The 55603-nt window shown below is 68.9% G+C and carries 59 protein-coding genes (2 of these 59 running past the window's edge); 38 read left to right on the forward strand and 21 right to left on the reverse strand.

Translation table 11 applies throughout. The annotated features are described in order from the left end of the window. On the forward strand, nt 1-72 hold the 3' end of the coding sequence (locus ACGFH6_RS39635; RefSeq protein ID WP_360446389.1) for an MSMEG_0572/Sll0783 family nitrogen starvation response protein. The gene continues 417 nt to the left of window position 1, outside the view; only the last 72 of its 489 coding nucleotides appear in the window; its start codon lies off the left edge, out of view; it ends in the stop codon at nt 70-72. Nucleotides 73-125: 53 nt separating this feature from the next. Here the strand turns inward: ACGFH6_RS39635 and ACGFH6_RS39640 are convergent, their stop codons facing one another. Genes ACGFH6_RS39640 through rpe form a run of 3 tightly spaced genes read right to left on the reverse strand, consistent with a single transcriptional unit; the run spans nt 126 to nt 3432 of the window. Next, nucleotides 126-806: an HAD-IA family hydrolase gene (locus ACGFH6_RS39640; RefSeq protein ID WP_393395275.1), complete on the reverse strand. Its 681-nt coding sequence runs from the start codon at nt 804-806 to the stop codon at nt 126-128. Continuing rightward, complete coding sequence (gene tkt, locus ACGFH6_RS39645; RefSeq protein ID WP_393395278.1) at nt 803-2722, reverse strand: transketolase; 1920 nt, start codon at nt 2720-2722, stop codon at nt 803-805. Before tkt ends, ACGFH6_RS39640 begins: the two co-directional genes overlap by 4 nt. Further along, on the reverse strand, nt 2722-3432 hold the full coding sequence (gene rpe, locus ACGFH6_RS39650; RefSeq protein WP_393395281.1) for a ribulose-phosphate 3-epimerase: 711 nt from the start codon (nt 3430-3432) through the stop codon (nt 2722-2724). Before rpe ends, tkt begins: the two co-directional genes overlap by 1 nt. Nucleotides 3433-3570: 138 nt before the next feature. Here rpe and ACGFH6_RS39655 point away from each other — a divergent pair, with 138 nt between their 5' ends. Next, entirely contained in the window at nt 3571-4227 is a 657-nt protein-coding gene (locus ACGFH6_RS39655; protein WP_393395284.1) for a response regulator, read from the forward strand. Further along, nucleotides 4224-5390 carry a GAF domain-containing sensor histidine kinase gene (locus tag ACGFH6_RS39660; protein ID WP_393395287.1) on the forward strand — a complete coding sequence of 389 codons (1167 nt, stop codon included), beginning with the start codon at nt 4224-4226 and terminating at the stop codon, nt 5388-5390. The genes ACGFH6_RS39655 and ACGFH6_RS39660 overlap by 4 nt, the downstream gene beginning before the upstream one ends. A 9-nt stretch (nt 5391-5399) precedes the next feature. On the opposite strand, the gene ACGFH6_RS39665 is transcribed toward ACGFH6_RS39660, so the two are convergent. Both ACGFH6_RS39665 and ACGFH6_RS39670 read right to left on the reverse strand, forming a co-directional pair. Further along, complete coding sequence (locus tag ACGFH6_RS39665) at nt 5400-6395, reverse strand: class I fructose-bisphosphate aldolase (RefSeq protein WP_393395290.1); 996 nt, start codon at nt 6393-6395, stop codon at nt 5400-5402. A 35-nt stretch (nt 6396-6430) separates the two neighbouring features. Continuing rightward, complete coding sequence (locus ACGFH6_RS39670; RefSeq protein ID WP_393395293.1) at nt 6431-7330, reverse strand: LysR family transcriptional regulator; 900 nt, start codon at nt 7328-7330, stop codon at nt 6431-6433. A 98-nt stretch (nt 7331-7428) separates the two neighbouring features. Between ACGFH6_RS39670 and ACGFH6_RS39675 the strand changes: the two genes are divergently transcribed. From ACGFH6_RS39675 to ACGFH6_RS39685, 3 genes are read left to right on the forward strand one after another with little or no spacing between them, the layout of a single operon-like run. Then, a complete protein-coding gene (locus tag ACGFH6_RS39675; RefSeq protein WP_393395296.1) occupies nt 7429-8865 on the forward strand; it encodes a form I ribulose bisphosphate carboxylase large subunit in 1437 nt (478 codons plus the stop codon). A gap of 13 nt (nt 8866-8878) precedes the next feature. After that, nucleotides 8879-9304 carry a ribulose bisphosphate carboxylase small subunit gene (locus ACGFH6_RS39680; protein ID WP_393395299.1) on the forward strand — a complete coding sequence of 142 codons (426 nt, stop codon included), beginning with the start codon at nt 8879-8881 and terminating at the stop codon, nt 9302-9304. Between the two features lie 3 nt (nt 9305-9307). Then, nucleotides 9308-10276 (forward strand): AAA family ATPase, encoded by a 969-nt coding sequence (locus ACGFH6_RS39685; protein WP_393395302.1) that lies wholly within the window; start codon nt 9308-9310, stop codon nt 10274-10276. On the opposite strand, the gene ACGFH6_RS39690 is transcribed toward ACGFH6_RS39685, so the two are convergent. Beyond that, complete coding sequence (locus ACGFH6_RS39690) at nt 10270-10923, reverse strand: hypothetical protein (protein WP_393395305.1); 654 nt, start codon at nt 10921-10923, stop codon at nt 10270-10272. The genes ACGFH6_RS39685 and ACGFH6_RS39690 overlap by 7 nt on opposite strands. Nucleotides 10924-11069: 146 nt before the next feature. Between ACGFH6_RS39690 and ACGFH6_RS39695 the strand changes: the two genes are divergently transcribed. Continuing rightward, nucleotides 11070-11411, forward strand: a complete 342-nt coding sequence (locus tag ACGFH6_RS39695) for a BlaI/MecI/CopY family transcriptional regulator (RefSeq protein WP_393395308.1) — start codon at nt 11070-11072, stop codon at nt 11409-11411. Nucleotides 11412-11415: 4 nt separating this feature from the next. Further along, nucleotides 11416-11835 carry a cupin domain-containing protein gene (locus tag ACGFH6_RS39700; protein ID WP_393395311.1) on the forward strand — a complete coding sequence of 140 codons (420 nt, stop codon included), beginning with the start codon at nt 11416-11418 and terminating at the stop codon, nt 11833-11835. Between the two features lie 4 nt (nt 11836-11839). Here the strand turns inward: ACGFH6_RS39700 and ACGFH6_RS39705 are convergent, their stop codons facing one another. The 3 genes from ACGFH6_RS39705 to ACGFH6_RS39715 form a co-directional block, all read right to left on the reverse strand. Beyond that, nucleotides 11840-12535 (reverse strand): DUF4386 family protein, encoded by a 696-nt coding sequence (locus tag ACGFH6_RS39705; protein ID WP_393395314.1) that lies wholly within the window; start codon nt 12533-12535, stop codon nt 11840-11842. 126 nt (nt 12536-12661) lie between these two features. After that, nucleotides 12662-13492, reverse strand: coding sequence for an LLM class F420-dependent oxidoreductase (locus tag ACGFH6_RS39710; protein ID WP_393395316.1), 831 nt, complete (start codon nt 13490-13492; stop codon nt 12662-12664). A gap of 107 nt (nt 13493-13599) precedes the next feature. Continuing rightward, nucleotides 13600-14346 carry a phosphotransferase gene (locus ACGFH6_RS39715; RefSeq protein WP_393395319.1) on the reverse strand — a complete coding sequence of 249 codons (747 nt, stop codon included), beginning with the start codon at nt 14344-14346 and terminating at the stop codon, nt 13600-13602. Between the two features lie 358 nt (nt 14347-14704). Here ACGFH6_RS39715 and ald point away from each other — a divergent pair, with 358 nt between their 5' ends. The 7 genes from ald to ACGFH6_RS39750 all read left to right on the forward strand — a co-directional run bounded on the left by ald (nt 14705) and on the right by ACGFH6_RS39750 (nt 22666). Next, on the forward strand, nt 14705-15820 hold the full coding sequence (gene ald / locus ACGFH6_RS39720; protein WP_393395322.1) for an alanine dehydrogenase: 1116 nt from the start codon (nt 14705-14707) through the stop codon (nt 15818-15820). Continuing rightward, nucleotides 15817-16749 carry a site-specific tyrosine recombinase XerD gene (xerD, locus tag ACGFH6_RS39725; protein ID WP_393395977.1) on the forward strand — a complete coding sequence of 311 codons (933 nt, stop codon included), beginning with the start codon at nt 15817-15819 and terminating at the stop codon, nt 16747-16749. Before ald ends, xerD begins: the two co-directional genes overlap by 4 nt. A gap of 210 nt (nt 16750-16959) precedes the next feature. Continuing rightward, nucleotides 16960-17970 (forward strand): ParA family protein, encoded by a 1011-nt coding sequence (locus ACGFH6_RS39730; RefSeq protein ID WP_393395325.1) that lies wholly within the window; start codon nt 16960-16962, stop codon nt 17968-17970. Beyond that, nucleotides 17955-18320, forward strand: coding sequence for a hypothetical protein (locus ACGFH6_RS39735; RefSeq protein ID WP_131356301.1), 366 nt, complete (start codon nt 17955-17957; stop codon nt 18318-18320). The genes ACGFH6_RS39730 and ACGFH6_RS39735 overlap by 16 nt, the downstream gene beginning before the upstream one ends. 2 nt (nt 18321-18322) lie before the next feature. Continuing rightward, nucleotides 18323-19279, forward strand: coding sequence for a segregation and condensation protein A (locus ACGFH6_RS39740; protein WP_393395329.1), 957 nt, complete (start codon nt 18323-18325; stop codon nt 19277-19279). 953 nt (nt 19280-20232) lie between these two features. Further along, complete coding sequence (gene scpB, locus ACGFH6_RS39745) at nt 20233-21942, forward strand: SMC-Scp complex subunit ScpB (protein WP_393395332.1); 1710 nt, start codon at nt 20233-20235, stop codon at nt 21940-21942. Beyond that, nucleotides 21935-22666, forward strand: coding sequence for a pseudouridine synthase (locus ACGFH6_RS39750; RefSeq protein ID WP_393395335.1), 732 nt, complete (start codon nt 21935-21937; stop codon nt 22664-22666). The genes scpB and ACGFH6_RS39750 overlap by 8 nt, the downstream gene beginning before the upstream one ends. Nucleotides 22667-22740: 74 nt before the next feature. On the opposite strand, the gene ACGFH6_RS39755 is transcribed toward ACGFH6_RS39750, so the two are convergent. After that, nucleotides 22741-23388, reverse strand: coding sequence for a DinB family protein (locus tag ACGFH6_RS39755; RefSeq protein WP_393395338.1), 648 nt, complete (start codon nt 23386-23388; stop codon nt 22741-22743). 277 nt (nt 23389-23665) lie between these two features. Between ACGFH6_RS39755 and pafA the strand changes: the two genes are divergently transcribed. Together pafA and ACGFH6_RS39765 are read left to right on the forward strand one after the other, a co-directional pair. Then, entirely contained in the window at nt 23666-25027 is a 1362-nt protein-coding gene (gene pafA, locus ACGFH6_RS39760) for a Pup--protein ligase (RefSeq protein ID WP_360446427.1), read from the forward strand. 167 nt (nt 25028-25194) lie between these two features. Further along, a complete protein-coding gene (locus tag ACGFH6_RS39765) occupies nt 25195-26160 on the forward strand; it encodes an FKBP-type peptidyl-prolyl cis-trans isomerase (RefSeq protein WP_393395342.1) in 966 nt (321 codons plus the stop codon). Between the two features lie 53 nt (nt 26161-26213). On the opposite strand, the gene ACGFH6_RS39770 is transcribed toward ACGFH6_RS39765, so the two are convergent. Together ACGFH6_RS39770 and ACGFH6_RS39775 are read right to left on the reverse strand one after the other, a co-directional pair. Further along, a complete protein-coding gene (locus ACGFH6_RS39770; RefSeq protein WP_393395345.1) occupies nt 26214-26660 on the reverse strand; it encodes a hypothetical protein in 447 nt (148 codons plus the stop codon). 31 nt (nt 26661-26691) lie between these two features. Continuing rightward, nucleotides 26692-27792 (reverse strand): DUF3866 family protein, encoded by a 1101-nt coding sequence (locus tag ACGFH6_RS39775; protein WP_393395348.1) that lies wholly within the window; start codon nt 27790-27792, stop codon nt 26692-26694. 87 nt (nt 27793-27879) lie between these two features. Here ACGFH6_RS39775 and ACGFH6_RS39780 point away from each other — a divergent pair, with 87 nt between their 5' ends. Continuing rightward, complete coding sequence (locus tag ACGFH6_RS39780) at nt 27880-28833, forward strand: helix-turn-helix transcriptional regulator (protein WP_393395351.1); 954 nt, start codon at nt 27880-27882, stop codon at nt 28831-28833. 73 nt (nt 28834-28906) lie between these two features. Then, on the forward strand, nt 28907-29878 hold the full coding sequence (locus ACGFH6_RS39785; RefSeq protein ID WP_393395354.1) for a helix-turn-helix transcriptional regulator: 972 nt from the start codon (nt 28907-28909) through the stop codon (nt 29876-29878). Here ACGFH6_RS39785 and ACGFH6_RS39790 read toward each other — a convergent pair. Then, the gene (locus ACGFH6_RS39790; protein ID WP_393395357.1) at nt 29875-31080 is read right to left on the reverse strand and encodes a winged helix DNA-binding domain-containing protein; all 1206 of its coding nucleotides are present in this window, start codon (nt 31078-31080) and stop codon (nt 29875-29877) included. The genes ACGFH6_RS39785 and ACGFH6_RS39790 overlap by 4 nt on opposite strands. Nucleotides 31081-31242: 162 nt before the next feature. Here ACGFH6_RS39790 and ACGFH6_RS39795 point away from each other — a divergent pair, with 162 nt between their 5' ends. The 5 genes from ACGFH6_RS39795 to ACGFH6_RS39815 all read left to right on the forward strand — a co-directional run bounded on the left by ACGFH6_RS39795 (nt 31243) and on the right by ACGFH6_RS39815 (nt 34439). After that, entirely contained in the window at nt 31243-31434 is a 192-nt protein-coding gene (locus ACGFH6_RS39795; RefSeq protein ID WP_393395360.1) for a hypothetical protein, read from the forward strand. A 59-nt stretch (nt 31435-31493) separates the two neighbouring features. Beyond that, nucleotides 31494-31799 carry a twin-arginine translocase TatA/TatE family subunit gene (locus ACGFH6_RS39800; protein ID WP_393395362.1) on the forward strand — a complete coding sequence of 102 codons (306 nt, stop codon included), beginning with the start codon at nt 31494-31496 and terminating at the stop codon, nt 31797-31799. A gap of 22 nt (nt 31800-31821) precedes the next feature. Next, complete coding sequence (tatC, locus tag ACGFH6_RS39805; protein WP_393395366.1) at nt 31822-32646, forward strand: twin-arginine translocase subunit TatC; 825 nt, start codon at nt 31822-31824, stop codon at nt 32644-32646. After that, entirely contained in the window at nt 32646-33518 is an 873-nt protein-coding gene (locus tag ACGFH6_RS39810) for a diacylglycerol/lipid kinase family protein (protein WP_393395369.1), read from the forward strand. The genes tatC and ACGFH6_RS39810 overlap by 1 nt, the downstream gene beginning before the upstream one ends. Before the next feature lie 96 nt (nt 33519-33614). Continuing rightward, on the forward strand, nt 33615-34439 hold the full coding sequence (locus tag ACGFH6_RS39815; protein WP_131356264.1) for a chitosanase: 825 nt from the start codon (nt 33615-33617) through the stop codon (nt 34437-34439). Between the two features lie 23 nt (nt 34440-34462). On the opposite strand, the gene ACGFH6_RS39820 is transcribed toward ACGFH6_RS39815, so the two are convergent. Continuing rightward, nucleotides 34463-35062 carry a TetR/AcrR family transcriptional regulator gene (locus tag ACGFH6_RS39820; RefSeq protein ID WP_393395373.1) on the reverse strand — a complete coding sequence of 200 codons (600 nt, stop codon included), beginning with the start codon at nt 35060-35062 and terminating at the stop codon, nt 34463-34465. Between the two features lie 74 nt (nt 35063-35136). Here ACGFH6_RS39820 and ACGFH6_RS39825 point away from each other — a divergent pair, with 74 nt between their 5' ends. Further along, nucleotides 35137-36489, forward strand: a complete 1353-nt coding sequence (locus ACGFH6_RS39825) for a DHA2 family efflux MFS transporter permease subunit (RefSeq protein ID WP_393395376.1) — start codon at nt 35137-35139, stop codon at nt 36487-36489. On the opposite strand, the gene ACGFH6_RS39830 is transcribed toward ACGFH6_RS39825, so the two are convergent. Further along, nucleotides 36486-36971: a MarR family winged helix-turn-helix transcriptional regulator gene (locus ACGFH6_RS39830; RefSeq protein ID WP_393395379.1), complete on the reverse strand. Its 486-nt coding sequence runs from the start codon at nt 36969-36971 to the stop codon at nt 36486-36488. The two genes, ACGFH6_RS39825 and ACGFH6_RS39830, sit on opposite strands and share 4 nt — an antisense overlap. A gap of 80 nt (nt 36972-37051) precedes the next feature. Here ACGFH6_RS39830 and ACGFH6_RS39835 point away from each other — a divergent pair, with 80 nt between their 5' ends. From ACGFH6_RS39835 to ACGFH6_RS39850, 4 genes are all read left to right on the forward strand, one after another. Further along, nucleotides 37052-37933, forward strand: coding sequence for an alpha/beta hydrolase (locus ACGFH6_RS39835; RefSeq protein WP_393395382.1), 882 nt, complete (start codon nt 37052-37054; stop codon nt 37931-37933). A 37-nt stretch (nt 37934-37970) separates the two neighbouring features. Then, entirely contained in the window at nt 37971-40790 is a 2820-nt protein-coding gene (locus ACGFH6_RS39840) for a DEAD/DEAH box helicase (RefSeq protein WP_393395384.1), read from the forward strand. Nucleotides 40791-40862: 72 nt separating this feature from the next. Continuing rightward, nucleotides 40863-42134, forward strand: coding sequence for a serine hydrolase domain-containing protein (locus tag ACGFH6_RS39845; RefSeq protein ID WP_393395386.1), 1272 nt, complete (start codon nt 40863-40865; stop codon nt 42132-42134). A gap of 118 nt (nt 42135-42252) precedes the next feature. Next, nucleotides 42253-42765, forward strand: coding sequence for a hypothetical protein (locus tag ACGFH6_RS39850; protein WP_393395389.1), 513 nt, complete (start codon nt 42253-42255; stop codon nt 42763-42765). 1 nt (nt 42766) lies between these two features. Here ACGFH6_RS39850 and ACGFH6_RS39855 read toward each other — a convergent pair whose 3' ends face one another. Beyond that, the gene (locus ACGFH6_RS39855; RefSeq protein ID WP_360446461.1) at nt 42767-43231 is read right to left on the reverse strand and encodes a MarR family transcriptional regulator; all 465 of its coding nucleotides are present in this window, start codon (nt 43229-43231) and stop codon (nt 42767-42769) included. Between the two features lie 64 nt (nt 43232-43295). Between ACGFH6_RS39855 and ACGFH6_RS39860 the strand changes: the two genes are divergently transcribed. Continuing rightward, the gene (locus ACGFH6_RS39860) at nt 43296-43667 is read left to right on the forward strand and encodes a cupin domain-containing protein (RefSeq protein ID WP_393395393.1); all 372 of its coding nucleotides are present in this window, start codon (nt 43296-43298) and stop codon (nt 43665-43667) included. Nucleotide 43668: 1 nt separating this feature from the next. On the opposite strand, the gene ACGFH6_RS39865 is transcribed toward ACGFH6_RS39860, so the two are convergent. Further along, complete coding sequence (locus ACGFH6_RS39865) at nt 43669-44967, reverse strand: glycoside hydrolase domain-containing protein (RefSeq protein ID WP_393395395.1); 1299 nt, start codon at nt 44965-44967, stop codon at nt 43669-43671. A gap of 128 nt (nt 44968-45095) precedes the next feature. On the opposite strand from ACGFH6_RS39865, the gene ACGFH6_RS39870 reads away from it, so the two are divergent. Then, nucleotides 45096-45569 (forward strand): GyrI-like domain-containing protein, encoded by a 474-nt coding sequence (locus tag ACGFH6_RS39870; RefSeq protein ID WP_360446470.1) that lies wholly within the window; start codon nt 45096-45098, stop codon nt 45567-45569. Nucleotides 45570-45595: 26 nt separating this feature from the next. Beyond that, on the forward strand, nt 45596-46651 hold the full coding sequence (locus ACGFH6_RS39875) for a DUF5937 family protein (RefSeq protein ID WP_393395399.1): 1056 nt from the start codon (nt 45596-45598) through the stop codon (nt 46649-46651). On the opposite strand, the gene ACGFH6_RS39880 is transcribed toward ACGFH6_RS39875, so the two are convergent. After that, complete coding sequence (locus ACGFH6_RS39880) at nt 46616-47176, reverse strand: 2'-5' RNA ligase family protein (RefSeq protein WP_393395402.1); 561 nt, start codon at nt 47174-47176, stop codon at nt 46616-46618. The genes ACGFH6_RS39875 and ACGFH6_RS39880 overlap by 36 nt on opposite strands. Before the next feature lie 130 nt (nt 47177-47306). On the opposite strand from ACGFH6_RS39880, the gene ACGFH6_RS39885 reads away from it, so the two are divergent. Then, nucleotides 47307-48557: an MFS transporter gene (locus ACGFH6_RS39885; protein ID WP_393395404.1), complete on the forward strand. Its 1251-nt coding sequence runs from the start codon at nt 47307-47309 to the stop codon at nt 48555-48557. Nucleotides 48558-48633: 76 nt separating this feature from the next. Further along, entirely contained in the window at nt 48634-50085 is a 1452-nt protein-coding gene (rox, locus tag ACGFH6_RS39890; RefSeq protein WP_393395406.1) for a rifampin monooxygenase, read from the forward strand. Nucleotides 50086-50109: 24 nt separating this feature from the next. Here the strand turns inward: rox and ACGFH6_RS39895 are convergent, their stop codons facing one another. After that, entirely contained in the window at nt 50110-51222 is a 1113-nt protein-coding gene (locus tag ACGFH6_RS39895; RefSeq protein ID WP_393395409.1) for an FAD-dependent oxidoreductase, read from the reverse strand. Between ACGFH6_RS39895 and ACGFH6_RS39900 the strand changes: the two genes are divergently transcribed. Beyond that, nucleotides 51221-51937 carry a LysR family transcriptional regulator gene (locus ACGFH6_RS39900; RefSeq protein ID WP_393395412.1) on the forward strand — a complete coding sequence of 239 codons (717 nt, stop codon included), beginning with the start codon at nt 51221-51223 and terminating at the stop codon, nt 51935-51937. The genes ACGFH6_RS39895 and ACGFH6_RS39900 overlap by 2 nt on opposite strands. Further along, complete coding sequence (locus ACGFH6_RS39905; RefSeq protein WP_393395980.1) at nt 51835-52113, forward strand: LysR family transcriptional regulator substrate-binding protein; 279 nt, start codon at nt 51835-51837, stop codon at nt 52111-52113. The genes ACGFH6_RS39900 and ACGFH6_RS39905 overlap by 103 nt, the downstream gene beginning before the upstream one ends. A gap of 161 nt (nt 52114-52274) precedes the next feature. On the opposite strand, the gene ACGFH6_RS39910 is transcribed toward ACGFH6_RS39905, so the two are convergent. Then, nucleotides 52275-53018 (reverse strand): SDR family NAD(P)-dependent oxidoreductase, encoded by a 744-nt coding sequence (locus ACGFH6_RS39910; RefSeq protein ID WP_393395413.1) that lies wholly within the window; start codon nt 53016-53018, stop codon nt 52275-52277. Further along, nucleotides 53015-53794 (reverse strand): VOC family protein, encoded by a 780-nt coding sequence (locus ACGFH6_RS39915; protein WP_393395416.1) that lies wholly within the window; start codon nt 53792-53794, stop codon nt 53015-53017. The genes ACGFH6_RS39910 and ACGFH6_RS39915 overlap by 4 nt, the downstream gene beginning before the upstream one ends. Before the next feature lie 137 nt (nt 53795-53931). Here ACGFH6_RS39915 and ACGFH6_RS39920 point away from each other — a divergent pair, with 137 nt between their 5' ends. Further along, entirely contained in the window at nt 53932-55287 is a 1356-nt protein-coding gene (locus ACGFH6_RS39920; protein ID WP_393395418.1) for an ABC transporter substrate-binding protein, read from the forward strand. Nucleotides 55288-55289: 2 nt separating this feature from the next. Next, nucleotides 55290-55603: the 5' end (the start) of a carbohydrate ABC transporter permease gene (locus ACGFH6_RS39925; protein ID WP_393395421.1), read on the forward strand. 616 nt of this gene lie beyond the right edge of the window; only the first 314 of its 930 coding nucleotides appear in the window; the start codon lies at nt 55290-55292; the stop codon falls past the right edge of the window.

Genomic DNA, 55603 nt, shown 5'->3' on the forward strand with positions numbered 1-55603 from the left:
CTCGACGTACTGGACGCGAACATCCAGGCCTGGCGTGACCGCGCCCTGGTTCTGGCGACCTGGACGGTCTGACCCAACGGTGCCCCGCAGCCTCGCTGCGGGGCACCGTCATGTTTCCGCCATGTCTACTGCCGGAACCAGGCCACCAGCTCTGGATCCTCGAACCCGTCCGTCACCAGAGCCGCTTCGGACAGATCGTCGTCCCGGGTGTACTCGTTGTGGGCGGCAACAACGCGAAGGCCGGCCGCGACAGCCGCCCGTACGCCGTTCTGCGAGTCCTCGACGGCCACAGTCCGGTCGACCGGACAGCCGGCCAGCCGCAGCACCTCGTCGTACGCCGCCGGGCTCGGCTTGAGGTCGGGTACTTCGGTGCCGGTGACAACGATCTGGAAGCGGGGACCGAAGACCCGATCGAGCAGTGGTTCGACCCACGCCCGAGTCCCGGTCGTTGCCACATGCACCGGTACGCCGCCCGCCGCGAGCTCGTCGAGCAAGCGGTGAACTCCTGGCCGCGCCTGCACCTTTCCGTCCTCGATCAAGTCCCGCATGATCGCGGTCTTGCGAGCATGTAAGCCCTCCGCCAGGCGCCATGCATCCTCGGACGACCGACCCGTCTGCTCGAACCAGACTGCCAAGCGTCTGGCTCCGCCGGTGATCCGGAGGAGCCTTCCGTACGTCGCGATGTCCCAGTGGTCAGGCAGTCCGGCCTCCTCGAAGGCGGCGTTGAAGGCGACCCGGTGGCCGTCGCGTTCGCTGTCGACCAGCGTTCCGTCGACGTCGAACACGACAGCGGCCAGCCGGTTCACCTCAGGTACCGCAGGTGTTCGCGGATCCGGTCGACCACCACCGGCACGGTGAAGCCGTGATGCGCCAGTACCTCGTCGCCGGGACCACACGTGCCGAACTCGTCGATCCCGATGGCCAGGTCGACCAGGCCTTTCCAGCCCATGGTGCTGCCGGCCTCCAGGCTGACCGTGGTCGCGTGCGGATCAGCGACGTACGTCGACCGGTCCATTGCCGAGACCAGGCGAACGTCGTACCCCTCGGCGGTCAGCGCCTTCGCGACCTCCACGCCCAGGCCGACCTCGGATCCGGTCGCCACGAGCTCGACCGCGACGCGCGGGCCGTGGTCGTCCAGTGGCGTGGTCTGGGGGAGGGACTGACGAGACAGGATCAGGGCGGTCGGTCCGTCGGTCCGCTCCAGCGCGAGGCGCCAGGCCCGTGCGGTTTCGGCGTCGTCGGCAGGACGCAGTACCTGCAGTCCGGGGATCAGGCGCAGCGACTCGATCTGCTCGACGGGCTGGTGAGTGGGACCGTCCTCGCCGACCGCGATCGAGTCGTGGGTCAGCACGTGGATGACCGGTTGCCGCATCAGGGCCGCGAGCCGGAGCGCGGGGCGCAGGTAGTCAGCGAACGCGAGGAACGTGCTGCCGTACACCCGGAATCCGCCGTGCAGGCTGAGTCCGTTCATGACCGCGGCCATGCCGAACTCCCTGATTCCAAAGGCGATCGTGGAGCCGGAGTAGTCATCCCGCGTCACCACGGCACCTCCGGTCGCTGTCCCGGTGGAACCTGCGAGGTCCGCTGAGCCGCCGACCAGTTCCGGCATCAGCGCGGTCACCGCCTTGAGGCAGGCTTGGGACGACTGCCGCGTCGCGCGCGGCGCGTCGCCGCGGACCGCGAGCAGCGCATCCCCGAGGCCATCGGGCAGTCGCCGAGCCTGACTGCGGTGGAACTCCGCTGCACGCTCCGGCGTGTACGCCGCAACCGCCGCGTCCCACGCGTCATGTTCGCGTGCACCCGCCTCGGCCAGCTCACTGCAGACAGCCCGCACCTGCTCCGGAACAGCGAATGGCGCATGCTCCCAGCCGGCCAGTCGTTTCGCCTCCGCGGCCAGCTCCTCGCCGAGCGGCGAGCCGTGCGCCTTCGACGTACCCGCCACACCAGGCGCGCCGTGACCGATCATGGTCCGGACGGCGATGAAGCTCGGACGTGCGTCGGCCTTGGCGCGGGCGATCGCCGCGTCGATAGCGTCGACGTCAGTGCCGTCGGCAACTGTCTGCGTGTGCCAGCCGTACGCCGCGAAGCGGGCTGCCTGGTCATCGCTGCAGGACCGATCGACCGCTCCGTCGATGGTGATCGAGTTGTCGTCCCAGAGCACGACCAGCCGACCCAGACCGAGGTGCCCGGCGAGCGAGGTGGCCTCGTGGCTGATCCCCTCCATCAGGCAGCCGTCACCGACGATCGCGTAGGTGTGATGATCGGTGATCTCAGGGTAGCGGGCGTGTTCCATCCGCTCCGCCAGCGCCATCCCGACCGCCATGCCAAGTCCCTGTCCGAGCGGACCGGTGGTGCACTCGACCCCGGCCGTATGACCGAACTCGGGATGCCCGGGGGTGCGCGACCCGAGCTGCCGGAAGCTGCGCAACTCGGCCTCGGGAAGGTCGTACCCGAAGATGTGCAACAGGCCGTACAGGAGCGCGGATCCGTGCCCGGCCGAGAGAACGAACCGATCGCGATCGGCCCAGTCCGGTGCGGCCGGGTCATGGCGCAGGTGCCGGCTCCAGAGCGCCCACGCCATCGGCGCGGCGCCCATCGGCATACCGGGATGCCCCGAGTTCGCGGCCTGCACCATGTCGACGGCGAGGAACCGCAGGGTGTCGACAGCGAGCCGGTCGGTCTCGACCGACGGCGGTGTGGACCGCTGCAGGAGTTCGGTCATCAGGCAGCCTCCTCGTTCCGTGCGGCACTCGCCGCGGCGGCGCGCAGCTGCCGTACGGCCGCTGCTTTCCCGTCCTGGTGGGCGTACATCCAGGAACCGGAGATGAAGACGTCGGCGCCGGCGGCAGCCGCACCGGTGATGGTCTCGGCGGTGATCCCGCCGTCGACCTCGAGTTCGATGGGCAGGCCGGAGTCGTCGATCATCCGCCGCAGCCGCGCCACCTTCTTCTCGATCGAAGGGATGTACGCCTGACCGCCGAAGCCGGGGTTGACCGTCATCGCCAGCACCAGGTCGGTCTCGGTCAGGACGTTCTCCACCAGGTCGGCGGGCGTGTGCGGGTTCAGGGCGACACCGCTGCGGGCACCGAGGTCGCGGATCCGGCCCAGGGTGCGATGCAGGTGCGTGCAGGCCTCCGCGTGCACGATGACCAGCTCACATCCCGCCTCGACGTACCGCGGCAGCAGTTCGTCCGGCTCGACGACCATGAGATGCGCCTCGAAGGCGACCCGGCTGTGCTGCTGGGCCGCCGCGATCACGTCCGGGCCGAAGGTGAGGTTCGGGACGAACACCCCGTCCATCACGTCCCACTGGATCCGGTCGACGCCCGCGTCGCACAACTCGCGGATCTCGTCGCCGAGACGGGCGAAGTCCGCGGGCAGGACCGACGGGACGATCAGCGGCGGGGGAACGCGAGGGGTGGGTTCGGTCATGGGTGCGGCCTTCCTGGTCGGAGAACTTCTAGCGGACCGCGCCAGGCCCCTTCCGGCACTCACCCGGCCGGGTGGAGATGCGGGTGAATCCCCTTGAGAACGGAAGGATTCCGGGCCCGCTCCGCTTAGTCTTGGTCTATGACGGCCCCGCTGCGACTCGTCCTGGTGGACGACCACGAGATGGTGCTGCACGGCCTGGTCGCGATGCTCGGTCATTTCGCCACCGAGGTGGTCATCACAGGACAGGCGACCACTGCCGCGGGGGCTCTGACGCTGGTCGCCGACGAGCGGCCGGACGTTGTCCTGTGCGACGTCCGGATCGGGAAGGAGAGCGGGCTCGATCTGTGCCGTCAGATCACCGCGCAGTACCCGGAGACGAAGGTCGTGCTGCTGACGGTGTACGACGACGAGCACTACCTGTACCAGGCCCTGCGGGTCGGTGCCTCCGGCTACATCCTCAAGCGGATCGACGGCCAGGAGCTGGTGGCGCATCTGCGCCGGGTGCGCGACGGCGAGACCGTCATCGACCATGCGCTGGCCGGCCGCGTGGCACTGTCCGCAGCGCGGCTCAGCGCGGGGGAGTTCTGGCCCGGCGCACACCTCGGCCTCACCCAGCGCGAGTCGGAGGTGCTGGAGCTCCTCGTCTCCGGTCACTCCAACAAGGGCGTCGCGAGCAAGCTCGTCGTCAGTGAGGACACCGTGAAGACCCACATCCGTGGCCTGTACCGCAAGCTCGGAGTCTCCGACCGCAGCGGCGCCATCGCGGTCGCGCTCCGCGAGGGTCTGTTCCGTTGACGACCGCCACAGGCGCCGTGCCCACGGCTGCCGAGCTCGCGAGCCTGTTGCGGGCCGACGGCGTACTGCTGCTGGCCAGCGACGGCCAGGAGCTCACGGTCGCGGACCTATGGCCACCACACCCGTCGGCAGCGGCGCTGAGTATGCCGGTCGGCTTCGGAGTGACCGGACAGGTGGCCCGCAACGGCACACCGGTCGTCCTTGCGTCCGACTCGCCGCGCAATGCGCTGCACCGGCAGCTGTTGCGGCTGGAGCCCCGGCAAACCGTCGCAAGGATGGTCCTGCCGCTGCGCGGTCTGGAGGACCGCATCGTCGGCGTACTGGCGGCACATCGCAGTCCGCGCTTGCCGTTCGGTCCCGACGACCTCGCCCTCGCCGAGCCGTACGCCGCTGTGCTCGGGCTGCGGTTGCATGCCGAGCAGCTGTGGCTGGCGGTGAACCGCCACCGGACGGAACGGGACCGCCTGATCAAGCAGGCGATCTCGGCCCAGGAAGCTGAGCGCCGGCGGATCGCCTTCGATCTCCACGACGGTGTCACGACAGCCCTGGCGTCGATGGCGTTCCACCTCTCGGCGGCCGACCTGACGGTCTCCGAGCTCAGCGACCCCAAGGCCGGGACACCGGCGAAGCAGGAGCTCGAGCGGGCCCGGGCGGAGCTCGTCAGCGCCCGGGAGCTGGCCGATCTTGCCTATCACCAGACGCGCGCCGCGATCTCCGGTCTGCACAGTCTGGTGCTGGACGACCTGGGCCTGGTCGCGGCGATGGAGTCCTTGGTGCAGACGGCGGCGAGTGGCGAGGAGTCACCCTCGATCGACCTGCTGGTCGATCCCTCGGCGGCTCTGGACGTGATCCCCGACCACGTCGCAGCGGCCCTCTACCGGATCGCCCAGGAGGCACTCGCGAACGCGGTCAAGCACGCCGAGGCCGATCGCGTCGTCCTGTCACTGCGGCGGGTCGGCGACTCGATCGTGTTCGGCTGCGCCGACGACGGCAAGGGCTTCGACCCCGCGGAACGGCGTACCGCCCGCGCACGGGACGCGGACGGTGCGCAGCACTTCGGGCTCAGCTCGATCGCGGAACGCTGTGCCCTGATCGAAGCGTCACTCCGGATCGAGTCGGTGCCCGACCGGGGGACGACGGTGCTGGTCGAGCTGCCGTTCTAGTGCAGGGCACTAGCGGATCGCCTGGCCGGCCTGACGGCAGTTGTCCACCAGGATCTGCTGGGCTGTCGCCACGTTCCGTCCGTCGCCACCCCAAGCGCTCAGGGCGTCACTGACCAGCGCGCGCCCGAACGAGAAGGTGACCGGCCACGGGCGGTCGCCGAGGCGGTGCAGTTCCCGGAGCGCCTCGCAGACGTGACTCGTCGGCTGACCCCCGGACAGGAACGCGATTCCGGCCACCGCGGGCGGAACTGTGTCGGACAGTACGCCGAAGGTCGCGGCGGCAACTGTGCGTGCGGTGGCAGCGGGGGCGTCGAGACCCGGAGTGACGAAGTTCGGCTTGAGCACGATGCCGGACAAGTCGACGTCAGCCTGCGCGAGTTCGTCGAAGAGCACGCTCAGGGCCAGGCTCGACGCCTGCGCGGACGCACCCAGGTTGTGGTCGCCGGTGCACAAGACCTCCGGCTCGACGATGGGGACGATGCCGTGCTGCTGGCACAGGGCGGCGTACCGCGCGAGCGCGTGACCGTTGGCCCGCGCCGAGTACAGCGTGATCGTGGCGACGTCGAAGACCGCGCGCCACTTCGCGAACGCGGCTCCGCGCTCGGCGTACGACGCGAGCCGGTCACCCAGACCGTCGAGCCCCTCGGTGATCAGCGCTCCGCCACCACCCGGCAGCTTGCTCGTGCCGGTGTCGACCTTGATACCGGGCAGGATGCCCAGCTCGTGGGCGGCCTGCGGGAACGGGCGGCCGTCGCTGAGATCCTGCCCGAACGTCTCGTCGCACCAGATCACCCCACTGACCGAGTCGGACAGCCCTTCGGCGGTGATCAGCAGCTCGCGGTAGTCGCGTCGCGCCCTCTCACTCGACGGGATGCCTTCCTGTTCGAGCCGGGACGACATGGTCTTGATGGACTCGTCGGCGGCCAGGATGCCGCGACCGGCGTGGGCCATCCGACGGGCGGTGTCGGCGAGGGTGGGGAGGTCGGTGCGCAGCGTCGTGGTCATGCAGAGCAGCATGCGGTCGTACGACAGCGCCGTACTCACCCCTTCGGGCGAGACCGGGTGTGAAACGCGGCCGTCCCCACCCGCTCGGGATCGCAGACATGCCGCAGGAACAGACGGCTCGCGGCGGTCGGGTCGGCGGTGGTGCACAGATGCCACGGCCGATCGACGGGAGTCCCGGGTACGGTGTACGGCGCGAGCTCGCCGGCGTCGAGTTGCCCGAGCACGGCCTCTTCATGGACCAAGGTCAGGCCCAGCCCCTGGCGAGCCGCCGCGACCGCCGCCCCTGACGTCCCGAGGGTCAGCAGCGGTGGCGCCGCCTGGAGCCGGCTCAGCAACGAGAGCGTGGTGTCTCGCGTGCCCGAACCCTGGCCGGTGAGCAACCAGGTGGAGGTGAGCGGGTCGTCGTCGCGTCCGGGCCGGCCGACCAGCACCAGGCGGTTCGCCCGTCGGGCGCGCGTGACCAGGCCGGACCCACGCGGCGGTCGTCCGGCCAGGACGACATCGACGGCGTGGTCCCGGGCGAGGGCGAAGAGCTCATCGCGGGGGAGGACCGACAGCGACAGCTCGACCTGCGGATGTTCGTCGGCGAACGACGCCATCAACCGCGGCAGGACATACTCGCTCGCGGTCGCCACAGCGCCGATCCGGAGCCGGCCACGATCGGCGTCGTGCACGGCACTGGCCGCCTCGGCGAGAAGCCCGAGCAGCTTGCGCGCGTACGACGCGAACGTCTCACCGGCGTCCGTGGCGACGATGCCACGGCCGGACTTGGTGAACAGCGCCGTACCCAAGGCCGTCTCCAGCGCCGCGATCGCGGCCGACACCGCGGGCGGCGTGACGTGCAGAGCCTCGGCCGCCGCACGGATGCTGCCGCCCTCGTAGACCGCGAGGAAGGTCTGGAGGCGTCCCCAGGTCGCGGCGGCCGGCAAGTTCATTGTGCACCTATCGCTTAATGGTCAGCGGAGAAGTCTCAATTGTAGTTGATGTATCGCAGGGCGCACGCTGGTGACTCGACAGCTGGAAGGAGCGACCGATGACCAAGGAACGCTGGGACCCGGGGGTGCAGAGTTACGCCGGGATGGGGTACTGGAACCCGGACTACGAGCCGAAGGAGACCGACGTACTCGCCGTCTTCCGGGTGACACCGCAGGACGGCGTCGAGCCGATCGAGGCCGCGGCCGCCGTCGCCGGCGAGTCCTCGACGGCGACCTGGACGGTGGTCTGGACCGACCGGCTGACCGCGAACACCCACTACCAGGCCAAGGCGTACCGGGTGGACGCCGTCCCCGGACGGCCGGGCGAGTACTTCGCCTACATCGCCTACGACATCGACCTGTTCGAGGAGGGGTCGATCGCCAACCTCACCTCGTCGATCATCGGCAACGTGTTCGGCTTCAAGCCGCTCAAGGCGTTGCGGCTGGAGGACCTGCGGATCCCGGTCGCCTACGTCAAGACGTTCCAGGGCCCCGCCCACGGGATCGTGATGGAACGCGAGATGCTCAACAAGTACGGGCGCCCGTTGCTCGGGGCAACCATCAAGCCGAAGCTCGGACTGTCGGCCCGCAACTACGGCCGGGTCGTCTACGAGGCCTGCCGCGGCGGCCTGGACTTCACCAAGGACGACGAGAACATCAACTCGCAGCCGTTCATGCGCTGGCGGGACCGCTTCCTCTACGCGATGGAGGGCGTGAACAAGGCGGTGGCCGAGACCGGCGAGATCAAGGGCCACTACCTGAACGTCACCGCCGGGACGATGGAGGAGATGTACAACCGGGCCGAGCTGGCCAAGGAGCTGGGCAGTGTCGTCGTGATGATCGACCTGACCATCGGCTACACCGCGATCCAGTCGATGGCGCACTGGGCAAGGCAGAACGGCGTACTCCTGCATCTGCACCGGGCCGGGCACTCGACGTACACCCGGCAGAAGACGCACGGCGTGAGCTTCCGGGTGATCTCGAAGTGGTGCCGGCTGATGGGAGTCGACCACGTCCACGCCGGGACCGTCGTGGGCAAGCTCGAGGGCGACCCGGCCACGACCCGCGGCTTCTACGACACGCTGCGGGACGACCACGTGCCGGCCAACCTGCAGAACGGGATCTTCTTCGACCAGGACTGGGCCTCGATGCCCGGAGTCATGCCGGTCGCGTCCGGTGGCATCCACGCCGGCCAGATGCACCAGTTGCTCGACCTGTTCAGCGACGACGTCATCCTGCAGTTCGGCGGCGGCACCATCGGCCACCCGTTCGGCATCGCGGCCGGCGCCGAGGCCAACCGGGTCGCGCTCGAGGCCATCGTCAAGGCCCGCAACGAAGGTCGCGACCTGCTCCGCGAAGGACCCGACGTACTGCGGATCGCCGCCAAGTCCTGTGCACCGCTGGAGGCCGCGCTGTCCACCTGGGGCGACGTCACCTTCGACTACACCAGCACGGACGCACCGGACATCGTCCCGACCGCCACGGCAAGTCACTGAAGGGAGCACGATCATGCAACTGCGTCACGGGACCTTCTCCTACCTGCCCGCCCTGACCGACGACGAGATCGCCGACCAGATCCGCTACGCCCTGCGCAACGGCTGGCCGGTCTCGGTGGAGTACACCGACGACCCGCACCCGCGCAACGTCTACTGGGAGATGTGGGGGCTGCCGCTGTTCGACCTGGACGAGCCCGACGGTGTCCTTGCCCAGATCAACGAGTGCCGGGCGACGTACCCGAACCACTACGTCCGGGTGCTCGCGTACGACGCGAGCCTCGGCCGGCAGACCACTGCCATGCACTTCATCGTCCAGACGCCCGCCGAGGAGCCAGGATTCCTGCTCTCCCGGGTCGAGGGGCCGGACCGGACCCAGCGCTACGCCCTCTCGTCGTACGCCACGACGCGACCGGCCGGAGCGCGCTACGGGGACGGGTGACGGATGGACACGCCGAAGGGCTTCGGTGTCCCTCGCCCGGTTCCGGAGGCGGCCGCCGAGGTCGTGGAACCGGAGGTGCTGACGGACGACGTCGAGCTCGACCTTTCGGTCGACGAGGCCGCGGCCAGGGTCGAGGAGACCCTGGCCGCCCTCGACGCGGAGCTGGTCGGGCTCGCCCCGGTCAAGCGCCGGGTCCGCGAGATCGCCTCGCTCCTGCTGGTGGACCGCGCACGTCGTCAGTTCGGGCTGACGTCGTCGCGGCCCACGCTGCACATGAGCTTCACCGGTGGACCCGGGACCGGGAAGACGACGGTGGCGCTGCGGATGGCCGCGATCCTGCACGCGCTCGGGTACATCCGTGCGCCGCGGGTGCACACCGTCACCCGCGACGATCTGGTCGGTCAGTTCATCGGCCACACCGCGCCGAAGACGAAGGAGGCGATCGCCCGGGCGGCCGGTGGGGTGCTGTTCATCGACGAGGCCTACTACCTGTTCCGGCCCGACAACGAACGCGACTACGGGCAGGAGGTGATCGAGATCCTGCTGACCGAGATGGAGAACGAGCGGGGTGACCTGGTCGTCATCTTCGCCGGCTACCCGGACCGGATGGCGACGTTCTTCTCGGCCAACCCCGGCCTGAGTTCGCGGGTCCCGCACCACATCGGCTTCGACGACTACAACCACACCGAACTCGTGCAGATCGCCGACCTGATGCTGACGTCGGAGAACTTCCGTTTCGACGACGCCGCGCAGTCCGCGTTCTCGGAGTACCTGACCAAGCGGATGCGACGGCCTCGGTTCTCCAACGCCCGCAGCGTTCGCAACGCGATCGAGCGGTCCCGCCTCCGGCAGGCCCGGCGCCTGGTCGAGCTCCGGCGCCCGTTGCGTAAGGAGGATCTGATCACGCTGACGGCGGAGGATATCTACGGCAGCAGCGTGTTCCTGGCGGAGACGGCCGGCGAGGCTCAGTAGGGCGTGCCGGTCTGCCACCGGCGGGGAAGTGTGTCCAATGCCCGGCGGCCGGCCGGCTTCGCCCGTCGGCTCGGCGCGGCGGACGTCACCCGGCCTTCGACCTCGTCCCAGAGCGCGTCGAGTTTCGCCCAGACCACGCGCGTGCAGTAGCCCGGAAGGCCGGTATGTGGCAGGTGTGGGTGCGGCCGGCTCGGCGAGGTGGCGATCGCCCGCGTGAACCGTTCGCACAGGCGGGTGTCATCGCCGGACTCGAGATGCTCGGCGAGCATCGCCGCGAGACGGCGCTCGGCGGCGATGGTGCGGGCGAGGTGAGTGCGGACCCCGGCCCACACCGAAGCCCACGGCATGTTGACTGTCTGGGCTTGGCCGTACTCCTTCGCCTTGGCCTTCACCAGCATCAGTTCCAGGCGCCGGATCGCCCGCAGGTGGTCGCGGACCTCGGCCCGGCCGGCCGGGAGATGCTTCGCGATCGACGGAAGCAGAACGCGGGTGGCCGCGGCCGTGTGGCGGCTGGCTTCGGCGAGGAACCTGTCGGTGTTCATCCGGGCCTCGCCGGGCTGGGCGGGGGACCCGCGATGTGCGGCGGTCTGCAGCAGCTTCAGCAGAGCGGCGTGGCGTTCTTCGACTTCACTCAAGAGTGTTCGCATCGGTGCACCTCGCGAGCTGGGGGCTGGGAGCACCGAGTCTCCGGGGCCGTTCACAAGCGCACAAGGCTGATCTTCGGCTCACCCCCGCACTCACCCGTCCGGCGGAAGGGAGGCGGGGAGAACGCTTGTAGATGTAGGTGGTGGACATGAGGATCAGACGCGGCGCGGGCGAACTCGAGGGTGCGGTACTCGCCACGTTGTGGGCCGCCGAGCGACCGTTGTCGCCGGTCGAAGTACATGCCGCGATGGCCGGCGACCTCGCCTACACCACGGTTCACACCATCCTGACCCGGCTTGGCCGCAAGCGCCTGGTCGCCCGCGTGCAGGCCCGCTATCACCCGACCAAGGACGCCGCGGAACTCGTGGCGGAGCAGATGCGCGCGGCGCTGGAACTCGGAGCGGATCAGGCCGAGGTCCTCCGGCGCTTCGTCCGGTCGCTGGACGGAGCCGACCTGGCCGCGGTGCGAGCCTTGCTGGCCCGAGAATGAACGCATGGACAAGCCTGCGTTGGCGGATGTGCTGGGCCTGGAGTCTCACCCCGAGGGTGGGTGGTACCGGGAGACCTGGCGGTCGGAGGTGGAGTTCGAGCCCGAGGGGTACGGCGGAACGCGCCACAGCGCGACCGCGATCTATTTCCTGCTAGCGTCGGGAGAAGAGTCGCGATGGCACCAGGTGCGCTCGGCGGAGATCTGGCTCTGGCACTCGGGTGGCCCGTTGACCCTCGAGTACGGCGACACCCCGGAAACCGCCGAGGCGGTCACCCTGGGACCGGACGTGCGCGCCGGCCAGCAACCCCAGGTGGTGATCCCACCCAACGCGTGGCAAGCGGCACGTCCGGCCGGCGACGAACCGGTCCTGGTGTCCTGTGTGGTCTCACCAGGGTTCGACTTCGCGGATTTCAGGATGCTCTAGGCACTCAGGTCTGCGGTACGGCGGCCTCGCCGGTGGTCACCTCCGGAAGGTGTTCGCGCACCATGTAGCCGCCGGCGCAGACCAGCCAGACCGACGACAGCAGCAACGGGACCGTGGTCATCAAGGTGCCACCGGCAACGAACGTGCCGTCGGAGACGAACACCCCGAAGGCACCGGCGAACGACACCACGGCGGCCAGCAGGGCCAGGTACCCGAGCCAGTTCGGCATCAGCCGGGTCCGCAGTACGCCGATGCCGGCGGCGGCCAACGGCAGCGCGGCCGCGAAGCCGATCATCGTCGACATCACCGCGGTCACCTCGAACAGCATCAAGGAGAAACCGGCGTCCCGGCCGTCGACGCCGAAGGCGGTCGCGCCGGTGAGGGCGGCGTTCACGAAGATCGCGCTACCGACCAGCACCGAGCCGGCCAGCAGGGCGAGGTGGACGTCACTGCGTTCGGCCCGCTCCCGCATCGCCTCGGCGAACGCGGCGGCGAACCAGATGATCAACCCCGCCGCAGCGCACCACATCAGCGAGCCGATCAGGATCGAGTTCCGGTGGTCGGTCAGCCAGCCGGTGATCGTTCCGTCCGAATCGCCGACCGTCGGAGGGGTGCCGGGCAGGAATCTGCCCAGGAGAGCCAGGACGACGAAGGCCAGTCCGGCGAAGCCGCCCCAACGCAACTCATGTCGCTCAGTCATGGGGAAACACCTCCACAGCGCACCGCACGATGTGGTGCGTCTACTGCCGATGTTCCCTCGTTCCGGCAGGGATTCAAGGGGTGCCGTCCGGCGAACAGGCGCGTCGTCGGACGGCTCCGCCGACCCCTATCCGAGAACCGTTGCCAACGCCTCGTACCCGGGCAGCAGATCGACCCCCTCAGGCCCCAGCAACTGGATCGCGACGTGGTCCGCACCGGCCTCCAGATGTGCGTTCAGACCCTCCGCGACCTCCACCGCCGAACCGTGCAGCACCATCGCGTCGACCAACCGGTCGCTGCCGCCGTCGGCGATGTCGTCGTCGGTGAACCCGAACCGCTTGAAGTTCGAGGTGTAGTTGCTCAACTGCAGGTACGACGCCAGCCGGTCGCGAGCCGTGGACCGCGCGATCTCGTCGTCGGTCTCCAGCACGATCATCTGCTCCGGCGCGAGCAGCACCCCGCCGCCGAGGGTCCGGCGCGCTTCGCGGGTGTGCTCCGGCGTCGTCAGATACGGCAGCGCGCCGGCAGTCCGGCTGCCCGACAGTTGCAGCACCTTCGGGCCGAGCGCGGCCAGCGCTCGCCGGTCGGCCGGCACCTTCGCGTCGTCCAGCTCGTCGAGGTAGCTCACGATCGTCTCGTACGGCGACCGGTACTCGCCGGTCCGCTCCCGGTGGCCGATGCCGACCCCGAGCAGGAACCGCCCCGGATGCTCGTCCTCCAGGCGGTGGTACGACGCCCCGACCTCGGCCGCCGGCGACTTCCACATGTTCACGATGCTGGTGCCGACAGCAACCGAACTCGTTGATGCGAGCAACACTTCCGCGTCGCGCAGGTCCGCCTCGGGCGAGGCCCCCAGCCACAGGGTGCCGTACCCGGCCTGCTCCAGCCCGGCCGCCAGTTCCGGGCCCCAGTGCGGCGATCCGTGCCAGACCCCGAACCGTCCCAGTTCGACCGCCACGTCGTTCTCCTCTCGTCGACCGATCTTAGAGGGCAACCCGGGGCGGGCGGGCTCCACGGACAAGCATCCCCGACGACGCGGAGGGGGCGTCAATGATGGTTGTCACGTCAAAGGTGGGCGGCGATCTCCGGGACCCGTCGCTGGAGGTCCTTCAACCGGTGTTCGGTGCGCTCGGGTTCGCCGACGGTCGCGAGGTTGAGCATGCCCGGATCGCCGGCCAGTTGACCGGCGCGGATGACGCGAGCAGACCGTTGCGCGCGCAACGGAGCGCCCTCGAGGATCTGCAGTGGCGTGAACACGTCACCGCCGTACGCCTCGGCCATCAGCCGCAGCCGGGCGGCCTGGTAGGCGGGGTCCATCGGTATCGCGAGTGGCGCTGTGTTCCAGGCGGTGAACGCGATGTCGTCCAGCGGTACACCCGGGCCGGCCATGTCCCAGTCGATCACGCCGCTGAAGCCGTCCTCGGTGCCGATCCAGTTGTAGTACCCGTAGTCGTGCATGCAGATGATCTGGCCGGCCGGGAGTTCACCGCGGCTCGTTCGCCAGACGACCTCGCCCACAGGCCGGTACGACGCGACTACACGGTGGTACCGCGCGAGCCAGCGCATCGCGTCGGCCAGCACGTCGTCGGGCACCTCAGGGCCGTACGACGTACCCGGCAGGAAGTCGAGGATCTCGCGTCCGCTGTCGTCGAAACCGTGCACCCGCGGTACGCCGGTCAGCCCGGCGGCAGCCAGGTGGTCGAGCAGTCCATGAACGGCCGGCGTCCACGGCCCGGTGGCCCGCCGCACCGTGTCGCCGACGCGGACGGCACCACCGACGTTGCCGCCCGGCAGAGCGATCTCATGCTCCATGTCACGACCTTCCAACAGGCGTTTCAATTGGGGGACCGGAAGAGCACGGAAGCCGGCTCTTCCGGGCAGTGCAAAACTGGCGTTAAGACAGAAATGGAGATTGCGTCAAGATTGCGCAAAGCCTGCGGGCAAAGGGATTCCGGCGTAAACGTCACGGGTTGCCACGGCGTCGTACAAGAGTGTAACCGAACCGCCGGGCAACGATTCAGCGAGTCGTGTCACGATCAGACCATCCGATCAGGTGGTATGAACTTCGCGGGCTTACACTCGGCAGCGACCTGGCAGCACACCCCTCACCGCCGGGCCGCGGACACAACGACGTGGGCCGCACACCTGGAATGTGAAAGAAGGGCGAGTTGTGAAGGTCGGAGTTCCGAAGGAAGTCAAGAACCACGAGTACCGGGTGGCCATCACCCCGGCCGGTGTGCACGAGTTCGTGCGCAGCGGGCACGAGGTTCTGATCGAGCGGGATGCGGGGGCCGGTTCGCTGATCCCCGATGACGAGTTCGTGGCGGCCGGGGCACGGATCCTGCCGACCGCGGACGACGTCTGGGCCGAGGCCGAGCTGGTGCTCAAGGTGAAGGAGCCGGTGGCCGAGGAGTACCACCGGATGCGCAAGGACCAGGTCCTGTTCACCTACCTGCACCTGGCCGCCAGCCGCGACTGCACCGACGCGCTGCTGACGTCGGGGATCACCGGTATCGCGTACGAGACGGTCCAGCTCTCGGACGGGTCGCTGCCGCTGCTCGCCCCGATGAGCGAGGTGGCCGGCCGGCTCGCTCCGCAGGCCGGTGCCTACCACCTGATGCGCAGCGGCGGTGGCCGCGGTGTGCTGATGGGTGGCGTCTCCGGTGTGCACCCGGCACGGGTCGTGATCATCGGCGCGGGAGTCGCCGGGATGAACGCGGCCGCGATCGCCCTCGGCATGCAGGCGCAGGTGCAGTTGTTCGACCGCAACATCGCGCGGCTGCGCGAGGCCGACCGGATCTACCAGGGGCACCTGCTGACGATCGCCGCGAACGCGTTCGAGATCGAGAAGGCCGTGCTCGAGGCGGACCTGGTGATCGGCGCGGTGCTGGTTCCGGGGGCGAAGGCACCGAAGCTGGTCAGCAACGACATGGTCAGCCGGATGAAGCCGGGCAGCGTGCTCGTCGACATCGCCATCGACCAGGGCGGCTGCTTCGAGGACTCGCACCCGACGACCCACGCCGACCCCGTGTACCAGGTCCACGACTCGTTGTTCTACTGCGTCGCGAACATGCCCGGCGCAGTCCCGAACACCTCGACGTACGCACTCACCAACGTGACCCTGCCGTACGCCGTCGAGCTGGCGAACCTGGGCTGGCGGGAAGCGCTGAAGCGCGACCACAGCCTCGCGCTCGGTCTGAACACCTTCGACGGTCAGGTCACCTACGGCCCGGTCGCCGAGGCGCACAACCTGCCGCAGCAGAAGCTCGACGAGGTGCTGGTCTGAGCATCGGCCGGGCGGTCAGCGCGTACCTGGACCACCTCACGGTCGAGCGCGGCCTGGCCGCGAACACCCTGGCGTCGTACCGGCGTGACCTGCGCCGGTACGACGGTTACCTCGCCGCGGCCGGGATCGACGATCTCGGTCGCGTCACCGAGGCCGTGGTGAGCGACTTCCTGATGCGGCTGCGGGAGGGGGACGCGGACCACCCGCCGCTCACCGCATCGAGTGCGGGCCGCACTCTGGTCGCCGTCCGGGGGTTTCACCGGTTCTGTCTGCGTGAAGGGCTGACCACGGTGGATCCGGCGGCCGCGGTGAAGCCGCCGGCGCCACCGCAGCGGTTGCCCAAGGCACTCTCCGTCGACGAGGTCACGCGCATCCTCGCCGCGGCCGCGGGAGCCGAAGCGGAACCCGCCGTACTCGCAACCCGGGACGCGGCGCTGCTGGAGTTTCTCTACGGGACCGGCGCCCGCATCTCCGAGGCGGTCGGACTGGACGTCGACGACATCGATCTCGAAACCGGTGCGGTGCTGTTGCGCGGCAAGGGCAGCAAGGAGCGGGTCGTCCCGGTCGGGTCCTACGCCCGCGACGCGTTGTCGGCGTACCAGGTCCGTGGACGTCCGGATCTGGTGCAGCGCGGGCGAGGTACGCCGGCGCTGTTCCTCAACGCGCGAGGCGGCCGGCTGTCGCGGCAGAGTGCATGGACCGTACTGCGCCGGGCCGCACAGCGCGCGGGGATCGCGAAGGAGATCTCACCGCACACGCTGCGCCACTCCTTCGCCACCCACCTGCTGGACGGCGGCGCCGACGTCCGCGTGGTCCAGGAGCTCCTCGGCCACGCGTCCGTCACGACCACGCAGGTCTACACCCTGGTCACTGTCGACAAACTCCGTGAGGTCTACGCGACGTCACATCCGCGTGCGCTGTCGTCGTGAGCCTCCGGCGCCGTCGACCCGATGCGGTGGTTCCAGGGACGGTGTGCGATCATCTGACTACGGTTGGTCATCCTGGCGCGGTGATCGACCGCGTCTGGAGGCATGTCGACAAACCACCCCACCCCGGTGCGGAGTGGCTGGTTGAGAGTGCTTGAATGCACGCTTACAGTCGCTGGGATCGCCCGTATCGGTTGAAAGGTTTGACGAGTCATGAACGAGTCGACATTCCCGGGCACCGAGCAGCTGCCGCCGCCTGCCCAACCGATCGCGCCGCAGCGGAATCTGACCGTACCCGACAACTATGCGGAGATGCCCAGGCCGACGGCCAAGCTCACCGCGGAGGACATCGCACCTGTGACTGATGCGCACGGCCCGAGGAACAAGATCGGGCCGACCGGCCGGCCACTGCCGGACCTGCCGGTACCGCAGCGGCCGGACAAGACCGGGCCGGCCCAGGTCATCGCGATGTGCAACCAGAAGGGTGGCGTGGGCAAGACCACCACCACGATCAACCTCGGCGCGGCGATCGCCGAGACCGGGCGCAAGGTGCTGCTGATCGACTTCGACCCGCAGGGGTCCGCCTCGATCGGCCTCGGCGTCCAGCCGCACGACCTGGAGCTGTCGGTCTACAACCTGCTGATGCAGCGCGACATCACCCCGAACGAGGTGATCCGGCCGACCCGAGTGGAGAACCTCGACCTGCTGCCGGCCAACATCGACCTGTCCGCGGCCGAGGTGCAGCTGGTCCAGGAGGTCGCCCGGGAGTACACCCTGCAGCGGGTGCTCGAACCGATCATCCCCAACTACGACGTGATCCTGATCGACTGCGCACCGTCGCTCGGTCTGCTCACGGTGAACGCGCTGACCGCGTCGAACGGCATCGTCGTACCGCTGGAGTGCGAGTTCTTCGCGCTGCGCGGCCTGGCCATGCTGACCGACACGATCGGCAAGGTGCAGGACCGGCTCAACCCGAAGCTGGAGATCGTCGGCATCCTCGGCACCATGTTCGACGGGCGTACGACGCACGCCCGGGAGGTCCTCGACCGGGTGGTCCAGGCCTTCGACGAACGCGTCTTCCACACCGTCATCCGGCGTACCGTGAAGTTCCCCGAGACCACGGTCGTCGGCGAGCCCATCACGACGTACGCCCCGTCCTCGTCCGCGGCCACGCAGTACCGCGATCTTGCCAAGGAGGTGCTGGCGCGTTGTCCCGCCGGGTGAGCCTGCCAGGTGCCAGTGAACTCTTCGGGGGTGCGGCACCGAAGCAGACCAGACCCGAGAAGCGCACCACCACAGACAGCCCGACGCCGGCCGGAGTCCGGTCGCGCACGGCTGTCGTCGACGACCGCAAGTCCAGCGGTCGGATCCGGCACGACACGAAGATCACCGTGTACGTGACGGAGGAGGAGCTGATCGGCCTGGAGAAGACCAGACTCGCGTTGCGCGAGGAGCACGGCCTGAACGCCGATCGCGGCCGGATCGTCCGGGAGGCGATCGACGTGCTGCTGGCCGACTTCGTCGACCACGGACCGGACTCGGTGCTGGTACGGCGGCTCAAGGCCTCGGAGTGACCGTGGCGCGGGACTCGCTGCCTCTCGACCTGGGCGCGGACGACGCTGCCCCGGCTGTTGCCGAGGGCAAGGGGTTCAGCGTTCACCTGGTCAACTTCGAGGGGCCGTTCGACCTGCTGCTGCAGCTGATCAGCAAGCACAAGCTCGACATCACCGAGATCGCCCTCTCGGTCATCACCGACGACTTCATCGCGCACATCAAGGCGCTCGGGTCGGAGTGGGACCTGGACCAGACGTCGGAGTTCCTGCTGATCGCGGCGACGCTACTGGACCTGAAGGCGGCGCGGTTGCTGCCGAAGGGCGAGGTCGAGGACGACGAGGACCTGGCGCTGCTCGAGGCCCGGGATCTGTTGTTCGCGCGGTTGCTGCAGTACCGCGCGTTCAAGCAGATCGCGGCGTTGATACAGGACCGGATGGCGAAGGAGTCGCGTCGCTTCCCGCGGGCGGTCGGGGTGGAGCCGCGGTTCGCCGAACTGCTGCCCGAGGTGCTCCTGGGGATCGATCCGGCCGGGCTGGCCGCGCTGGCTGCTCGTGCGCTGGCTCCGAAGGACAACCTGCCGGAGGGTGTGTCGCTGGCGCACCTGCACGCGCCGACGGTCACCGTCCGCGAGCAGGCCATCGTCATCGTCGACCGCCTCCGCCGGCAGCGCAGCACCACGTTCCGTGCGCTGGTCGCCGACTCGCCTGACACCGTCACGACTGTCTGCCGCTTCCTGGCGTTGCTGGAACTCTTCCGCGAAGCCGCCGTCGCCTTCGACCAGGTCACCCCGCTCGGCGAACTCACCATTCGCTGGACCGGCACCGACGAAGGCGAGATCGACGTCAGCGACGAGTTCGACGAACTCCACCCACCCGACCCCGAAGACGGTGAGGCCCCCGCAGTCGAAGACGACCCCGACTTCCTCGAACCCGCCGAACCCCCCACCGACCAAGAACCAACCGAGACGGTGACCCCGTGACCAACCCCCAAGACCCCACCCTGGCCACCGCCTCCACCCCAACCGATCCCACCAACAACGGTGCAACCGCGGAGCCCACCCACCCGGCCGCATTCACGGAAGCCGAGGAAACGGCAGCCGCGGCACCCACCCCCGAGGCCAGCGGCGCGGAAGGCGAGGACGACCCCGCAACCGCAGCAGCTGAAGCCACGGAGGACGACGTGGTGGGAGAGAACGCCGCCCCGGGCGCAGGAACGGAAGCTGGGCAACCGGCAGTCGCGGCACCCACCTCCGAGGCCAGTGGTCCGGATGACGGTGACGCGTACGCCGAGGACGCTAGCCCCGCAACCGCAGCAGGTGAAGCCACGGACGGTGTCGTTGGGGAGGGCGCCGGCTCGGATGCAGGTACGCAAGCTGGGGAACCGGCAGTCGCGGCACCCACCTCCGAGGCCAGTGGTCCGGATGACGGTGACGCGTACGCCGAGGACGCCAGCCCGGCGACCGCAGCAGGTGAAGCCACGGGCGGTGTCGTTGGGGAGGGCGCCGGCTCGGATGCAGGTACGCAAGCTGGGGAAGCAACTGCTGGATCGCCCACCTCCGAGGCCAGTGGTGCGGGTGACGGTGACGCGTACGCCGAGGACGCCAGCCCCGCAACCGCAGCAGGTGAAGCCACGGACGGTGTCGTTGGGGAGGGCGCCGGCTCGGATGCAGGTACGGAAGCTGGGGAACCGGCAGCCGCGGCACCCACCTCCGAGGCCAGTGGTGCGGATGACGGTGACGCGTACGCCGAGGACGCCAGCCCGGCGACAGGAGCAGGTGGATCCACCGACGAGGGTGTGGTTGGGGATGACGCTGGCTCGGATACCGGGGACGCAGTACGTGAGGTTGCCGAGGATGTAGCGGCTGAGGTTGCTGGTGGTGACCTGGCGGGTGGGGATGAGGATTATCTGGCGCCGGGGCAGACCGAAGTGCCGGTGGGGGATGAGGTTGTTGTTGATGACGACACCATGCGGCGGGCGCTGGAAGCGATTCTGATGGTGACGGACGAGCCGTTGCCTGTGCTGACGTTGGCTCGTGCGGTCGGCCGCCCGACCGGTGACATCTCGGCAGCCTTGAACACCCTGGCCGAGGAGTACACCGAGCAAGGCCGCGGGTTCGATCTCCGTGAGGTGGGTGGCGGTTGGCGCTACTACACCCGCGTCGAGGCAGCGCCGTACGTCGAGCGCTTCGTCCTCGACGGTCAGCAAGCACGTCTGACCCAGGCCGCACTCGAGACCCTCGCGGTCGTCGCGTACAAGCAACCCGTCAGCCGGGCGCGCGTCTCCGCGATCCGTGGCGTGAACGTCGACGGGGTCATGCGCACTCTCGTAGCCCGCGGCCTGGTCGAGGAGGCCGGCGCCGACACCGAATCCCAGGCGACGCTGTACCGCACCACGACGTACTTCCTCGAGCGCATGGGCATGCAGTCCCTTGACGACCTCCCCGAACTGGCGCCGTACCTCCCCGAAATGGACGACATCGAGGAAGAACTAGCCGCCCAAACCATCCCCGCCGCACCCGACCAGCCCTCCGACGACCCCACCGACCCACCTGCAGTCGAGTCCGCCACCGTCACCACCGGAGAGCCGGACGAACCCGAGGAGCCGGACGAACCTGAGGAGCCGGGAGAGCCCGAGGAGCCGGACGAGCCCGAGGAGCCGGACGAGCCCGAGGAGCCGGAAGAGCCCGAGGAGCCGGAAGAGCCGGACGAGCCGGAGGATGAGATCCCCGCGTACGTTGACGGAGGCGAACTCGTCGAGCGTGAGCCCGAGACCGAGGCGGATCCCGGGATCGACGAGGATCTGAGCACCACCGAGGCAGCCGAGTCTGGTGACGACGCCTCGGAGGCTGGTGACGCCGCGACAGATCCGGTCGACGGATCTGCCTGGCCGTCCGCAGACGACGCGGACGCCGGGATCGACGCCGACCTGAGTCCCGCAGGCGCGGATGATCGGAACTCCGGCTACGCCGGCCAAGAGGCTCCCGACGAGCCAGGTGAGCCCGACGGCGAGGCTGCCAAAAGCTCGGCGTACGACGCCGGTCCCGCGGACGCGGGTGAGCCGCAGTCTGCGGATGAGGCCGACGCTGGGATCGACGGGGACCTGAGTTCGGCTGGCGCGGATGATCGGGACTCTGGCTATGCCGGTCAAGGGGCTTCCGACGAGTCGGGTGAGCCCGAGGGCGAGGCTGCCGCGAGTTCGGCGTACGACGTTGGTCGTGCGGACGCGGGTGAGCCGCAGTCTGCGGATGAGGCGGACGCTGGGATCGACGGGGACCTGAGTTCGGCTGGCGCGGATGATCGGGACTCTGGCCATGCCGGTCAAGGGGCTTCCGACGAGTCGGGTGAGCCCGAGGGCGAGGCTGCCGCGAGTTCGGCGTACGACGTTGGTCGCGCGGACGCGGGTGAGCCGCAGTCTGCGGATGAGGCCGACGCTGGGATCGACGGGGACCTGGACGTCGCGGAGCGCGACGAGACCGCGGACCAGGGGGAGACCCTGGACCAGGACGGGACTGCGGAGCGCGACGGGGCCTCGGGTGAGGTTGGGTGGGTGGCTGGTGGGTCGGGGGCTGGGGATGACGGGGGCGGCGAAGGCGTGAGTGGGTTGGGTTCTGGGGTGGTTGGGGTTCGTCGGTCTGATGGGTGACGACGGGGTTCGGCTGCAGAAGGTTTTGGCTCAGGCGGGGGTGGCGAGTCGGCGGAATGCCGAGTTGCTGATCGAGCAGGGGCGGGTCGAGGTCGACGGGGCGGTGGTGACCGAGTTCGGGGTGCGGGTGGATCCGGAGGTCTCGGTGATCCGGGTCGACGGGGAGCGGATCCCGCCGGTCAGTGCGCACGTGTACCTGGTGCTCAACAAGCCCCGCGGCGTCGTCACCACGATGGCGGATCCGCAGGGCCGGCCGTGTATCGCGGACTACGTGCAGGACCGGCCCGAGCGGCTGTTCCACATCGGGCGGCTCGACACCGACACCGAGGGGCTGTTGCTGCTCACCAACCACGGTGAGTTCGCGCACCGCCTGACGCATCCGTCGTACGAGGTCTCCAAGACGTACGTCGCCGAGGTCGAGGGCAACGTCAAACCGGCAGTACTCCGCACGCTCCTCGACGGGATCGAACTCGACGACGGCCCGGCGCAGGCGGACACCGTGAAGGTCGTCTCCAGCATCCGCGGCCGCACCCTGATCCAGATCAGCCTGCACGAGGGCCGCAACCGCATCGTCCGCCGCATGTTCGACGCCATCGGCCACCCGGTCAAGCGCCTCACCCGTACGGCGATCGGCCCGGTACGCCGAGGCAACCTCCACACCGGCGAACTCCGCCCCCTCGACCCCAAAGAACTAGGCCAACTCCTGGACCTCGTCGACCTCTGACCCCAGAGCGCCCGCACCGATCACCGGAAACTGTTCGTCGCTGGGTGCACCTTTGTTTCCGAAGATCGCGCTGTCTAGCGCAGAGCGAGCGCGATGAGCCGGCGGAGCGTGCGTAGTTCCGACCGCTCGTGCCAGGCGAGGCGGCGGAGGACCTTCACTGTCGTCCACACCTCGCCGTCGACCCGCCGTACCAGGTCCGCCGGCATCGAGGCGACGGTACGGCGGACATGCTCAGCTGACTTCTCCAACTCGTCAGCCAAGTTCTCCAACGGCTCCCGGTAGGGCAGACCGAGCGACGGGAGGTAGTACCGGCTCTCGGTGTCGACAATGTGCCAAGCGAGTTGCCGCACCGTCCGCCATCCGGCGAACGACGGCAGCACCCGATCAGCATCATCGAAGTCGAGCATCGCGGGGGAGCAGGACGAGATCAGGGCAACCGTCTCCCGTCGGCTCTCCTCGAGAATCTTCAACGTCGCGGCCCGTTCGGCACTCGCCGCAGGAACAAGATCCCGCTCGAACGCCTGCTCGTCGCCCACCACCCGCTCGACCACCACACACCGCAGGTCGGCTCCGAGCTCCGCACCAAGATCGCGGAGCGCCGCAGCTTCGTCGGCACCCTGCCCGCAGCGCCCCCACCGCTCGGGCTCGAAGACCCAAGCGGCTGTCCCGTCGTCCATCGCTATCTGTACGCCGGACTCGACGTACGCCCGCACGTCCGTCACCCACCGGATGCTAGCCACGAGCTCAGACACAACAGACTGCCGCTGCCCAAGCCAGTGGGCAGCGGCAGTCTCGGTTCCGTCGGTCGGCGCCCCTCAACGCCGGTCAGCAGCCCAGGAAATTGTTCAACTGTCCTACCTGCCCCGACGTCGGTCGCTTGCGGAAAGTCAGGTGCGTACGTCCGTTCGGCCGCGCTGGTTGACATCAAAGGGGTAACGCCGGGAAACGGCGCGCCTGAGACATGGCCCGGTTGTCGGAGCGGCACCGTACTGTGGGTGTGTGAACCGGCGAATCTTCGGTCTGGAGAACGAGTACGGCGTCACCTGCACCTTTCGCGGTCAGCGCCGACTGACCCCCGACGAGGTGGCGCGGTACCTGTTTCGGCGCGTCGTGTCCTGGGGGCGGAGCAGCAACGTGTTCCTCCGCAACGGGGCACGCCTCTATCTCGACGTGGGCTCCCACCCGGAGTACGCGACCGGCGAGTGCGACTCGGTCACCGACCTGATCGCGCACGACAAGGCCGGTGAGCGGATCCTCGAGGGTCTGCTCGTGGACGCACAGAAGCGGCTGCACGACGAGGGCATCTTCGGCGACGTCTACCTGTTCAAGAACAACACCGACTCGGCCGGCAACAGCTACGGCTGCCACGAGAACTACCTGGTCAGCCGGCACGGCGACTTCGCCAAGCTCGCCGACGTATTGATCCCGTTCCTGGTCACCCGGCAGCTGATCTGCGGTGCCGGCAAGGTGCTGCAGACGCCGCGCGGCGCGGTCTACTCGGTGTCGCAGCGGGCCGAGCACATCTGGGAGGGCGTCTCCAGCGCGACCACCCGGTCCCGGCCGATCATCAACACCCGCGACGAGCCGCACGCGGACGCCGAGCGGTTCCGCCGGCTGCACGTGATCGTCGGCGACTCGAACATGTCCGAGACCACGATGCTGCTGAAGGTCGCGAGCACCGACCTGGTGCTGCGGATGATCGAGGCCGGCATCGTGATGCGCGACCTCACCCTGGACAACCCGATCCGCGCGATCCGCGAGATCAGCCACGACATGACCGGCCGCCGCGAGGTCCGGCTGGCGAACGGCCGCGAGGCCAGTGCCCTCGACATCCAGACGGAGTACCTGACCAAGGCGCGCGACTTCGTCGACCGCCGCGAGCTCGGGACGCCGGCCGTCGAGCGGGCGCTGTCGCTGTGGGAGCGGACGCTGAAGGCGATCGAGTCCGGCGACCTGAGCGGGATCGAGCGCGAGATCGACTGGGTGATCAAGTACCGCCTGATCGAGCGTTACCGCCAGCAGAACAACCTCGGCCTGGCCAGCCCGCGGGTCGCCCAGCTCGACCTGGCGTACCACGACATCCACCGGCCGCGCGGGCTGTACTACCTGCTCGAGCGCAAGGGCGCGGTCACCCGGGTCGTCGACGACCTGCGCGTCTTCGAGGCGAAGTCGGTGCCGCCGCAGACCACGCGAGCGCGGCTGCGTGGCGAGTTCATCAAGCGCGCGCAGGAGCGCCGCCGGGACTTCACTGTCGACTGGGTGCACCTGAAGCTCAACGACCAGGCCCAGCGCACCGTGCTCTGCAAGGACCCGTTCAAGTCCCACGACGAGCGCGTCGAGAAACTCATCGCCAGCATGTAGTTGTCGCCTGCCTACCTCGCTGGGCCGAGTGACTGTGCGTGGCGTGACCGAACGGTGACGCGGCCGGGCGGTGGTGGGGTTGGTGGCGCAGGCTAGGGTGGGCCGCGTTGTTGCCCCCTGTGTCGAGCGGCGCGGACCGCGCCGGGATGTTTCGAGGTGCTGGTTTCGTGCGCAAGTTGTTGAGTCTGGTCGTCGTGGCAGTGCTGGGGTCCTCCCTGGTGGCCTGCGGCTCGGATAAGCCCGACTTCGGGGCGGGCGGGATCAAGGTGACCTCCGACTTCGGCCAGAAGCCGACCGTCACCCATCGCGACGGTGACCCGGAGAAGAGCCTGGTGACCGAGGTCCTCAAGGAGGGCGACGGCCCCGAGGTGAAGAAGGGCGAGCTGCTCACCGCGAACTACCTCGGCCAGATCTGGCGCGACGGCAAGGTGTTCGACAACTCCTATGACCGCGGTGCGCCGTCGTCGTTCCCGATCGGGGTCGGCGGCGTCATCGGCGGCTGGGACGAGGGCCTGGTCGGCAAGAAGATCGGCAGCCGGGTGATGCTGTCCATCCCGTCCGACAAGGGCTACAAGGAGCAGGGCAACGAGCAGGCCGGGATCAAGGGCGACGACACGCTGATCTTCGTCGTCGACCTGGTCAGCGCGGCCGGGAACGACACCCCGCTGGACGCGACGCCGGCCACCTCGGCGGCGACCAAGATCAAGATCACCGGCGGACTGAACGCGGAGCCGAAGGCGACCGTCCCGGCCGGCTTCAAGGCGCCGGCGAAGCCGGGCAAGCCGGTCGTGATCGCGCTCGGCAAGGGCAAGCCGATCGAGAAGGGCAGCCAGCTGATCACCCGGTACGTCGTCTTCGACTACGCCGGCAAGAAGCAGGCCAGCACCTGGGACGGCCAGCCCGCCACCCAGACCTCGCCGGCGCAGCCGCCGGCCCCGACCGACCAGCTCCAGGTCGGCCCCGGCCCGAACGGTCAGGCCGGTCCGGTCGACGGCCTGGCCGGTATGCCGGTCGGCAGCCGGGTCCTGATCGAGCTGCCCCCGTCGAAGGACGCCTCCGGCAAGTCCATCGCCGCCTTCGCGGTGATCGACGTGCTGAACGCGTTCCCGGCTCCGAAGCAGCAAGGCCAGTAGTCGTTCACCTCAAGGGCCGGTCTCCCCAGGTGGGGGACCGGCCCTTGGTGCGTTCAGCGGCGGAACCAGCGGGTGGTGTCGGGGTGGAAGGTCAGCGCCAGCGCAGTCACCACCGCGGTGATGTGCACACTGCGCACCACAACTGAGGCCACGAACTCCACAGACCACCGCAGCGTCGTGAAGTCTCCGCCGTCGACCAGCCAGGTCACCGGTCCATAGACGAGAGACGCGATACCGACCGTGCCCAGGAGACCGGCCAGGAGGTAGCGGGACCAGGGGACACCGTGACGGAAGAATCGGTCGATGACGACGAACAGTGCGCCGTAGATGAGGCTGCGGACGGCGATCTGCATCACCAGGGCCGACGGTGACACACCATCCGCGATCGCCCCGGCGACTCCGACCACCGACTCCGCAACCCCGGCACCGACCGCGAGCAGCCACATCAGAGTGGCCCACCGAGCGGTCAGCGGGGCTTCAGGAGCAGCGATGATTGCCATGGCTCCAGCGTGACCGCCGCAGCCGCCCGGATCAGGAGTACTGAGACCCCACTCCAGGTGGTGGCACGTCTACCAGACCCGCCGCGTGACGCCCAGCCGCCGCCGCTGCCTCGAAGTACGCGCGGTCGCCGTCGAGGTCCCGTCCCATCGTCGACAACTTCACCGGTGCGGCGCGCAGAGCGTCGTACAGGCCGTCCAGTCCGACCCGCACGACCCGGTGCCGGGCCTTCAGCGGCTCGGCCGCGTCCCGTACGGCGTCCCCGAAGTCACCAGGAAGATCGGGTACGACGACGTCCGCCGGCTGCAGGGCGACGCGGCCGTACGCCGTCAGGCTGTGGTGTGAGATCCCCCGGTGCCGCGGCCGCGGGTCCGCCTCAGAGATCCGCAGCGACGCCACCGCACGCCCGTGCAGCGTCCCGATCGCGTTGACCGCCTCACCGGACTGCACACCGGAGAACCCCCAGCGGGTCCCGGTCCCGAGGTTGCCCGGCCCCTGCGTCAGTACGACGAGCTCCGCCGCCAGCACATGTACGGCGGTCAGCAGACCGGTGTGGACCGTGACGGCCTCCCGATCGCCGCCGTACGCCTGTCCGACCGTGACAGTCCCACCCAGCCACCCGCTGTCCCGCAGCGACGCCACAGTGCGTGAGAACGCCATGGGCAGCGCCCCACCGTCCGTCATCACGTACACGACCCGTGTGGTCGGCCGTGCCTCGTACACCCCGGCCAGTACGGCGGGCAGCGCCGAATGCAGGTCCGCCACCACGACCGGCGTACCGAAGAGGTCGTCGGCGTCACGCAGTACGTCGTGGTCCGGTGAGTCCTGCTCGTCCGCGCCGAGCACCATGGTCTGCAGCGGCGTGTACCGGGCCTTCACCAGGTGACCGTGCTCCGGAGGGTCGGCCGGCAGCCGGTCCGGTACGGCGACCACCAGCGCGTAGCCGCCCGTCCCGAGGCCCTTGTCGAGCGCCCCGACGTTGAGCAGCACCCGGTCCCCGGCCTCCGGCGTACCGACCAGCTCTGGATAGGCCAGGGCGCGCACTGTCTGTTCGCCCACGGCTACCGTCAGTTCGATCGCACCTGCCCAGGCCCGTCCGATCCGCACGACCTGTCCGTCCCGCCACCGAATCACAAGGGGAGATTAGCGGGTCGAACCGGTGTTCGAAGATTTCGGTGCGGGAGGGCGGGATTTGACGCTCTCAGGCCGTAAGGTGGTCGGGTGTCGGCGCGCAAGAGTGAGCGACTGCTCAATGTGGTCATCTGCCTGCTGGTCGCGCGCACCTACGTGACCAAGGAACGCATCCGCGAGGTCGTCGAGGGGTACGCGGGCCAGACCGACGACGCCTTCGAGAAGATGTTCGAGCGAGACAAGGACGAACTGCGCGACCTCGGCATCCCGATCGAGATGGGCACGATCGACAAGTTCTTCTCCGACGAGGTCGGCTACCGGATCCGCCGGGACGTGTTCGAACTGCCCGAGGTCCACCTGGAGCCGGACGAGGCCGCCGTACTCGGCGTTGCCGCCCGCGTCTGGCAGCACGCCAGCCTGGCCGAGGCGACGACCTCCGCGGTGCTGAAGCTGAAGGCCGCCGGGATCCAGACCGACCAGTCCGCGCTGAGCGCGATCGAGCCGCATGTCGGCGCGTCAGAGCCGGCCTTCGACCCATTGTGGTCGGCGGTCGTCAGCCGGACCGTGGTGCGCTTCCAGCACCTCCGCAGCGGCGCCTCGGAGCCGACCACCCGGACCCTGGAGCCGTGGGGGATCGTCTCCTGGCACGGCCGCTGGTACGTCGTCGGCCGGGATCGCGACCGCCAGGCGACCCGGATGTTCCGGCTGTCCCGGATCGGCGGGGATGTGAAGACGGTCGGCGAGCCGGGCGCGTTCACCGTGCCCGAGGGCACCGACCTGCGTTCACTGGTGTCCGAGCTGGGTCCGCCGCGTCCGACGTCGGAGGCGAAGGTCCGCGCCCGCACCGGATCCTGTGTCAGCCTGCGCCGTCGCGCCAACGCCATCGAGCCGTACGAGGACGGCTGGGACCTGCTGCACGTCCCGTACGCCGACTCCGGCGTGCTCGCCGAGGAGATCGCGTCGTACGGCCCGGACGCGGTCGTCGAAGGCCCTGGAGACGTGCTGGACGGCGTCTTGTGGAGGCTGCGGACGGTGGCCGGATGAAGGAGCGAAGCGAGTTCATCATCAAGCACAGCGAGCTCTGCTCATGCGCGCCCGCAGCGAAGCGAGGACGCGTATGAGCAATGCGCGTGATCAGGTGCAGCGGTTGCTGGCGCTGGTGCCTTATCTGCGGGAGAACGACGGAGCCCGCGTCGACGATGTCGCGAAGGAGTTCGGCGTACGGCCGAAGCAGATCATCGCGGACCTGAAGGTGCTGTGGTTCTGCGGTCTGCCCGGCGCGCAGATGGGCGATCTGATCGAGATCGACATCGAGGCCGCCGAGGGCGACGGCGTCATCCACATCAACAACGCCGACTACCTGGCGCGCCCGCTGCGGCTGGCCGCGGACGAGGCGTTGGCGCTGCTGACCGCGCTGCGGACGTTGCGCGAGGTGACGGCCGGGAACGACCGGGACGCGGTCGACCGCGCGATCGGCAAGCTGGAGCGCGCGGCAGGAGAGGCCGCGGCGGCGAGCGAGGGCGCGGCCGCTCACGTGCACGTCGAGCCGGCCGACCCGGGGATCGCCGACACCGTGAACCGCGCCCTGGCCGGGAAGCGCCGCCTGCACCTCACGTACGACGTACCGTCGCGGGACGAGACCACCGAGCGGGACGTGGACCCGATGCGCCTGGTCGTCTCGGAGGGTCGTACCTACCTCGAGGCGTGGTGCCGGCTGGCCGAGGATGTGCGGCTGTTCCGCCTCGACCGGATCGCGGCTGTGAAGCTGCTGGACCTGCCGAGCGAACCGCCGCCCGAGGCGACGCCCCGTGACCTGTCCAACGGGATGTTCCAGCCGTCCGAGTGCGATCTGCTGGCGACGGTCAAGCTGGACCCGCCGGCCCGCTGGGTCGCCGAGTACTACCCGAACGAGTCCGTCGAAGAGGGCCCCGGCAACTCCCTGATCGTCAAGCTCCGCGTCGCCGACACCGGCTGGCTCCAGCGCCTCGTCCTCCGCCTGGGCGGCGCCGCCACAGTCCTCGACCCACCCGACCTCACCACCCAGATAGCCGCCACAGCCCGAGAAGCCCTCGCGGCGTACGACGACTAGCTCTGGCTCAGCTGTTTCTCCAACGGAGCGCGGAACCGTGGGGTGACGCGGACGCCGGACAGCCAGGTGGTCCAGCGGGCGGCTTCGGCCTCGATCAGTTGGGTGGTTTCGCGGCCGACGTCCTCGAGGAGCTGGAAGCGGACCTCGCCGGACTCGGGCTGCCCCCAGCCGCCGACGATGCGGCCGTCCGCCCAGATGGTCGGGCCGATGTTGCCGGTGTTGTCGAACAGCTTCGCCTTGTGCTCGCCGAGGTACCAGTCGCGGTCCTTCCAGCCCATCGGCGTCGGGTCCAGCGTGGGCAGGAACGCGACCCACGGCTCCACCGGCACCTCAGGCGCCTCGTCGCCCGGCAGCACGTACCCGACCTGGCCGTCCAGATCCACCGCGACCGCCTCGACCGCGGTCAGCGCCTTCTTCGTCTGGCCGGCCGTCCACCCACTCCACCACTGCAGGTCCGCCGCCGTACCCGGGCCGAACGTCGACAGCCACGCCCGCGCCAGCGTCACCCGGGCCTCCTCGGCCGCGGGCTTGTCGCCGAGTCCGCCAGGCAGCCAGTCCTCCGCCGGCGACCAGTGGTGCTGACCGCTCAGCCACGTCCCCAGCGGCCGTCCGCGCACGATCCGCCCCTCGGCCGACAGCTGGAACAACACGCGGCTCGTCACATACGGCTGAGCGGCGTACACCTTGCCGACCGCCAGGTTGAGCCGGGTCCGCAGCCGCGGCTCGTCGGCGGACAGCTCCTGCGCCGTCGCCGATCCGCGCAGCGTCAGCGCGGTCGCGGCTGACTCTTCGACCGCCCGCAGCCACTTCCCGGACGCGGCCGCGTCGGGCCCGATCCCGGACTCGGTCAGGTGCTTGACCAGCAGCTTCCGCTGCTTGACCGCGATGTCGTCCGTGCACGCCGCCTGGACGATCGGCGCGAACGGCGTCGGTACGACGAACACGGTCCGGCGCATACCGAGCATCCGGATCAGCGTGCGGTCGTCGTACAGCGCACGCTCCGTGCCGAGTACGTCACTCCCTGGCACGCGCGCGGCCACGGACAGGTGCACGGTGGCCGGATCGGTGGCGTGCAAGGCGACCATCGCGGCCGCCGCTTCCACCGGATCCGCCGCGTGGCAGGAAGGCAGCAGCCGGTGCCGCCGGCCCAGCCGGGTCCGCCGCTCCTCGACCCCGATCCGCAACATCAACCGCCCTCTCATCTCGCCGTACCGCAGCCTCGTCCCCGCGCAGCCTGCCCACTCGCCGGGCCGGGCATGTCCCGCTGGAGACACTCGGTTTTACCATCACGTTCCGACACCGTTGTCCGCCGAGACGCCACGCGGGGCGTGGGCGATGCCCGGGAACCGGCTAGGCTCCTGGGTATGTACTGGTTCCTGCTCTTTCTCGCAGTCGTGGCGGTGTGGCTATCCGTCCTCGCTCTGCTTGCGAAGAAGGTATGGGGCCAGGCCAAGGCGCTGACACGTGAGTTGGTCGCCGCCCAGTCCAAGCTGGAGGCAGCGCAGTCCACGGCCGGGTCCGGACAGACCCATCGGGGCGAGCACGCCCCGGCGTAGTATCGGCCCACGACTCAGCGTTGAGCCACCAGGCAAGTGTGTGTGAAAGGGAGATCGACATGGCAGCACCGCTCATCGGTATGCCGCAGGGCGCGGAGTGGCTCGTCATCCTCGCGATCGTCGTGCTGCTGTTCGGATCGGCCAAACTGCCGGCGCTGGTCAAGCAGCTCGGCAAGTCGAAGAAGATCTGGGAAGAGGAGGTCGGCCCGAAGAAGAAGGACTCGGAGCTGACCGAGGGCAGCAACGAGCCCGCCCAGGCTCCGACGCAGCAGGCGGCTCCGCAGGCCCAGCCGGCCCAGCAGCCGAACCAGGTTAACGGCCAGGCGCCGGGCGACGGCTTGCCGCCGACGCACACGGCCAACTGAGCCGAGCGCCCCAGCTGTGTCAATGGTGAAGTTCGGGCGGCGTAAGGAGAAGAAGGAGCGCCGCCCGAAGGACGACGAGGGTCGGATGACCCTGCGCGAGCACATCATCGAGCTGCGCAACCGCCTGCTCATCAGCGTGCTCGCGATCGTGATCGGGACCATCGTCGGCTGGATCTTCTACAACCAGGCCTTCGAGTTCCTGACCAAGCCGTTCCTGACCAGCGTGACCCAGCTGGCCAAGGAGGCCGGCAGCACGAAGCTTCCCCAGCTGACCTTTCCCGGCGTCGGCAACCCGCTGACCTTCCGGATCAAGATCTCGGCGCTGTTCGGTCTCCTCCTGGCTTCGCCGATCTGGCTCTACCAGTTGTGGGCGTTCATCGCGCCCGGCCTGCACCGCAACGAACGCAAGTGGGCCTACCTGTTCGCCGCAATCGCCGCGCCGCTGTTCGCGGCCGGCATCTGGGTCGCGTACTGGACGCTGCCAAAGGGCATCGAGATCCTGCTGGGCTTCACCCCGCTCGACATCCAGAACCTCGTCGAGCTGCCCGACTACCTCGATTTCGTGATGCGCACGATGCTGGTGTTCGGCGTCGCCTTCCTGATCCCACTCGTGGTCGTGCTGCTGAACATGCTCGGCGTGGTGCCGTCGTCCGCACTGCGCCGGTTCCGGCCGTACATCGTGCTGGTGATCTTCGTGTTCGCCGCGGTGGCCACACCGTCGGGTGATCCGTTCACGATGTGCCTGCTGGCCGTCCCCATGTGTCTGCTGTTCTTCATTGCCGAGGTGATCACACGGATCCTCGACAAGCGCAAGGCGCGCAGGGCCGAGGAACTGCTGGCCGACTGATGACCAGACGGATCGCGCTGGTGGTCAATCCGACCTCCGGCCGCGGCCTCGGTGCCCGCGTGGCACCGGTGGTCCGCGAACGACTCGCGGCGGCGGGGATCACCGTCGACGTGCACGCCACCACCTGCGCGGAGGACGTCGGCCGGATCTCGGCCGAGGTGGTCGCGTCCGGTGCGGACGCGGTCGCGCTGATCGGTGGCGACGGCACCGTCCATCTCGGCGCCCAGGTGCTGGCGAAGTCCGGGATGCCGTTTGGCGTGATCCCGGCCGGCACCGGCAACGACTTCGCCCGCGGGATCGGCGTACCGCTGAAGGATCCGGCCGCGGCGGCCGACCTGATCGTGGCCGGCAGGACCCGCGCGATCGACCTCGCGGTGGCGAAGGACGAGTACATCACCACGGTCGTGGCCGGCGGCTTCGATTCGCTGGTGAACAAGCGCGCCAACGCGATGAGTTGGCCGAAGGGCAACTCTCGCTACACCGTCGCGACCCTGGCCGAACTGCGTACGTTCAAACCCCTCGAGTACGTCGTCACCGTCGACGGCGAGGTGATCGAGACCAAGGCGATGCTGGTCGCGGTCGGCACCGGGCCGACGTACGGCGGGGGACTGCAGATCTGTGCCGGCGCGGAGATCGACGACGGCCTGCTCGACGTGACGATCATCCAGCCGGTGTCGCGGTTCACCCTGCTGCAGATGTTCCCGAAGCTGTCCAAGGGCACCCACGTCGGCCACCCGATGCTGCGGACGGCGCGCGGCCGCTCGGTCCGGATCGAGTCGCCCGGGATCACGGCGTACGCCGACGGCGAGGTGCTCGGCCCGCTCCCGGTCGACATCGGGATCGCCCCCGGTGCACTGACCGTTTTCGCCTGAGACACAATCTTCACGGAGTGAAGTGTTCTCATCTCTGCCTGTGGTCTGATAGGAAAGCTTCCTAACAGTAATCCTCGGACGCCCCTCGGAGGAACCATGCAGACCCGCCCCACGCGCAGGACCGCGCTGCTGCTCGGACTGACCCTCGCGGCCGCCCCGGCGACCGCCCTCGTCTCCCGCTACGCCTCGCCCGCCGACGCCGCGGTCCAGGCGACCGGCCTCGACGATCCGGCGAAGAAGGAGATCGCGATGCAGATCGTCTGCAGCGCGGAGAACTCCTCGCTGGACTGGAAGGCGCAGTACAAGTACATCGAGGACATCGACGACGGCCGTGGCTACACCGCGGGCATCATCGGGTTCTGCTCGGGCACCGGCGACATGCTCGAGCTCGTCGAGCTGTACGCCGACCGCAAGCCGGGCAACGTGCTGCAGAAGTACCTGCCCGCCCTGCGTGACGTGGACGGCAGCGACTCGCACGACGGCCTGGACCCGAACTACACCAGGGACTGGAAGACGGCGGCCAAGGACACCGCGTTCCAGCAGTGCCAGAACGACGAACGCGACCGGGTCTACTTCAATCCGTCGGTGTCGCGCGGCAAGTCCGACGGACTGCGCACCCTCGGCCAGTTCTGCTACTACGACGCGATCGTCATGCACGGTCCCGGCAACGGCGGCACCAGCTTCGGCGGCATCCGCAACCGCGCGCTGCAGAAGGCCAAGCCGCCGGCGCAGGGTGGCAACGAGACGACGTACCTGAACGCGTTCCTCGACGCCCGCGTCTGGGCGATGAAGCAGGAGGAGGCGCACAGCGACACCAGCCGCGTCGACACCGCCCAGCGGGTCTGGCTCCGCAACGGGAACCTCGACCTGAACACCCCACTCGACTGGAAGGTGTACGGCGACCCGTACCACATCGGCTAGGGACCGCCCGGCCGTCCACCGTGCTATCTGCCGTAGGCGGCCAGGAAGATCCGTACGCCGCTGCGGACCAGGTGATCGATCTCGTCCTGATCGACGGGGACCGCGCCGTACCAGGTCCGGTTCTGGACGGGTCCGGTGACGAGCACGCCGAGGAACTCGGCCGCCTCGACCGGGTCCGGTACGTCGAGCAGGCCGCGACGGTGCAGTGCCTCGAGCCGGTCGGCCAGGGCGGTCCTGGTCGGCCGGTCCGCGAGCAAGCGGGGGAAGTGGGCCGCCTCGGCGATCATCAGCCGCAGGATCTCGGTCCGCTCGGCCGACTTCGCCACCTCGGTCGCGAACACGCGCCCGAAGCGGAAGAGCGCGTCCTCGAGGTCTGTGGCGTCGTCGATGGTCTCCTGCAGCAGTGCCTCGAAGCCCTTCTCGTGGCCCGCGCGCGTCTCCGCGATCGCGGCCAGGAACAGCCGCTCCTTGTCGCCGTAGTAGTCGTAGATCGTGCGCTTGGAGACACCGGCCTCGGCGGCGATGGCGTCGACGCCGGCGCGGGCGTAACCCTCGGCGAGGAAGACCTTCAATGCCGCGCGCACGATCGCGGCCCGTTTGGCCGGCGATCCTTCCCTGACCACCGCGGGGTTCTCCTCCCGATCGACTACACCGTGCAGTGTAGCGCTACTACACTGCACGGTGTAGTGTGCGAGGGATGACCGATGTTGCCCTGGATCGATCGATTCTGAAACTCGGCGGCGTGGTGATGGTCGGAGCCCTCACCCCGCTGCTCGACATGACGATGGTGACCGTGGCGCTGTCCCGGATCGCGGCCGGTTTCGGCGCGTCCGTGGTCACCGTCCAATGGGTCAGTGCGGCGTACCTGCTGTCGATCGCGATCACGATTCCGACGACCGGCCGGCTGGTGGAGCGATTCGGTGCCCGGGCGGTGTGGCTGACGGCGCTGGCGGTCTTCTGTGCCGGATCGGCGCTGTGTGCCACGGCCTGGTCGGCGGGCAGTCTGATCGCTTTCCGCGTCCTGCAGGGGCTCGGCGGCGGCATGATCGTCCCGCTCACCATGATGATCCTCGCCAAGGCCGCCGGTCCCGACCGTCGCGGCCGGGTGATGAGCCTGGTCGCGATCCCCGCCCAGCTCGCGCCGATCGCCGGTCCACTGCTCGGTGGCCTGGTGGTGGACACGATCGGCTGGCAGTGGATCTTCCTGATCAACCTGCCGATCGGGCTGACCGCGATCGCACTCGCCTGGAGGACCGTTCCGGCCGACGCCGTACGTCGCTCGGCCGGGCTGGACCTGGTCGGGCTGGCGCTCGTCTCACCGGCGATCGCGCTCCTCGTCCTGTCCCTGAGCGGTACGGCGACCTGGCCGTCGGCGATCGGTGGTCTGCTGCTGCTCGCGGCGTTCGTGGTGCATGCGCTGCGATCGACGATGCCGTTGCTCGAGCTGCGGCTATTCCGACACCGTCCGGTGACCGTGGCGACAGTGCTGAACTTCTTGTCCCGCTTCTCGGTGTTCGGCGCGATGCTCCTGATGCCGCTCTACCTCCAGCAGGTTCGTGGTCACAGTGCGCTGGAGGCGGGGCTGCTGCTCGCCCCGCAGAGTCTGGGCACGATGCTCGCCCTGCCGTACGTCGGCAGGTTGACCGACCGAATCGGCGCCCGGCCCGTCGCTCTCGCCGGAGTCGGGATCACTGTCGTGGCGACGGTCGCGTTCACGCAGGTGACGGACACGAGTTCGTTCGTCGTTCTCGCGATCGCCTTGCTGGTCTGGGGGATGGGGATCGCGGCGGCCACCGTGCCGGTGTCGGTCGCGGCCTACCACGGTCTGGATCCCGCGGCCATCCCCGGCGCGACGAGTCTGATCACCACGGTGACGACCCTCGGTGCTTCGGCCGGGGCCGCCGTGGTGACTGCGATCCTGCAGTCGCGTCTCGGCCACCACGCCGGCGATCCCGCCGCGGCGTTCGCGGACACGTTCTGGTGGGTGCTCGTCTTCACGGCCGTGACGTTGCTCCCGGCAACGATGCTGCCGGCGCGAGGCGCCGCCTAGGTCCCGGGGATCGCCTTGGGTTCGGCGCGGTCGGTCCGCGGGTCGGCCTCCGCGCGCTGGCGGAGCATCGAGAGCATGGTGGCGAGCTGCTCGAGGTTCTCGGCCGGGAGGACCGAGCCGACCCAGGTCATCAGCTCGGCGTCGACGGTGGGTGTCGCCGCGGTCAGGATCTCGGTGCCGGCGGGGGTGAGCTCGATCAGGGAGGAACGGCGGTCGCCGGGGTTCGCGATCCGCCGGCAGCGGCCCGCGGCCTCGAGGCGGTCGACGGCCTTGCTGGTGGCTCCGACCGTGATCGCGGCCCACTGCGCCAGGTCGTAGACCCGGGCGGTGCCCTGGGACGCGAGGAAGCGCAGGAACTCGAACTGGCCGAGCGGCAGCCCGTGCTCGGCCTTCAGTCGGGCATCGAGCACGTTGTAGAGCCGCGTCTCCAGCCGAACCAGGTCCGTGAACAATGATGTGAGATCGGTCACAGGAACATCCATGCTTCCAGGGAATTAGGTTCCTTGGAATGTAGTTATCAGGAACTGTATTCCTTGGAATCTATCACCGATGGAGACTGACGATGAGTCGTGAAGACCGTGAGCAGGCCCGCAAGATGATGACGAAGGGCGACCTCGCGCGGACTGCCGCGCAGGTGCGCGCCGACTTCGACGCACAATTCGCCTCGCTCCCACTCGGGGACGACGTCACCCTGGCGGAGCGAACGCTGGGTGGTGTGCCGGCCCTGGACGTCCGGGTCGAGGGCGCTGAGGCCGACGCCGTGATCCTGTATCTGCACGGTGGCGGTTACGTCATCGGCTCGGCGCGTACCGGCGCCAACCTGGCCGCGCCGTTGTCGCGTCGCACCGGTGTGCCAGCAGTGTCGCTGGACTACCGGCTGGCCCCGGAGCATCCGTTCCCGGCTGCGGTGGACGACGCACTGGCGGCGTACCGCGAACTGGTCGAGAGTGGCCGGACCGTCGTGATCGCAGGGGATTCGGCAGGCGGTGGGTTGGTGATCGCCACGTTGCTCGGGGCCCGTCGGGCCGGGCTGCCGCAGCCTGCCGGTGCCGTCGTCTTCTCGCCGTGGGTCGATGTGACGCTGAGCGGCGCGAGCATGAGGACCCGTGGTGACTACGACCCGCTCTTCTCGCAGGCTCACATGGCGCAGTTCGCCCACTGGCTGCTGGGCGACAGGGACCCGGCCGACGAGCTGGCCAGCCCGCTCTTCGCGGACCTGACCGGCCTGCCGCCGCTCCTGGTCCAGGTCGGCTCGGCCGAGGTCCTGCTCGACGACGCGCTGCGCCTCGTCGCCCGGGCCGCCGAGCAGGAGGTCGACGTGAGCCTCGACATTGTCGCCGGGGCCCCACACGTGTTCCAGTACTTCGCCTCCATGCTCCCGGAGGCCGACGAGGCCCTCGAGCGCGCCGCCGCGTTCATCAAGAACCGTCTCCGAGACGCCTAACCGTGGGTCTGGGGGCGGCGTCGCATAGCCTGGGGGTATGAGCACCCCGTCCGAGAAATATGCTGTCTTCCGCTCGGACCAGGAGCATCCCGCCGTGAAGGAGTTCCGGGCGCTCTACGACTTCGAGTTGGACGAGTTCCAGCTCCGGGCGTGTGCCGCGCTCGAGGACGGTCACCAGGTGCTGGTCGCCGCCCCCACCGGCTCCGGGAAGACGCTGGTCGGCGAGTTCGCCGTACATCTGGCCCTGCAGCGCGGGCAGAAGTGCTTCTACACGACGCCGATCAAGGCGCTGAGCAACCAGAAGTACGCCGACCTGGTCAGCCGCTACGGCTCCGACAAGGTCGGCCTGCTCACCGGCGACAACTCGATCAACTCCGAGGCGCCGATCGTCGTGATGACGACCGAGGTCCTGCGCAACATGCTGTACGCCGCGTCGACCACCCTGCTCGGACTCTCGTACGTCGTGATGGACGAAGTGCACTACCTGGCCGACCGGGCTCGTGGCGCGGTCTGGGAAGAGGTGCTGATCCACCTGCCCGACTCGGTCTCGGTGGTGTCGCTGTCCGCGACCGTGAGCAACGCGGAGGAGTTCGGCGACTGGCTGGAGACCGTCCGCGGCAACACGGTCGTCGTCCTGGAGGAGAAGCGGCCGGTGCCGCTGTTCCAGCACGTGATGGTGGGCAAGCGGCTGCACGACCTGTTCGCCGGCGAGGCGCCGACCGCGCGCGTGGGTGCGCCCAAGCCCGCGAAGTCCGGCAACCCTGCGAAAGCCAACCAGGTCGACATCAAGGACCTGGTCAACCCGCAGCTGGTCCGGATCGCGCGCGATGACAACCGGATCTTTCGCGATGACTCGCGCAAGCCCCGCCGGCGCCGCGATCTCCCGAAGAGCCGGCCGACCCGGACGCACTTCACGCCGTACCGGTCCGATGTGGTCGAGGAGCTGGACGCTGGCGCCTTGCTGCCGGCGATCTACTTCATCTTCTCCCGCAAGGGCTGCGAGGACGCGATGCTGCAGTGCCTGCGGTCCGGCCTGCGGCTGACCAAGCCGAGTGAGCGCGACGAGATCAAGCGGGTGCTGGCCGAGCGGACGGCGGACCTGCCGGACGAGGACCTCGGCGTGCTCGGGTACCACGACTTCTCCGAGGCGCTCAGCCGCGGCATCGCGGCGCACCACGCGGGCATGCTGGCGGCGTTCAAGGAGGTCGTCGAGGAGCTGTTCGCGCGCGGCCTGATCAAGGTCGTGTTCGCCACCGAGACGCTTGCCCTGGGCATCAACATGCCGGCGCGCACCGTCGTCCTCGAGAAGCTGTCGAAGTGGAACGGCGAGGCGCACGTCGACATCACGCCGGGGGAGTACACGCAGCTCACCGGCCGGGCGGGTCGCCGCGGCATCGACGTCGAGGGACATGCGGTCGTGCTGTGGCAGCCCGGGTTCGATCCGCGCGCGGTCGCCGGTCTGGCGTCGACCCGTACGTATCCGCTCCGCTCGTCGTTCTCGCCGTCGTACAACATGGCGGTGAACCTGGTCCGCCAGGTCGGGCGGATGCGGGCGCGCGACATGCTCGAGCTGTCGTTCGCGCAGTTCCAGTCCGACCAGGCCGTCGTCGGTCTGGCCCGCCAGGTGCAGCGCAACACCGAGGCGCTGGAGGGATACAAGGAGTCCATCGACTGCCACCTCGGCGACTTCCTCGAGTACGCCGACCTGCGCCGCAGGATCGGTGAGCGCGAGGCCTCCGGATCCAAGCGGCGCAAGCTGGACCGCCGGGTCGAGGCGCAGGAGTCGATCGAGAAGCTGCGGATCGGCGACATCATCCGGATCCCGGCCGGCCGGAGTGCGGGCTGGGCGCTGGTGCTCGACCCGGGCATGCGGTCCGAGCGCGAAGGCCCGCGGCCGACCGTGCTGACGCTGGACCGGCAGGTCCGCAAGCTGTCGATGATCGACTTCCCGACCCCGGTCGAGGCGATCGGCAGCCTGCGGATCCCGAAGAAGTTCAACCCGCGCAACCCGCAGCAGCGGCGCGAGCTGGCGCAGGTACTGCGCACCCGCTCCGACATGCTCGGTGAGGACGGGCCGCCGTCGCGCGCCCGCGGCAGGGACGTCGTCAGTCACGCCGACGATCCGGAGTTGCAGGAGATGCGGGCGCAGTTGCGCGCGCATCCGTGCCACGGATGCTCGGACCGGGAGGACCACGCCCGCTGGGCCGAGCGGTACTACCGGCTCGACCGGGAGAACCGCGAGGTGCAGCGCAAGATCGAGCAGCGGACGAACACCATCGCCCGTCAGTTCGACCGGGTCTGCCAGGTGCTGGACGCGCTGCACTATCTGGACGGTGACAAGACCACCGAGGCCGGCGATCGACTGGCCCGGATCTACACCGAGCTCGACCTGGTCGCCGCCGAGTGCCTTCGGCAAGGAGTGTTCGACGACCTGACCGTCCCGGAGCTGGCCGCGTGTCTGGCCGCACTCGTCTACGAGGCGCGGTCGAAGGACGAGCCGACGTCGCCCCGGTTGCCGCGCGGCGACGTACGACTGGCGCTGGAGCGGATGGGGTCGATCTGGCGGGACCTGTCGGCGCTGGAGCGGGACATGCGGGTCGACTTCCTCCGGTCGATGGATCTCGGGTTCTGCTGGCCGGCGTTCCGGTGGGCGTCCGGTGCGTCGCTGGCCGAGGTGCTGTACGAGTCCGACCTGGCCGCGGGCGACTTCGTTCGTTGGGTGAAGCAACTGATCGACCTGACCGAGCAGGTCGCGGACGCGGCCGGCCCGACTCCGCTGCGCAGTACGGCGCGGGCCGTCGTCGACCAGATCCGTCGTGGTGTGATCTCGTACGCCTCGATGGTCGACGAGCCCTAGAACGAACCTTTGCGGTGAAAGACTTCACGGGCACTACACCCCTGCCTTGAACACCCGAAGGAGAACACGTTCGTGGAGCTGACGCGCCGGAACCTCGGCAAGCTTGCGCTCGCAACCGGGACGGTCGCCGCCGTCGGCACCGGAGCCGGGACGGCCCTGAGCCGTTCGGCCGATGCCGCCGCGACCTGGAAGACCACCGGCACCGCTGTGTCGGCGTTGGCCGGCTTCGACAACCAGATGAAGGCCTTCATGCAGGCCCGCGGTGTGACCGGCGGGCAGCTTGCGGTGACGTACAAGGGCCGGCTGGTGCTTGCCCGCGGCTACAGTACGTCGACTGCGCTGACGGTCCAGCCGACCTCGCTGTTCCGCGTCGCGAGCGTGTCGAAGATGTTCACGGCGGCCGCGATCATGAAGCTCGTGCAGGACGGCAAGCTGAGCCTGACCACGCCGGTCGGCAACATCATCGCGATCACGCCGCCGACCGGTCAGACCAAGGACACCCGCTGGTCCGCGGTCACGATCAAGCGGCTGCTGCAGCATCTCGGCGGGTTCGACCGCGACGTCTCCGGCGACCCGAACTTCAAGGACGCCATCATCGCCAAGGCCCTGGGCGTCCCGATGGAGCTCCAGCACGCCGACGAGATCAAGTACATGGCCGGGCAGAAGCTCGACTTCGCGCCGGGCAGCAAGTACGCCTACTCGAACTTCGGCTACGTGCTGGCCGGCCGCGTGATCGAGAAGGTCAGCGGGCTGAGCTACGAGACGTATGTGAAGCAGAAGCTGCTCGCTCCGTTGAAGATCACCCGGATGGCGCAGGGCTGGAGCGTCGCCAAGCACACCGGCGAGGTGCCGTACGAGTCGCAGTACACGGGGCCGACGGTGCTCGACAACACCGGCAAGATCGTTGCCGCGCCGTACGGATCGTTCAGCATGCGGATCCAGGACTCGAACGGCGGCTGGATCGCGAGCGCTCCGGATCTGGTCCGGTTCGCGAAGATGTTCGACGCGTCGTCGAGCGTGCTGAACACCGCGTCGCTGAACAGCGTCTGGGCCAAGCCCGAGATCGGCATCCAGCCCGACGGCTGGTACTACGGCCTCGGCTGGCAGATCCGTCCGACCACGAGCGGCGGCACCGGCCGCAACACCTGGCACACCGGCAGCATGCCCGGCACCTTCAGCATCGTGGTCCGCACCTACAACGGGATGAGCTGGGCCGCCTTGTTCAACCGCCGTGACGACCCCAGCGGCAAGTCGTACGGCGACATCGACGCGGCGCTGTGGACCGCTGCCAACGGTGTGAAGACCTGGCCGACCAACGACCTCTTTCCGACCTACTTCCCCTGAGTTGCGGCGTTTCGGCCGAGGCCGAATAGCGTTGCCGGTGTGAACAGACGACTCCTAGCGTCAGGGATGTGACCCGCCGTGCCAGGCGGTGGGCACATTCTCTGGGGAGGAAGTCACGATGATCGGAACGCGCAAGTTGCTCGCGGCTGCCGGCGTACTCGCCGCCGTCTGCACTGTTGCGGCGACCGCGCCGGCTGCACAGGCCGTCGACGCGGCTCCGGCGGGCACGAGGGTGACGCAGACACCGTTGGCCGATGGATCCGTCCGGGTAGGTGTCACCGGCAACGAGGCGCCGTCGCCGAACGCGATCGCTGCGGTGCCGTCGACGTCGCCGGCCGTGGAGCACGTGTTCCTCGCGCCGGGTGGGAGCACGATCTGCAAGTCGGGTTATGCCTGCGCCTTCGTGCCGTACAGCAACGGTTTCTACGTCTTCAAGTTCGTGCACTACGACGGCTACTCGGTGAGCAACTGGCTGAACGTCGGCCCGTTCCTCAACAACCAGACCGGCGGCGCCGGCGCCAAGTGGGACAACGTGAACGGTCGCCAGCTCGGCTGCGTCGCGGCCGGAACCGGCAGGAACGTCGACTGGAACCCCGTCTGGCGGGTCAGGCTCACCGCCTCAGGCTGCTGATCTAGAACATCAATGCCCGGAAGTGCGGCGTACTGACCTGGGCCTCTCCGGCCATCTCGGTCAGTACGCCGCGCACTGTGTCGATCGCTTCGTCGCCGAACCTGCGGCGGAGCTTGCGTTCGTAGGCCTGGTGGAACTTCCGGGCCGCCTGCAGTGCGGCCTCGCCCCGGTCGGTGAGGTGCAGCAGGCGGGCCCGTGCGTCGGACGGGTCCGCGCGGCGTTCGAGGTAACCGCGGCGCTCCATGTCGTCGACGATCTGGCTCGCGCCCTGCTTGGTGATCTCCAGCCGCGCCGCCAGCCCGCTGATCGTCGTCGGTCCGGCACCGAGCGTGCGCAGTACGAAACCGTCCGACCGGCCTTGGTCGTCGAACCCCTGCTCCGCCGTCGCCGCCCGCAGTGCGCCGACGAACTCCTGGTCCGCCAGCACCAGCAGGATCCCGAAATCAGGCTTGCCCGAACGCGTCATGACCGCCATGATAGTCAAGCCGACTTGGTCAAGTTGGCTTGACTATCTGTGATTGGGGGAAGCGATGCAGGTCATTCGCGCTGCCGAGGCGCCGCGGTTCCGGTTACCCGGGGTCGAGTTCACCGGACTGGCCGCGCCGAGCCGCGGGTCGGCCGGTCTGTGCACGTGGAAGCTGACGGTCGATCCCGGTGTCCGCGGCGATGCGCCGCACACCATCGACCGCGACGAGGTGTTCATGGTGCTCAGCGGCACCGTCCAGGTCACCCCGGACGGTGAGAAGCTCGCGGCCGGCGACGCGGTCGTCGTACCGGCCGGCGAGCCGATCTCGCTGACCAACCTAGGTGAGGACATCGCCGAGCTCCACGTCGCCATCACCGCCGGCTTCACCGGCACCATGGCCGACGGTACGACGATCCAGCCGCCGTGGGCTCAGTGAGTCAGCACCGCCGCAGTGGTGCCGAGTAGGTGGTGTTGCTCGTCGTGGCGACGTAGTAGTCGGTGACGTAGGAGCCGTCGCTGAGCCGGTTCCACACCGACGTCGTACCGACCTTGGAACCAGGGCGCTGGCAAGTGATCCACGCCAGTGACCCGATCGGCAGCAGGCCTGGGTACGTGGCGTACGACGTTCCCGGGCCGTGCCGGCGGCTCAGATTGTCGACGGTCGTCTGGAACGGGTTGCCGCAGCCAGGGATCGGTGCGCTGTAGCCGGGCTTGGTCGGTGTCCTGGCGTAGTAGTCGGTGATGTAAGTCCCGTCGATCAGCTTGTCCCAGACCGTGGTGACGCCGATCTTCGGGCCGAACGTCTGGCAGACGATCCGCACGCCCGCGTTCTGGGCGATCGTCCCCCGCACCGGATAGGAGGTCCCCGGGCCGCTGTAGGCGTAGATGGTCGTTCGGACCGTGTAGGAGTACCAGACCGAGGCGACGGGTGCGTCGAATCTGTCGTTGTCGATGTTGAGGGTGACACCGCCGTACGTCTCGGTGTGATCGCCCCGGTACTGCTTGGCGCGCTGCCCGATGAGCCAGTAGCGGTTGGAGATCCGCGGCCAGTTCGTCAGCGACGAGCTGAGGTCCCAGCGGGCGATCCAGACGGCGTCCGGCCGGGCGTACGCGGTCGAGTTGTAGACCTCGGCCAGGTGACGAGCACCGGAGTCCTGGTGTGCGTAGACGCCGGAGAGGAAGCCGCGGCGGTGCAGTTCCTTCGTCCACGACGACAGGTACTGCAGCACTGTGGCCCGGCAGGTCGCGTCGGCTGTGTTGTAGTGCTCCATGTCGGCGTAGATCGCACTGCCCGCCAGGAGCCCGATCGCTCTGGCCTTGGTGACCGCGTCACCTGCCTGGAGTGCTCCCTGGGCTGCCGCGGACGCCGCAGTGATCTTCACCGCGTTCGGGCGGAACGTGCAGGGAGCCTGGTAGCCGAGGTAGATCGGGATGAGGCGCCAGCCCATGCGGGTCACACTGCCGACCCAGCTCTGGGTGAGCTGCGGCTGTGCACAGCTCCGGTTCACCCCGCCGACGTAGATCCCGATCGCCTTGTACGGCGATGCCTTCCAGGCAGTCATCTGCGCGACGGTCGGCGCCGTACAGGTGTCGAACGCGAGTCCGGTGAACCGGGTGGCCGTCGTACCGGCTCCATAGGTGAGCGGCGTGGTGGGCTCGGCCACGGCCGGCACCGACGGGCCCAGTAGCAGTACGGCAACCGCCGCGGCGGCCACCTTGAATCCGATCCGCTTCATTGGCGGCACCCCCCAGTCTCAGTAGACGGCCACGGGGTCGGCGTACGCAAGGGCCTCCGGCACCGCTGCGATCCAGCAGGCGTTAGGTTGAGTCTGTCATCGCGTTGCCGAGCCGGGAGGACTGTCGAATGCCGGACATCGTGGAGTTGGGGGAGCGGCCGTACGTCGCGCTGCGCGGCAAGGTTGCCATGAACGAGATCAGTGCGTTCGCGGACCGGATGCGCGAGGTGATCGACTGGCTCGCCGCCCGGGAGATCGCGCCGAACGACGCACCGTTCTTCAAGTACGACGTGGTCGACATGGAAGCCGGCCTGGTCCTGGAGATCGGGTTCCCGGTCGACGATCTGCACAGCGGTGAGGGCGAGATCGTCACCGGCGTACTCCCGGCCGGGCGCTACGCCAGTACGACGTACCACGGCCACCCGGACGGTCTCGTCGACGCCACCCGCGACCTGCTGGCCTGGGCGGACGACAAGGGCCTCGAGTGGGACGCCGACGGCGACAGGTGGACCGCGCGGCTCGAGGTCTACAAGTCCGACCCGCGCGAGGTCCCGGACATGGCCGACTGGGACACCGAACTGCAGTTCAAGCTGAAGGATTAGTGCGCCGTTCCTGGGTGAGGTACTAGGTGCCCACCGTTCTCGCCGGCCTGAGCCGTCTCGACCCTGAGCGGATCCGCCACGTCGCCTCACCCCTGATCGAGCTCGGCTGCGCCCTCCACGTGCTCGCCGAGCCCGCCCACCACGATCGCGTCGAGTGGGCGGCCGCCGTACGACTGCCCGACGTACTCCGGTCTGAGTTGTCGCAGTGGACGTGGACCGTGCGGGCTGTCCGGGCGCGGTTCTTCGCGACGAGCAGCGGGACCGGGATGCCGTCGTGGCAGGACGAACTGGCGGCGCTGCGGGCTCGGGCGCCGGAGGAGGTCGCGGCTGAGTTGGTGCGGCCGTTGCGGGGGCGTCCGCTGAGCAGTCGGACCACAGACACGGACGCCGTACGCCACTGGGCCCGCAGCCGGGGTCGTGCGGTCGCTGCCCTGGTTGATTCGTTGTTGAGCGATCCGGAGGAGCCGGTACGTCGTTTCCTCGACCTGCTCGATGCCTGCTGGGCGGAGTGGTTCGCTGGGGTGTGGGAGGAGTCGCGGGACGCGCTGGCGGCGCGTGGTCGGCAGGACCGGGATCTGGCGGTGCGGGACGGCTTACTGGCGATGCTGCGGTCGCTGGATGGGTCTGTCTCGGTGCGCGATCCGGACAGCGCGGTGGTGCAGAAGGTGCAGAGCAAACGGATCGATCTGTCGGAGCGGTCGCTGTTGCTTGTCCCTAGCAACTACATCGCGCCGCACCTGTTCCTGGGGGAGATCCCTGGGGAGCCGCTGACTGTCATCTACCCGGCGGTGGGCGCCGGGACCGCCGTACCGACCGCTCAACAGATGCTCGGTCGCCTGGAAGCCCTCGCCGCCCCCGACCGTCTCCAGGTCTGCCGAGCCGTGGCCAGCGAACCGCGGACGGCCGGCGAGATCGCGGCGTTGTGGGGCCTTCACCCGACGCAGGTGACGCGCCACCTCCGAGCCCTCACCCGAGTCGGCCTGGTCACCGCCGAACGCCAGGGCCGCTTCGTCGCCTACCGCCTGGACGAAACCACCCTCAACCACCTAGGCACGGATCTCCTCAACCTCATCATGCGGTGAGCCGCCCAGCTCCACGCTGCGGATCGTCCGCCAGGAGTTGGGTGCGTCTGAGCCGCACATGAGGTGGACCTCGGTGACCAGCATGGAGATCGGGAGGTGTTCGCGGACCTGGCGTTCTACTGCTCTCAACTCGGTTGGTGTGCCGTCTCTCGCCACGGTCAAGTGGGGCATCAGGTCCTGGAACTCACCGCCGTACGGCGGGTAGTCGGGAAACGCCCGGAACACGGCCCTGGTCAACGCCCGGAACGGCTCCGCAGGATCGGGCGCCAGCCACAGGACGTCCTCGTCGAACCAACCGGTCGTGTTCCATTCCGCCCTGAACCGCGGCACCGTGCGCACAGCGTCGCCGAGGTTGCGGAGCACGTCCTCATCCAACTCGGCCGGCGGAACGAACGGATACAGCACCGTCACATGCGCCGGGACACCCCACACCGAGGCGGGGTCGAACCTCGCGCGATGCGCGCTGACAGCGCCTTCGGCCGCCGCAACGACAACCACAACCGCCGAATCAGTCCCTTCGAACATGCAGACCACGCTAACCGAGCCAACCTCCTGAATCGGGCGACATCGGCACAGGAATGCTTCGGTGGCTGATGCATTGACGGGATCTGTCAGTCCAACGGGCGGGTGGGGTGGGCGGTAGTTGGGTGAGGGGGTGACAGCTTCTCTTCCGCCGGCCGTACGTCGGTTGATCGGCGCGACTCTCGTCAACACGTTCGGGAACGGTGTGTACGCCGCCGTCGGGGCGCTCTACCTCACGCGGGTGGCCGGACTGTCCGTCGGTCATGTCGGCATCGGGCTGACCATCGCGGGCCTGGTCGGGCTCGTGGCCAGCACTCCGCTCGGTGTGGTCGCGGATCGTCTCGGACCGAACCGTGCCTACGTCGGCTTCCTCGTCTTGCAAGCGATCACGATGAGCGCGCTGACGCAGGTCCGCTCGTTCCTCCCGTACGTCGTGGTCGCCGGGATCACCGCGATCGCCGACTCCGGTCAACGTGGCGCGAAGGGTGCGCTGATCGCGGGCCTGTCGCCATCCGACCAGCGGGTCCGCACGCGGGCGATCCTTCGCGTGACGACCAACATCGGGATGGGTGCAGGCATGGCTGTCGCCGGCGTCGTTCTCGCGGTCGACCGGCGTGAGGTGTACGTCGCCGCCCTGCTCGCCAACGCTGCGACGTACGTGATCACCGCGGCTCTGGTCCGCTTCGGGATGCCCGAGGTCAAGAAGGTGTCGTCGGCAACCGGTCCGTCCGGACTGACCGCGTTGAAGGATCGGCCGTTCCTCGCGTTCGTCGCGTTGGACGGCGTACTGAGCATGCACAACGCGATGGCACAGATCGCGATCCCGCTCTGGGTGGCGACCGCGACCGACGCGCCGCGCTGGCTGATCTCCGTCCTGCTGGTGATCAACTCGGTCGCCGTGATCCTGCTCCAGCTCCGCGTTGCCCGAGGCACCGAACACCTCCCCGGCGCCGCCCGTGCCGGCCGCCGGGCCGGCGTCCTCCTCGCCGGAGCATGCGTAGTCCTCGCTCTCACCGACGTCACCTCAGGCGCCGTCACCGTCGGCCTGCTGATCGTCGCAGCCCTCGTCCACGTCCTGGGCGAGATGCTGCAGTCCGCAGGCGGCTGGGGCATCAGCTTCGAACTCGCCCCACCCGGCGCCCAAGGCCAATACCAAGGCGCCTACGCCATGGGTCACCAAGTCGGCGACCTCGTCGCGCCCCTCATCCTCACCACCATCGCCGTCACCTGGGGCTGGCCCGGCTGGTTGCTGACAGCCACCATCTTCCTCCTCACCGGTGCACTGCTCCCGATAGCCGTCCGCAGACACCCCCACTGGCCGACCGCCGAGCCCTTCGTCCAACTGCCTGCCACCACCCCAGCAAGCGCCAACCCCATACGCTGACGAGTGGCGGGAAAGGGTTGGACGGGGTGATGGTTCGGCTTGTAGCTTGCGGTGGCACTCCCGAAGGGCAATGTCAATGGACTCTCCACAGGTCACCGCCGAGCCGTTCGACGTGATCATCGCCGGGTGCGGTCCGACTGGCGCGATGCTGGCCGCCGAACTGCGGCTGCACGATGTGCGGGTACTCGTTCTGGAGAAGGACACCGAGCCTGTGTCGTTCGTCCGCATCGTCGGTCTGCACATTCGCAGTCTCGAGCTGATGGCGATGCGCGGACTGCTGGATCGCCTGCTCGAACACGGAAGACGGCGTCCGGCCGGCGGATTCTTCGCCGCCATCGACAAACCCGCGCCTGAGGGCCTGGATTCCGCGCACGCCTATTTGCTGGGCATCCCGCAACCGGTCGTCGTTCGCCTGCTCGAGGAACATGCGATCGCACTGGGTGCGCAGGTACGGCGCGGTGCTGCGGTCGCCGGGTTCGAGCAGGATGACGAGAGTGTGGCCGTCGAGTTGGCCGATGGGGGACAGCTGCGTTCGCGCTATCTCGTCGGTTGTGACGGCGCGCGCAGTACGGTGCGCAAACTGCTCGGCGTCGGCTTCCCCGGCGAGCCCTCGCGGACCGGGACGCTGATGGGCGAGCTGGAAGTGGGGGTGCCGCCGGAAGAGATCGCCGCCAAGGTGACCGAAGTCCGCGAGACCGATCAGCGATTCATGCTCGGGCCGGCAGGCGCTGGGGTCTATCGCGTCGTGGTTCCCGTCGCTGGAGTCAGCGAGGATCGCGCGGAACCCACCCTCGAGGACTTCAAACAGCAGTTGCGCGCCATCGCCGGAACCGATTTCGGCGTGCACTCGCCGCGCTGGTTGTCCCGCTTCGGGGATGCCACCCGGCTGGCCGAGCGGTATCGGGTCGGCCGGGTACTGCTGGCCGGCGATGCGGCACACATCCACCCACCCACCGGCGGACAGGGCCTCAACCTGGGCGTTCAGGACGCGTTCAACCTCGGCTGGAAACTGGCCGCACAGGTCCGTGGCTGGGCGCCGGAGACACTGCTGGACACCTACCAGGCCGAACGTCATCCGGTCGCCGAGGACGTGCTGGACAACACCCGCGCCCAGATGGAACTGCTGTCCACCGAACCAGGCCCGCGGGCCGTGCGCAGGCTGCTCACCGAACTGATGGACTTCGACGAGGTGAACCGCTATCTGATCGAGAAAATCACCGCGATCGGCATCCGCTACGACTTCGGCGAGGGCCCCGACCTGCTCGGCCGCCGCCTGCGCGACCTCGAACTGCGGCACGGCCACCTCTACGATCTGCTGCATCGCGGCCGCGGCCTGCTCCTGGACCGCACCGAGCGCCTGACCGTCGGCGGTTGGTCAGACCGCGTCGACTACCTCGCGGATCCCACTGCGGTCCTGGATGTTCCGTGCGTCCTTCTACGCCCCGACGGCCACGTCGCCTGGATCGGCAACGACCAGCAGGACCTCGACAACCACCTCTCCCGCTGGTTCGGCAAGCCCATCAACTGATCTCGCCCGAGCAAGGCTCACAGGTCAGGCGGCGGCTGGTTTCAGGAGGTCGCGGAGGGAGCGGGCCGCGGTGAAGCCGGCTCGGTTGGCGCCTATCGTGCTGGCCGAGGGGCCGTAGCCGACCAGGTGGACCCGGGGTTCGAGGACTGTGCGGGTGCCGTCCATGCGGATTCCGCCGGAGGGTTCGCGGAGGTGGAGCGGGGCGAGGTGGGCCAGGTCGGCGCGGAAGCCGGTGGCCCAGAGGATCGCGTCGACGTCCACGCGTCGACCGTCGGTCCATTCGACGCCGGCCGGGGTGATGCGGGTGAACATGGGGAGGCGGGTGTAGACGCCGCGCTCCAACGCAGCCTGCTCCTGCTCCCGGAGGTGGAGGCCGGTCACGCTGACGACGCTTCGTGGGGGGAGGCCGGCGCGGACGCGTTCCTCGACCTTGGCGACGACCTTTCGCCCGTACTCCGGGTTGAAGTCCTCACCGGTCCGCCACTCGGGCGGCCGTCGGGTCACCCACGTGGTCGTCGCGACCTCGGAGATCTCCGCGAGCAACTGCACCGCCGACGCCCCGCCGCCAACGACCAGCACCTGCTGGCCCGCGAACTCGGCCGCCCCGCGGTAGTCCGCCGTGTGCAACTGCCGTCCACGAAAGCTCTCGATCCCCGGATACCAAGGAATGAACGGCCGATTCCACGTCCCCGTCGCGTTCACCAGAGCCTCCGCACGATAGGTGTCAGCAGACGTCCGCACCTCGAACAGTCCGTCCACCTTCCGCACGCTCTCAACGCTGACCGGTCGTACGACGGGCAACCCGAACCGCTTCTCGTAGTCCGCGAAGTACCCCGGCACGAACTCGTTGGCCTGAGCATCGGAAGCACTCGGGGGCACCGGCACCCCGGGCAGGTTCGCGATCCCGTGGACGTCGTGCATGGTCAGCGAGTCCCACCGGTGCTGCCACGCTCCACCGGGCGCCGGATTCCGGTCGAGTACGACGACCTCGTCGTACGGCGTGAATCCCATCCGGACCAGGTGGTAGGCAGCCGACAGCCCGGCCTGCCCGGCGCCGATCACCACCACCTCGACCTCTCGCACATCCCGTCCAACGTCCCGGCCGGGCGGCGTCTTCCCGGCTAGCGTTTGTGGCATGGATCTCACCGCCGCGTACGGCTTCCGGATGGACTGGATCGTGAGCTTCGTCGCGGTCGCTCGCCACGGCGGCTTCTCCGCGGCGGGCAAGGCGGTGTTCCGCGGCCAGTCCCGGATCAGTGAGCACGTGGCCGAGCTGGAGCGAGCCCTCGGCGTCCAGCTCTTCGACCGCACGGCTCACCCGGCACGCCTCACCCCGGAAGGACGCGCCCTGGTCCCGCACGCCGAGGAGATTCTTCGCCGCCTCAACGACCTGGCGTCCGCCGGGGGAGAGGTCCGCTTCGGCACGTACCCGAGCGCCGCGGCGTGGCTCTTCCCGCAGGTCGCACAGCGCCTCCCGGCGGAGGTTCGGCTGCACCTGGTCGAGGGGCCGAGCATCGAGCTCGAGGGCGCGCTCGGCCGGGGCGAGGTCGATCTGGCGATCCGCCCGGTGCATCCCCTGGTCGCCTCGGAGTCGCTGGACCACGAGGTCCTCTGGACTGAGCCGCTGGTCGCCGTGTTCCAGCAAGGCCATCCGCTGGCCTCCGCGGAGTCGGTCGGGCTCGACCAGTTGGCGAACCTGCCGCTGATCTCCATCGGGAGACCTCCGGCGGACGCCAGTTCGAGTCACACCTGGCCTTCGCGTCCGCTGGGCTCAATCCGGAGAGTGTCTACCGCACCAACCAGCCCCAGACGCTGCTGTCGCTGGTCCGTCACGGCTTGGGCACCGGGGTGACCAATGCACTCGCCGTCACCACCGCGAACCTCACCGGCGTACGCCTGGTCCCGATCAGGGACGCGGGAGTCGAACGGCAGGTAGCAATCTTCGTGCACCGCGACCGGCCGCGGACTCCCGCCCTGGATCAGGTCATCACGGCGGTCCAGGCCGTGCAACCGCCGACCTGGCCCTGAGCGTCCTGAGTCGGGGGTTCGACGGCGCTTTCGGCGCCCAGGCACGCACCTCGCGGCACTTGACCAGCGCCCACGATGCTCCGCATCGAGGCCACTGCTCAAGCACCCCGATGCACGCACCTGAACACCGAAATCTCTCGCCGAACCCCCGACTCAGGACGCTAGGGCAGGGTGGCGTCACACAGCTCGAGGCAGCGCGTCAGCAGGGCGTCCTGCAGGTCAACGTCGTACGCCTGTGGGTTGACCTCGATCGCCTTGCGATCCTGGAAGAACGTGCCGGTGACGAGCGCTTCCGGATCGTCCGACACCGCCAGCCAGGCGGGGGTATCGGCGCCCTGGGCAACGGTCAGCGGCGCGGCGTAGCCGCTCATCTTCGTGCTCACCCACCCGGGATGGACCGCGTTCGACAGCACGTCCGGCCACCGCCGGGCCAGGGCGAAGGCCAGCGCGGTCATCGCCAGCTTGGAGTCGGCGTACGCCGCGTCCTGCGTCCACTCCTGCTCGTGCTGAAGGTCGTCGAGGCGAATCCGGCCACGCGAGATCGAGTCCGAGCTGACGAACACGATCCGCCGCGGTTTCGGCAGCGACGCCGTCAGCAGCAGCGGCGCCAGCGCGTTGATCTGAAACGTCTGCTCCAAACCGTCCGCGGTCACCGGCCTGCTCTCGTCCTTGGAACCCCATCCCGCGTTGTGTACGACGACGTCCGGCGCCCCGAGCCGCAGTACGTCGGCCGCCATCTCACGCGTCGACCGCAATGACGACAGCTCACCGACCACGAACCCAGCACCCCCGCCGCGTTCCGCGCTGCGTGCGTGCCGGATCACCTCGTGGCCCCGCGAGTCGAGGACCCGGGCGATCTCCGCTCCGATCCCGTCGTTCGATCCGGTGACCAGAATGCGGCTCACCGTGAGCCTCCCATCGTGACAGGCACCCCATCGGGCGCGACCAGTTGCTGCTCACCCGGCGCATCGAGGACCAGCCGGCGCGGCCCGAGAACAGCGGGACCGGCCGCCGACAGATCGTTCGGCACGATCGGTACGTCGAAGCTGAACACCTCGAGCACTGCCGGACCGGCCTGAAGATACGTCATCAGGAACCCCCGTGGATCCCCGTGATGCCTGATCTCGCCGATCGCCTCGAACCCGAACCGGTCCCGCCAGAAGTCCAGCGCGGCGGGCAGGTCCGACACCGTCACCGCGACATGATCGAACCGTGGCTCCTCACCAGGCACCTGGGCGGCCTCGGCCGCTGCCAGCACCGGCGACGAGATCCGTTCGTAGCTCAGGTTCCCCTGGATGAACTCCAGCCGTGCCCCGTCAGGGTCGAGGAAGAACGCGATCCGTACGTCCCCGAGGACGTCGAGGGGTTGCGACAGCACGGTCACCCCGGCGTCCTCCAGCCGCTTGATCTGCCGGTCGACGTCGGCCACCTTCATCCCGAGATGCCGGATCCCGCCCTGCAGATCGTCGTTCACCCAGCCACCTTGGTTGCCGTCGGCCCCGACCTCGACGAGCTCGAGGACCACGGTGCCGTGGCTGAGCAACCGTCTGCGGCCGGTCGGTCGCGGAGCGTCCGGCAGCGGCCGGAAACCCAGCAGGGGTTGGTAGAAGTCGAGGGAACGATCGAGATCGCGGCAGCCGATCTCGACCCGGCGCAGTCCGGGCAGCAGCGATGCGGGCATGGCAGGGAGCGTACCGTGACCGCTCACAGAATGGCAGCCCCGAAGTCTTGACAGCCGCGATTCGCGGGGCTGAGTCTGTGATCGCTCACAGAAACCCGTGAGCGATCACAGAATCGACTGATCCGGAGAGGTTCACCATGGCTCGCTCGACCATCGGACCCGCTGTCGGGCGCCGTAGCTTCCTGCGCGGAGTGGCCGGTGCCGGCCTCGCCGTCACCCTGCCGGCCGGGCTGGCCGCGTGCTCCGGCGACGACGAGCCCGACGCGGCGCCGCAGCCGTCCGGGGACCCGGACGCGCCCGCCAAACTGACGTTCTGGACCTGGACGACCGGGATCGACAAGGTCGTCGCGATCTGGAACAAGAAGAACCCGAACCAGCAGGTGACGGTCAGCGCCCAGGCCCAGGGCGAGGAACTGCTCACCAAGATCGTCACCGCGCACCGGGCCGGCAACCCGCCGGACCTGATCCACGCCGAGTACCAGGCGCTGCCGGTCCTGATCACCAACGGCGTCACCGCCGACCTCAGCTCGCTGGCCGGCGAGGTCAAGGGTGCGTTCACCGACGGCACCTGGGGACTCACGTCGTTCGGCGGCAAGACCTACGCGATCCCGCAGGACGTCGGCCCGATGATGTTGTACTACCGGTCCGACCTGTTCGAGCAACTCGGTCTGACCGTGCCGAAGACGTGGGACGAGTTCGGCGCGCTCGCCGAGCAGGTCCGGTCCAAGGACTCCAAGCGCTACCTGGCCACCTTCTCGTCCGGCGACCCGGGCTGGTTCGCGGGCCTGGCCGAGCAGGCCGGCGCGAACTGGTGGGCCAACGACAACGGCACCTGGACCGTGTCGATCAACGACGAGCCGACCAAGAAGCTCGCGAAGTTCTGGGGCGACCTGGTGAACGCCGGAACCTTGCAGGGCAAGCCGATGTACACGCCGGAGTGGAACAAGGCGATGAGCGACGGCACGCTGCTGGCCTGGCCGAGCGCCATCTGGGGTGCGGGTGTGCTCCAGGGCGTCGCGCCGACCACGAAGGGCAAGTGGACCATGGTCCCGATGCCGCAGTGGGAGTCCGGTACGGCGACCACCGGCTTCTGGGGTGGATCCGCGACCGCGATCGCGGCGAAGTCGAAGCAGTCGGCCCAGGCACAGAAGTTCGTCAAGTGGCTGAACACCGACCCGGAGGCGCTGGAGGCGTTCGTCTCCTTCGGTGGCATCTACCCGGCGGCGACCGCGGGTCAGTCGACACCCGCGCTGGCCAAGGCGCCGGTCATGATGCCCAACCAGCCGACGTTCTTCACCGAGGCGGCCGACATCGCGAAGACCGCCCGGGGCTTCACCTGGGCGCCGAACGTGAACGTCACCTACAGCCAGTACAGCGACCTGTTCGCGAAGGCGATCCAGAGCAAGGGCGACTTCGGCGCGGCCGTCGATCAGTTGCAGGCGGCATCGGTCGCGGACCTGAAGAAGCAGGGCTTCCAGATCAAGGAATCCTGACCGTGGCTGTCCTTTCCCCAGCCAGGCTGCACCGGCCACGGCAGCGAGGCGGCGCCGCGCCGTACGTCTTGCTGCTGCCGGCGCTGGTGCTGCTCGTGCTCTTCCTGATCATCCCGATCGGCTACACGATCTGGCTCAGCGTCCGCGCCTCCCGGGTCACCGGCGGCGGCCTCGGGCTGCGCAAGGAGTCGTTCGTCGGGCTGGCGAACTACGTCGGCGCCATCACCGACTCGGCGTACGCGCACTCGGTCCTGCGAATGCTCGGGTACGGCGTGATCGTGGTTCCGACGATGCTCGGCCTGGCCCTGCTCTTCGC

It is taken from the genome of Kribbella sp. NPDC049227, assembly GCF_043197265.1.
Classification (GTDB): domain Bacteria; phylum Actinomycetota; class Actinomycetes; order Propionibacteriales; family Kribbellaceae; genus Kribbella.

Bases quoted from the DNA above. Each gene is read 5' to 3' on its own strand.
- tkt (WP_393395278.1), bottom strand. From the start codon at position 2,722: ATGACCGAACTCCTGCAGCGGTCCACACCGCCGTCGGTCGAGACCGAC.
- rpe (WP_393395281.1), bottom strand. From the start codon at position 3,432: ATGACCGAACCCACCCCTCGCGTTCCCCCGCCGCTGATCGTCCCGTCG.
- ACGFH6_RS39655 (WP_393395284.1), top strand. From the start codon at position 3,571: ATGACGGCCCCGCTGCGACTCGTCCTGGTGGACGACCACGAGATGGTG.
- ACGFH6_RS39665 (WP_393395290.1), bottom strand. From the start codon at position 6,395: ATGACCACGACGCTGCGCACCGACCTCCCCACCCTCGCCGACACCGCC.
- ACGFH6_RS39670 (WP_393395293.1), bottom strand. From the start codon at position 7,330: ATGAACTTGCCGGCCGCCGCGACCTGGGGACGCCTCCAGACCTTCCTC.
- ACGFH6_RS39675 (WP_393395296.1), top strand. From the start codon at position 7,429: ATGACCAAGGAACGCTGGGACCCGGGGGTGCAGAGTTACGCCGGGATG.
- ACGFH6_RS39680 (WP_393395299.1), top strand. From the start codon at position 8,879: ATGCAACTGCGTCACGGGACCTTCTCCTACCTGCCCGCCCTGACCGAC.
- ACGFH6_RS39685 (WP_393395302.1), top strand. From the start codon at position 9,308: ATGGACACGCCGAAGGGCTTCGGTGTCCCTCGCCCGGTTCCGGAGGCG.
- ACGFH6_RS39690 (WP_393395305.1), bottom strand. From the start codon at position 10,923: ATGCGAACACTCTTGAGTGAAGTCGAAGAACGCCACGCCGCTCTGCTG.
- ACGFH6_RS39695 (WP_393395308.1), top strand. From the start codon at position 11,070: ATGAGGATCAGACGCGGCGCGGGCGAACTCGAGGGTGCGGTACTCGCC.
- ACGFH6_RS39700 (WP_393395311.1), top strand. From the start codon at position 11,416: ATGGACAAGCCTGCGTTGGCGGATGTGCTGGGCCTGGAGTCTCACCCC.
- ACGFH6_RS39705 (WP_393395314.1), bottom strand. From the start codon at position 12,535: ATGACTGAGCGACATGAGTTGCGTTGGGGCGGCTTCGCCGGACTGGCC.
- ACGFH6_RS39715 (WP_393395319.1), bottom strand. From the start codon at position 14,346: ATGGAGCATGAGATCGCTCTGCCGGGCGGCAACGTCGGTGGTGCCGTC.
- ACGFH6_RS39730 (WP_393395325.1), top strand. From the start codon at position 16,960: ATGAACGAGTCGACATTCCCGGGCACCGAGCAGCTGCCGCCGCCTGCC.
- ACGFH6_RS39750 (WP_393395335.1), top strand. From the start codon at position 21,935: ATGGGTGACGACGGGGTTCGGCTGCAGAAGGTTTTGGCTCAGGCGGGG.
- ACGFH6_RS39770 (WP_393395345.1), bottom strand. From the start codon at position 26,660: ATGGCAATCATCGCTGCTCCTGAAGCCCCGCTGACCGCTCGGTGGGCC.
- ACGFH6_RS39785 (WP_393395354.1), top strand. From the start codon at position 28,907: ATGAGCAATGCGCGTGATCAGGTGCAGCGGTTGCTGGCGCTGGTGCCT.
- ACGFH6_RS39790 (WP_393395357.1), bottom strand. From the start codon at position 31,080: ATGAGAGGGCGGTTGATGTTGCGGATCGGGGTCGAGGAGCGGCGGACC.
- ACGFH6_RS39795 (WP_393395360.1), top strand. From the start codon at position 31,243: ATGTACTGGTTCCTGCTCTTTCTCGCAGTCGTGGCGGTGTGGCTATCC.
- ACGFH6_RS39800 (WP_393395362.1), top strand. From the start codon at position 31,494: ATGGCAGCACCGCTCATCGGTATGCCGCAGGGCGCGGAGTGGCTCGTC.
- tatC (WP_393395366.1), top strand. From the start codon at position 31,822: ATGGTGAAGTTCGGGCGGCGTAAGGAGAAGAAGGAGCGCCGCCCGAAG.
- ACGFH6_RS39810 (WP_393395369.1), top strand. From the start codon at position 32,646: ATGACCAGACGGATCGCGCTGGTGGTCAATCCGACCTCCGGCCGCGGC.
- ACGFH6_RS39815 (WP_131356264.1), top strand. From the start codon at position 33,615: ATGCAGACCCGCCCCACGCGCAGGACCGCGCTGCTGCTCGGACTGACC.
- ACGFH6_RS39825 (WP_393395376.1), top strand. From the start codon at position 35,137: ATGACCGATGTTGCCCTGGATCGATCGATTCTGAAACTCGGCGGCGTG.
- ACGFH6_RS39830 (WP_393395379.1), bottom strand. From the start codon at position 36,971: ATGGATGTTCCTGTGACCGATCTCACATCATTGTTCACGGACCTGGTT.
- ACGFH6_RS39835 (WP_393395382.1), top strand. From the start codon at position 37,052: ATGAGTCGTGAAGACCGTGAGCAGGCCCGCAAGATGATGACGAAGGGC.
- ACGFH6_RS39840 (WP_393395384.1), top strand. From the start codon at position 37,971: ATGAGCACCCCGTCCGAGAAATATGCTGTCTTCCGCTCGGACCAGGAG.
- ACGFH6_RS39850 (WP_393395389.1), top strand. From the start codon at position 42,253: ATGATCGGAACGCGCAAGTTGCTCGCGGCTGCCGGCGTACTCGCCGCC.
- ACGFH6_RS39855 (WP_360446461.1), bottom strand. From the start codon at position 43,231: ATGACGCGTTCGGGCAAGCCTGATTTCGGGATCCTGCTGGTGCTGGCG.
- ACGFH6_RS39860 (WP_393395393.1), top strand. From the start codon at position 43,296: ATGCAGGTCATTCGCGCTGCCGAGGCGCCGCGGTTCCGGTTACCCGGG.
- ACGFH6_RS39865 (WP_393395395.1), bottom strand. From the start codon at position 44,967: ATGAAGCGGATCGGATTCAAGGTGGCCGCCGCGGCGGTTGCCGTACTG.
- ACGFH6_RS39870 (WP_360446470.1), top strand. From the start codon at position 45,096: ATGCCGGACATCGTGGAGTTGGGGGAGCGGCCGTACGTCGCGCTGCGC.
- ACGFH6_RS39880 (WP_393395402.1), bottom strand. From the start codon at position 47,176: ATGTTCGAAGGGACTGATTCGGCGGTTGTGGTTGTCGTTGCGGCGGCC.
- rox (WP_393395406.1), top strand. From the start codon at position 48,634: ATGGACTCTCCACAGGTCACCGCCGAGCCGTTCGACGTGATCATCGCC.
- ACGFH6_RS39900 (WP_393395412.1), top strand. From the start codon at position 51,221: ATGGATCTCACCGCCGCGTACGGCTTCCGGATGGACTGGATCGTGAGC.
- ACGFH6_RS39895 (WP_393395409.1), bottom strand. From the start codon at position 51,222: ATGCCACAAACGCTAGCCGGGAAGACGCCGCCCGGCCGGGACGTTGGA.
- ACGFH6_RS39915 (WP_393395416.1), bottom strand. From the start codon at position 53,794: ATGCCCGCATCGCTGCTGCCCGGACTGCGCCGGGTCGAGATCGGCTGC.
- ACGFH6_RS39920 (WP_393395418.1), top strand. From the start codon at position 53,932: ATGGCTCGCTCGACCATCGGACCCGCTGTCGGGCGCCGTAGCTTCCTG.